This window comes from Paenibacillus antibioticophila (assembly GCF_000455265.1).
GTDB lineage: Bacteria > Bacillota > Bacilli > Paenibacillales > Paenibacillaceae > Fontibacillus > Fontibacillus antibioticophila.
This window is the reverse complement of the sequence record NZ_HG005142.1, coordinates 1-55,776: the sequence shown is the minus strand read 5'-3', so window position 1 is coordinate 55,776 and position 55,776 is coordinate 1. Positions and strand designations below refer to the sequence as shown.

The window sequence follows — 55,776 nt, the reverse complement described above, 5'->3', positions numbered from 1 at the left end:
GGCGGAAGCCGGACCCTTCGGCGGAAGGGCATGGCCAAGGGCTCGGTGGAGAATGTCATCACCGTTCTGAAACGAATGGGGCTGGACCCGGCAGGGTACGATATTCATATCAATTTCCCAGGCGGGACTCCGATTGACGGCCCATCTGCAGGGTTGGCAATCACGACAGCTATTGCCTCCGCCCTAAGGCGGATTCCTGTTGACCATCGGATTGCGATGACCGGCGAGATTGGCATTCATGGTATGGTCAAGCCGGTTGGGGGCGTGGTGGCCAAGGTGGAGGCCGCATTTCAAGCCGGTGCTACAACGGTTCTGATTCCAAAGGACAATTGGCAAACGTTATTTGAAGGCCTGGAAGGGCTCCGGGTTATTCCTGTGGAGTCGGTAGGCGAGGTGTTTCGTCATGTATTCGGACCGGAAATAGAGAAGGATATCGGCTTTAGCTCCGGAGGGGAGCTCTTTGCTCCCATGCCAACACCGGCTTCGTTCCTGCAGGCGAATTCTCCGTCCCCTAATGGAGGCATGTAGGCATTTCGGCATTGCAAGGGCGGTTGCGGTTTGCGCGGCCGCCTTCATTGGTGTTTTAAGATCACTTTTGCTAAAATAGGTATGAAATTACGAAGAAAAATGAGTTCAAGATGCGAGGCCGTTTTTTCATTAGAATCTGCTGCGTGAACAAAGGCCGGATTTTGAACATTACTGAAGGGAACGTTGGAGGTGCATAGCGATGGGACCCCATAAAATGAAAGGCCGTCGTTTTCCTTTGCTGCCGCTCCGCGGCCTGCTCGTGTATCCGAGCATGGTGCTGCATTTGGATGTCGGGCGTGACAAGTCCGTAAAGGCGCTGGAAAAAGCGATGGTCGATGACAACTTAATTCTCCTGTGTTCTCAATCGGAAGTGAACATTGAAGAGCCGACCCAAGAAGATATTTTTCGTATCGGGACGGTCGCCAAGGTTCGTCAGATGCTTAAGCTCCCTAACGGGACCATCCGTGTATTGGTGGAAGGGATGGAGCGGGCGGAAATTGTAGAATACCTGGATAATGAGGAGTACTATGAGGTGTTGGCTAAGGAACAGCCGGAAGAGGAGTCCGACGATCCTGAGGTTGATGCTCTTATGCGTACAGTACTTACTCAGTTCGAACATTATATCAATCTGTCCAAGAAAGTGACTCCGGAGACATTGGCAGCTGTATCGGACATTGAGGAGCCTGGACGGCTTGCTGATGTAATTACGAGCCATTTGTCTCTGAAGATTAAGGATAAACAAGAAATTCTTGAAACGATCGAGGTTCGGATGCGGCTGGAGAAGCTGCTGGATATTCTGAACAATGAGCGTGAAGTGCTTGAACTGGAGCGGAAGATCAGTCAGCGGGTCAAAAAGCAAATGGAGAAGACCCAGAAGGAATATTATCTCCGTGAGCAGATGAAGGCGATCCAGAAGGAGCTGGGCGAAAAGGAGGGCCGTGCCGGAGAGGTCGAGGAGCTTCGGGCGCAATTAGAAGAGAAGAACCTTCCCGAAAAAGTGCGTGAGAAGACGCTCAAGGAGATCGATCGTCTGGAGAAGATGCCCGCCAGCTCTGCGGAGGGCGGAGTTATCCGCAATTACGTGGATTGGCTGCTGAGTCTTCCATGGAGCAATAAAACCGAGGATGATCTGGATCTGACGAAGGCGGAGCAAGTGCTGGATGAGGATCATTATGGACTGGAGAAGCCGAAAGAACGTGTCCTGGAATATTTAGCAGTTCAGAAGCTGGTGAAGAAGCTGAAGGGGCCGATCCTTTGTCTCGTCGGTCCGCCCGGAGTGGGTAAGACCTCTTTGGCTCGATCCATTGCCCGTTCGCTAGGCAGGGAGTTTGTACGAATTTCCCTCGGTGGGGTGAGAGATGAGGCGGAGATTCGCGGACATCGTCGTACCTATGTCGGAGCGATGCCGGGCCGGATCATCCAGGGGATGAAAACCGCCGGAACGCTGAACCCTGTTTTTCTGCTTGACGAGATTGACAAGATGGCCTCGGATTTCCGGGGAGATCCTTCTTCGGCCTTGCTTGAGGTGCTGGATCCAGAACAGAACAATACATTCAGCGATCATTTTGTAGAGGTTCCGTTTGACCTGTCCAATGTGATGTTTGTGACGACAGCGAATGCGGTACATAACATCCCCCGTCCTTTGCTGGATCGTATGGAAATGCTCTATATTCCGGGTTACACCGAGCTGGAGAAGCTGCAGATCGGCACAAGATACTTGCTGCCTAAGCAGAAGCGCGAGCACGGTCTGGAGCCGGATCAGCTGCAAATTGGCGAGGAAGCGCTGCTTCGCACCATTCGGGAGTACACCCGCGAATCAGGGGTTCGGAATCTGGAGCAGCAGATTGCTGCGTTATGCCGAAAGGCAGCCAAGAAAATTGTATCCGAAGATCAGGAAACACTGGCTATAGGACCGGAAGAGATCAAGGATTATCTGGGAGTTCCGAAGTTCCGTTATGGGGTTGCTGAATTAGAGGACCAGATCGGAACAGTGACCGGGCTCGCCTGGACCGAGGTTGGCGGTGAAACATTGGTCATTGAGGTTACAGTGGTTCCGGGCAGCGGAAAGCTGATTCTGACAGGGAAATTGGGCGACGTGATGAAGGAGTCTGCTCAAGCCGCATTTAGCTATACGAGATCCAAGGCAACAGAGCTTGGAATTGATTCTGATTTTCACGAGAAAAACGATATTCATATTCATATCCCGGAGGGAGCTATTCCAAAGGATGGTCCTTCTGCCGGAATTACGATTGCTACTGCCTTGATCAGCGCTCTGACAGGACGCCACGTATCAAAGGATGTTGCAATGACTGGTGAGATCACGCTGCGCGGAAGAGTGCTGCCGATCGGAGGACTGAAGGAGAAGTCGCTTGCCGCTCATCGGGCAGGATACAAGAAAATATTGCTGCCCAAGGATAATGAGCGCGATTTGCGCGATATTCCGGATAGTGTGAAGGAAGATGTGGCGTTCGTGCCTGTGGCCCATATGGATCAGGTTTTGGAGCACGCGCTTGTGGAACAGCAGTCCGGGCCGCACTAGAGAGAGGAATGGAAGTATGAAAGTAAATCAAGCTGAATTTGTAATAAGCGCAGTCGGACCAAGTCAATATCCTGACGATGCCTTGCCGGAGATTGCTCTGGCAGGGCGTTCCAATGTAGGGAAGTCTTCCTTGATCAACCGAATGATTAACCGGAAGAATCTGGCCCGTACGAGCTCTACGCCAGGCAAGACGCAGCATCTGAATTATTACCGGATTAATGAGGACTTGTATTTTGTGGATTTCCCCGGCTACGGCTATGCCAAAGTGTCGAAGACCCAGCGTCAGGCTTGGGGAGGCATGATTGAAAAGTATTTGCTTGAGCGTGAGACGCTCAGACTTATCCTGTTGATCATTGACCTTCGTCACCCGCCGTCAAAGGATGACGAACTGATGTATGATTGGCTCAAGCATCATGACTTACCTGTATGCGTTGTTGCTACCAAGGCGGATAAAATTCCTAAGTCCCGCTGGCAGAAGCATATGAAGATCATTCGGGATGCGCTTGTGCTGCGGGCCGGAGATCAACTGATGCTCTTCTCTTCGGAGGCGGGAATCGGGAGAGACGAGCTATGGGAACAGATTAATTCCTTTATCGAGGACGGTGCAGAGCAGCAAGAAGAGGACAACTTGTAGCCTAATCAGGTATACAGCCCCAAATCGATGGATCAAGAAGGGATTTGAAGCAGGAATGGCAGGAAAGTGAGCATACTGCGATAATTTTGCATGTAAAAACGGCTCAAACCGATTTTTCCTGAAATATGCCGCAATTTTACGATTTACCTGTTGAGCAAGGAGTCAGAGTTATATTGTATAATTACTGTATATAATTGCTAAATTGAAGAATTGAGGAGATTTTTATGGCTCAGCGGTTAGCCACAGAGTATGTAAACGCCAGTATGTGTTTGTCGGAAGCCCAGATGTCGCAGTTTATTCATAAGGTGTACGATCCTCATGTCCGCCAGCGGGTGAAAGTGCTGGATAACGGCAGTCAAGAGGTGGTGCTGGAGGATGACGGCGGGGAGGAAGTTCATCTGCCTTTTGACCTGAGAGACGGTAACTATGTCTGTGAATTATCTTTCCGCTTGGAGACGCCCCATTTGACCAATGTTATGAGATTGCTCTTTGCTGCCTTTAAGGGCTCAGGCATGGTCACCAGAATCTTTAACGGATTCATGATGATGTATTATTATGAAAATGGCAGAGTGCGTAAAATCGTCGAGTATTCGAGAGAATCGTACAAATTAGTGTTCGAGCTCAAGGATACCCTTGCTGAACTTCAGAGCATATATCGCAACGAAGCCATTGAACAGGAAATTGAGTCGATCCACACCCGGATCAATCAGCTTCTGGATCAGCGGTTTGTAGCAAGCCAGCCGAAAGTGCTCGACCGGATTGACGACGAGCTTCGGAATTGCTCGCGCCGGCTCTTTGCACTTGAAGCTTAACAAGTACAGTTATACAGAATAAAGATTCTTCAGGGGAATCCTTGAAGGATCTTTTTTTTGTAAGGTTAAATCGGATGGGGCAGCCGGATTGACGGATGTAGTCCAAATAACCTACAATAATTTGGAAGTATGGGAACATACAAGGATATCGGATAACATGACGGGATGATAGGATTGGAGGCGGATAATGAGTCGATGGTGGTTTAAAAAACAGGTACTTTCTTATCTGCCGTTGTTATTATTAATTATCTTTGTGCTGTTAGGAGCAACCTTCCTGTCGACTGTCCAGCAATCCAAACAAGATGTTGTTCGTGCCAATGGGGTATTTGCAGAGCATGTTCAGCAGAGCGTTGATTTCAACCTCAAGGCGGTTGAGACGCAGGTTTTGAATGCGGCGCTGCAGAATGAAAAGCTCGCAGCCTATTTTTATGAGAAGGAACTTGGCGAACGATATTTCTATAAGTACGAAATCTCTAGAGAACTGGATAAGATCAAGCTGTCATTACCATTAATTGATTCGATCTATCTGTATCGCGCCGCGGATGAGACCGTGTTGTCTGATACGATGAATTTGCCGCTGGACAAGCATGGTGATCAGGCATTTATTCGAAATTGGCTGGAACGCAGCGAGCGGGATCACAAATGGTCGGATGCACGATCACTTCGTAACAAATATTCAGACCAGTCCAGAGATGTCGTCTCGTTAGTAAGCGATTACCCTCCTCCCAAGGGTGAGAGCGGACTTATTGTTGTGAATGTGAAGGTATCCGAGCTGCAGCAACTGGTTGCAGAAATGAACCAGGCGGCGGATATTAGCAGTGCAAGATTAATTGGCAGCAATGGCCGGGAAATCTTCAAATCTTCGCTCCCGGACAAGATGGAGGAATTGCATCACATTGTATCGGACTATACAGGCTGGACGATCGCCACGGGCATCCAGGATGGCTCGGTTTATACCTTCACCTCGGGGCTGTTCACCTTGATGCTTGGGATATCCGTTATTTTATTGATATTGGGCATCGCCTGGATCGTCTATACAGCACGCAGTCAATACAAGCCAATTCATACGATCATGCAGCGCATTGTTTACTTTCACTCAGCCCAACATGAGATTTTCCAGCCGCAGTCGCAGCCGACCAAGGATGAGCTGAAAATTATCGAAGAGGCTTTCCAGCATCTCACTAGACAGGTACTCGAATATGAGCGCGAACAGGAAGAAAGCTTGATATTCAAGCGTCGGCACAAGCTGCGTGAGTTGGTTGCCGGCACCGAAATCTGGAATCGGGATGAATGGAAGAAGGAAGCTGCCAAGCTGAAAGTATGTGATTTTTCCAAACAGCTGTCAGTTGGGATTGTTGAGATCGACCATTATGGGGATTTTGCCGATCGTTATTCTACACGTGATCAGTTTTTATTTCAGTTTGTTATGAATAGTGTAGTACGAGAACTCTCGGGTCAACATGCGGTGAATATATGGGCGGAGTGGCTGGAGGGTCCAAGGATGACGATTTTGCTGGTCGACACGGACGGAACCGAGCCGCTTGCTCAAGGGGATTCGTTGAATAGGAATGGAATGGAAGCGCTTCAGGGGAGGGTCTATGCGATTGCTGCTCAGCTGTCCGACTGGGTCAGAAGCAATCTTGATTTCACGGTCTCGATTGGACTCAGCAGGGTGATCTCGGATCCGGAGCAGCTGTATCTGATTCATGCGGAGGCTCAGGAGGCTCTGAATGATAAGTTCATTCAAGGCAGTGGACGTGTGATTGCTTATGAAGAACTGCAAGTTGAAAGTCAGCGAGAGGTTTATAGACTGATTCCAAAGATTCGTTCCCTCACTCACGCCTATCGGATTGGTGAAGAGCGCTGGAAGGACGAGCTGCATTTGCTGTTCCAGGAACTGATTGCTGGCGGCTTCGCGAAGAGCGATGTATACTATCTGATTAATCATATTACCCAGATGCTGCGCAGAGAATTGATGGAGTTCTCTGAAGAGGGACAGTCGCTATGGAATAATGATCTGTATCCGGTTCTGGAGCGTATATTACAAGGGATGGAGACGATTGAAGAGACCAGGCAGCAACTCACGGCTTTGTTTACCGAGATGGACGGCCGGCTTGCGGAATACCGCGAGTCGCGCAAGCATCATAGCCGAATGCAAGAGGTGCGACATTATATTGAGCAGCACTATGCGAATCCGGATCTTTCACTGAGTATGCTGGAGGAGCAATTTGGGATTAGCGGCAAATACATGAGCGCCTTGTTTCGTGAAGAAATCGGCGATAAATTTGTTGACTTCCTGGCCAAGGTTCGCCTGAGTCATGCGGAGCATCTGCTGCTGGAGACGAATGAGGCGATTCAGCAGATTGCACTGCAAGTAGGGTATACGAATCCGATGACCTTTATTCGCAGCTTCAAGAAGCATTATGGCATGACACCTGGTGATTATCGCAAGCAGGAAAATCAATTGCTTTGAGCCTGTTCAGTTATCCGATATGGATGACTGATACAGGCTTTTTTTCTGCGAGTCAGCAGTTTTTTGTAAAAACGTCTATCCTCTGGATTTAACGCAATTATGAATAAGGTAAATATTCTACCAAATGGCGATAAGCAGAAACTTGATGATTGCTCATCAAGAAGTCGCTGTCCTATAGTCGATGTATGGGTGGTACCACATCATAAGCAAAATTGTTCTTAATTCTTCTGATTAAGGATTGAAGGAGGTTGCCTGTGGCAGACTCAACTGGCGGTGCACTGGAGTTGCGTAATCATGTCCAGCGCCGACGTGAGACCAAGCGGAGATTCAGAGAAAACCTGCCGTTGCTCTCATTATTTGTGCCTGTACTCCTGTTCTACGTGATCTTCAAGTATGTACCGATGTTCGGCGCAATCATGGCGTTCAAAAACTACAACTTTACAGACGGCATTCTTCATAGTCCATGGATCGGGTTGGACAACTTCAAGATTCTTTTCAGCAACCCGCAGACAATTAACATTATTCGTAATACACTGGTGCTTAGCGTATTGAATATTGTTGTCGGCTTCCCGATTCCGATCCTGCTCGCTATTCTGCTCAATGAAGTACGCAGACAATGGTTCAAAAAATGGGTGCAGACGCTCGTTTATCTTCCGCATTTCTTCTCATGGGTAATCGTTGGCGGGATCGTAGTGACGATGTTTGCCGAGCAAAATGGGATTATTAATGCCGTTCTGGAGCGGATGACGGGCAATACCTTTCCCTTCCTCTACGATGAGGGGTCCTGGATTACAATTTTCCTCGGAGCTGGTATCTGGAAGGAAGCCGGATTTAGCACGATTATCTTCTTGGCTGCTATCACAAGCATCGACCCTTCTCTCTACGAGGCGGCAAGTATGGATGGTGCCAGTAAATGGCGGCAGATCATCAATATAACCTTGCCTGGAATTAGTGCTACAATCGTTCTGCTGCTGATTTTACAGATGGGCAGTGTGATGAGTGTAGGCTTCGATCCTGTGTATGTCCTGCAGAATTCCGGGGTGTACAACGTATCGGAGGTTATCAGTACTTATATCTACAAGGTAGGTATTCAAGGCGGACAGTTCAGCTTAACCTCGGCTATGGGCTTGTTCGAATCCATCGTGGGCTTTGTGCTGGTGTTCAGCGCCAATCTGGTCGCTCGGAGATTCGGCAATGGCCTGTGGTAGAGACCATATGCAATCAGAAAGCTGCTGATACAGAGGGAGGAAGAGAGGGGCCATGAGAACAACACGAGGTGAAAGATGGTTCTATGCATTTAATTACGTGATACTGACATTGGCTGGACTCAGTTGCTTGCTGCCGCTTATTCATCTGATGGCTGTATCCTTGAGTGATAATCATGCAATCCTGTCCGGGACTGTTACGCTGTGGCCGGTGGGCTGGAGCTTCGAGACTTATCGCTCGCTGTTTGTGGGCACGCGAATTGTGGAAGCGTTTACGAACAGTGTCATTCTTACAGTTGTCGGGGTAGGTCTGAGTATGCTCTTTACGATCATGGCGGCCTATCCGTTATCCAAACGGTATTTCTATGCACGGAGAACACTTACGTTGATCATTGTCTTCACCATGCTATTCGGCGGCGGAACGATCCCGACCTTTCTCGTCCTGAAGGCATTGGGGCTGATCAACAGTTATTGGGCATTGTGGCTGACGGGGCTGGTTAGCACGTACAATATGCTGGTCATGCGAACCTTCTTCGAAAGCATTCCTGAAGAGGTGATCGAGTCGGCCAAGATAGATGGTTGCGGAGAGTACCGACAGCTGCTGCGAATCGTACTGCCATTATCTATGCCGGTCATTGCAACCTTGACGCTATTCTATGCGGTCGGTTATTGGAATTCCTTTTACAGTGTGATGATTTTTATTCACGATACGACCAAATATAACCTTGCAGTGATGGTTCAACAGATGGTGCAGAGTCAGACGATGCTGCAGGAGATGAATAATCTCCAATCGGAGAGTGTGCAGCAGATGACCCCGGAATCAATCAAGGCCGCTGCATTGTTCGTGATGCTCATTCCGATGCTGCTCGTATATCCTTTTCTGCAGAAGTATTTCGTTAAGGGTGTCATGATTGGTGCGGTCAAGGGTTAACTGCAGGAATTGTCTTGCTGTTTGTTACGGCAAAGCATATTAATAAATGGGGGTTGTAAGATGAAGATGAGGAATAAAAGTGTATTGCTGATTGCAACGACTATGCTGATCGTGTTAGTGCTCGCTGCATGCGGAACAGGGAATAATAAGTCAGCCGCAGGAGACAAGTCTGTGAATGGGGACAAATCAGCTGCTGATCGCAGTACAATTACCGTTACCTTGTATGATCGTGGTAATGTGCCGCCGGCAGCTGGTACGGTGGACGACAACATCTGGTCCAAATGGATTAATGAGCATAGTCCTGTAGGGGTTGATTTCATTCCATTCCCGCGCTCAGAGCAGGTACAGAAGCTGAATCTGCTGTTCGCATCGGGAGATGCACCCGATCTGATTCTGGAGTATGACGGCAACTTCCTCAATCAGCTGTATGGGCAGAAGCAGCTGCTGAAGCTCGATGACCTGATTGCTAATCACAGCACCACCTACAAGAAGATGACGGAGGAATTCCCGCAGTTGCTCACTCTCGGACAGATGGATGATGGCGGTACCTATCTGGTAGGCCGGATCCTGGGTATGAAGACGAATGACTACATGCTGATTCGCAAGGATTGGCTGGATAAGCTGCAACTCGAAATGCCGACCACGACGGAGCAACTCTATGAGGTGGCTAAGGCATTCCGTGAGCAAGATCCGGATGGGAACGGAGAGAAAGACACATTCGGTATGAACATGGGCGGCAATAATGCAGAATCTGTCATCAATGCGATGTTCAATAATGGAAGCCGTTTTGTACAGGACGGTCAACTGGTTAATCCAACAGTAGGCGAGCAGGCTAAGGCAGCAGCGGATTTCCAGAAACGCTTGTTTGAGGAAGGCATCGTGGATAAGGACTTCCTGACAGATAAGACGGGCGAAGTTGCCAAGCAAACTTGGGTAAGCGGGAAGCTGGGCATTTATCTGTCGAGCAGCGGGATTGACAATGCCTTGCTGCTGGAAGCATACAAATCCTTGTTGAAGAATGATCCCGGAGCGGTGATTGAGCCAGTTCCGCTGCCAGAAAGCCAATATGGCGCGTTTAATCCCAAATATAAATCACCGATTCAGATGACTGGCGCTATCAATGCCAATGCCAAGGATCCGGAAGCTGTTATGCAATATATTGATTTCCTGGTAGATCAAGACACGGCCATGACACTCAAGAACGGGATAGAGGGTGTTCACTATAACAAGGATGCAGACGGTGTTGCGATCCCGATTGATGCGGAGAAGAATAAAGCTGAACTCGTAGGCATGCTTGATTTCAATATGCTGAGCTTTATCGGCACATTGCCGGAGAAGGAGCAGGCTGAGGTCAAGCTCAACATGGATATCCCGGAAGAGAAGGGGTTTAGTGAGCTGATTGATTCTGCACATGCAGCATTTCTTAATCCGGATCGGCCATACGCACATCCGGTTATCAACTGGCCAGGCTTGCCGTCGGATCTGCAAGTGATAGCCAAAAATACGGAAACCATCGGTGATATCTGGAGAAAGTCGATTGTCAGCGGCGATAAATATACGACCGATCAGGCGCTCGCTGATGTACAGGCGCTGTGGAACAGTGCTGGCGGGACCAAGATTGATGAATACTTCAGCAATTGGCTTAAGGAGAAGGCAGACAATGTGCTTTACATCAGTGATTTTCAGCAGTAAACTGCCATGCAGGCTGCTTAGTGATGAGGAGAGAAGGGGAGAAACCGACGATGCAAGCTAATCTTGGATTTCCAATCGAATCGAGCAAGCGCATTTATCGCCATCCAGCTAATCCGGTGCTTGCACCCAAGGATGTGCCCTATGGTCCGGCAATGGTCTTCAATGCGGGGGTTGCCAAATTTCAGGGCAAGTATGTGATGGTATTCCGCAATGACTACGGCAATGAGCAGGGGGAGCAGGTATACCCGAGCCATACCACGAATCTGGGGCTGGCTTTCAGTGAGGATGGGGTAGACTGGAAGGTCGAGCCGACTCCATGCTGGAGCTGGCATGATGAGGAGGTTCAGCGAGTGTATGATCCGCGGCTCACCGTGATTGAGGGTCGCTGCTATCTTTGCTTTGCAGTAGATACCAAGCATGGTATACGTGGCGGAATTGCCGTTACGGATGATTTTCAATCGTTTGAGGTACTTAGTCTGTCCGTGCCGGATAATCGAAATATGGTCCTGTTCCCTGAGAAGATCGGTGGTCAGTATGTACGTTTGGAGCGCCCGTTCACGGTATATAGCCGGGGCGGTAGGGATCGGTTCGATATGTGGCTGAGCCGCTCGAACGATCTGCGCTACTGGGGGGATTCAGAGCTGTTGCTAGCCGTGGAACAGGTCCCCTATGCGAATGACAAGATCGGCCCGGGGGCGCCTCCAATCAAGACGGAGCAAGGCTGGCTTACCACATTCCATGCGGTTGACCTGGACCCGGCACGCGGCAAGAACGGCTGGGAGCCTGCGTGGAAGAAGCGCTATACAGCAGGGATCATGCTGCTGGAGCTTGACAATCCAAGTCGCGTGCGCGGGATATACAAGTCGCCGCTCCTCGTGCCGGAGGCAGACTATGAGGTCGCAGGCGGTTTCCGCAATAATGTCATCTTCCCGGGTGGCATGCTGCTCGAAGATTCCGGCGAGGTGAAGATTTACTACGGTGCTGCCGACACGGTGGAATGTCTTGCTACAGCACATGTGGATGATTTGATTCGTCTCTGTTTGGAGCCTCAGAGCGCGGAGTAAAGTTGCTTGAACTAGAACTGCGCAGAGCTATTGGCATTATAAACAAATAGAACTGTTGGCACTGTGGACGCGTTAGTTATGCTATCGCTCCTCAGTGCCTTTATTTTTAAATAATCAGCAGGTTTCATTGAGGTATCCTAATTGCAGAGCCGGGAATATGATATGAGCGGGACAAAAAAGTATTGCATTTGTCCTGGATAGATGTTATTTTTAATCTCGTTGAAAAGAATATAGGAACCAGGATTCACTCAGGACATGTTGATGTTGCGAGAGAGTTTTCCCTCGGGAAGTGAATGACGTAGGTCCTAGCGGATGAAATTAGGTCAAACATTTTATTCCTAGGAAGGGGGAACCGAAGGTGGAATGTTCAACTTTCGGAAGACACGTTGCTGTTGATGCTTGGGGAGTGGACTTTGAGGTATTGAATAATGAGCATTTGCTTCAGGCTTTCTTAGTCGAAGCGGCGGATGTCTGCGGGGCAACTGTACTCTCTATTCAATCGAGAAAGTTTGAGCCGCAAGGCGCTACTGTGTTGGTAATGCTGTCGGAGAGTCACCTCTCGATTCATACGTATCCTGATAAAGGCTTTGCTGCAATTGATTGCTACACCTGTGGTGAGGATGTCGATCCTCAGCAGGCCGTGGAGTATCTGGTAACTGTCTTGCAAGCCGAGAAAAGCTACGCAAAAACATTGATTCGCGGAACGGGTGAGATGGAGGTTGCAACGCCTGCTTTGAATCCCGTAGAATTGGTGTAAAGCAATTCGACTCGACTTATGTAAACCAGGAAGAATTTTGCGATAATATAAATTTAACCATGGACAATATCCATGGTTATTTGTTTTGAATGTGGACGTTCATAAAACATTCATAAATTACTCACCTAATTCCAAGGGGAATTCAAATTTGGTGTGATATAATTAACATTGTTTTTGTTGATTAGTTAAATTTAACGCCTAAACTTTCAAGAGGCAGGTGAACTTTGCAATGCACATTGTAGTTGTGGGATTGAATTATCGGACTGCGCCTGTTGAGGTCAGGGAGCGTTTTGCCTTTGCAGATACAGATATGCCACAAGCGCTGGAAGAACTGAAGCGCACCAAGAGTGTATTGGAAGGTGTCATAATTGCTACCTGCAACCGGACCGAAATCTATGTGGTTGTAGACCGGTTGAATATGTGTGGTCATTTTATCCGAGGCTTTATGGAAAAGTGGTTTGGTATTCCGCGCGAGGAGTTTACCAAGCACTTATATATATATGAAGATGAACAAGCTTTACGTCATCTATTCCGAGTCACCTGTGGATTGGACTCCATGGTCCTTGGCGAGACCCAGATTCTTGGACAGGTCCGGAATGCCTTTCTGTTGGCGCAACAGCAGAAAGCGACCGGCAAATGGTTCAATATGCTGTTCAAGCAGGCTATAACGCTTAGCAAACGGGCCCATTCGGAAACAGCCATTGGCGAAAGTGCGGTCTCGGTCAGCTATGCTGCAGTTGAGCTGGGCAAGCGTGTTTTCGGAAGCTTTGAAGGCAAGCGGGTATTGATTCTTGGAGCCGGAAAGATGAGTGAGCTGACAGCGAAGCATCTAAGCGGCGCAGGAGCCGCAGAGCTTCTGGTAGCGAATCGTACCTTCGCCAAAGCCCAGGAGCTTGCCTCCAAGTTTGATGGAACGCCTTGCTCGATGCAGGAAGCGATGCAGCGCTTGTCTGAGGTGGACATCCTTATCAGCTCTACCGGAGCGGAGGGCTATGTTGTGACATCCGCCCAGGTTGCTGCGGGGATGAAGCATCGTCCTGAGCGTCCTTTGTTTATGATCGATATAGCGGTTCCCCGGGATATTGAGCCTGCAATTGCTGAACTGCATAATGTGTTTTTATACGATATTGACGATTTGGAAGGAATCGTGGAAAGTAATATGGAAATGCGGAGAGGAGAGGCCATCAAGATTGAGAGCATGATTGAGCATGAGATCTCCGTCTTTGGCAACTGGCTCCACACGCAGGGCATCAAGCCGGTGATTCAAGCTCTGCAATCCAAGTCATCCGCCATCCATGAAGCAACACTGGAAAGTCTGTTCAACAAACTTCCGGAGCTTGATGAACGGCAACGCAAGGTCATCCGCCGGCTGACCAAGAGCATTGTGAATCAGATGCTGCATGATCCGGTTAACCGGATCAAGGAGATGGCTGCGGAAGAGAATGGTCCTGAGGCGCTTGAATGGTTTACGCAAATTTTTGCGCTGGAAGAACAAATGGAAGCTTTAGGTGAGGAGAACAGCGCTGGTCAGGAATGGACCGCGAAGGAAGCGGATTCTCCGGCACCGAAGGAATTCCCGGCTGTAGTTGAGCCTTCGTTGGTTCAAGTTACTGTATAACGTGTAGTAGTCCTTGGTATGACGAATCTTTGCTCCTCAGGCTGAGCCTGCGGAGCGGAGCGTTTATACACGAGGGCTTTTTTTACATGCACGAAATTGTGTGCTCTAAAAGGATCGAAAGATCACTTTCTGAACAACCTCTGAAAGAGTCTGTCAGTGGAAAAATAAGTGTGTGTACAGTATGCTATACACATTGAGGTTGTAAGAGCGTGACAGGGGGGACACTATGCAGACTTATGTTCCATTGATGATGAAAGTGTCAGGAAGGAGCTGTATCATCATCGGGGGCGGACTCGTTGCAGAACGAAAGGCGCTTTCTTTGCTGGATGCGGATGCCAAAGTAAGGATTGTCAGCCCCGCAACAAGTGAACGGCTGCATCGTCTTTTTCTTGAAGGAGCTCTTGAATGGATTCAGCGAGGCTACCGGGAGGGTGACCTTGAGGGGGCCTTTCTGGCATACGCAGCAACAGATACACCAGAGATTAATGACGCAGTCGTTGAAGAAGCTAACCGCCTAGGAATTCCGGTGAATCATGCCGGGGATGGGGGACGAGGTTCCTTCATTACTCCGAGTGTACTGAGGCGCGGGAAGCTGGTCCTGTCTGTGTCCGCTTCGGGAAGCGGGCCGGCTGCAGCAAGCCGCTTATGCCGCGAGATTGACGAAGTCTACGGCGATGACTATGAGCTATATCTGGATGCGATGGCAATGGCGCGAACGCTGGTAAAGGCCCAGGTTCGAGACCCTCATAGAAGGTCCGTCTTGCTTGGAGTAGTTAGAGATATGGATATGCTGGCTCAGATCCGTCAGGGAACATTTACTCCGTGGAGTGAAGAAGAATGGATGAACTGGATCGAAGCTTATCGGGAGGATGATGAAGCATGAAGCGCACTATTATTGTTGGAACCAGGCAGAGTCAATTGGCTTTAACTCAAACCGGACATGTGATCAGGGCCCTGGAGCAAATTTGTGCTGAGCAAGATCTGCCATACAACTTTGAGATCAAAAAGATCGTTACGAAAGGCGACAAAATTCTGGACGTAACCTTGTCAAAGGTCGGAGGAAAGGGCCTGTTTGTAAAGGAGATTGAACAGGCGATGCTGGACGGAGAGATTGATCTGGCAGTACATAGTATGAAGGATATGCCTGCCGAGCTTCCGGAAGGCTTGATCATCGGTGCGATTCCCAAACGGGAAGACCCGCGGGATGCGCTTATCTCCCGCAACGGTCTGGAGCTGTCGCAGCTTCCTCAAGGAGCCAGGATCGGTACGAGCAGTCTGCGGCGTTCCAGCCAGCTTGCTGCGAATCGGCCTGATTTCGTGCTTGAGCCGCTTAGAGGAAATATCGATTCCAGATTGCGCAAGCTGGAAGATGAGGGGTTCGATGCCATTATTCTTGCTGCCGCGGGTTTGCTAAGAATGGGCTGGGAGGATCGAATCACCTCCTATCTGCCGCCTGAGATTTGTCTGCCTGCTGTGGGACAGGGCGCCTTGGGCATCGAATGCCGGGAAAGCGATGAGGATGTGAAGCAGTTGCTCTCCTTATACAATGATCCGGATACGGCGGTGACAGTAACGGCCGAGCGCCGTTTCCTAAACGTGCTTGGAGGAAGCTGCCAGGTGCCGATTGGAGCCTTTGCACAGCTGAATCCGGGGTCGGACAAGGAAGCACCTGCGGAAATGGTGCTGACCGGTCTGGTAGGCTCACCCGATGGAAAAGTGATTTTGAAACAATCGATGGCAGGCAATGATCCTCTCCTTCTTGGAGAGGCATTGGCAGGCAAACTGATTGCCAAAGGCGCAAATACGATATTGGCTTCTACTGGAGAGTGATTATTGGTGAAAGGGAGAGTATATCTTGTAGGAGCAGGTCCAGGGGATGCCCGGCTTATTACGCTCAAGGGTCTGGATTGCATTGCTAAGGGGGATGTCATCGTCTACGACCGGCTTGCGAACCCCAGTTTGTTGAAGAAGGCAAGGCCCGGTGCGGAGATGATTTACGTGGGAAAAAGAACCGATCGCCACACGATGAAGCAGGAGGATATCAATCAACTGCTGGTCGATCTAGCTCTTAGCGGCAAGACTGTGGTAAGACTGAAGGGCGGCGATCCGACGATCTTCGGCCGTGTGGGCGAGGAGGCCGGGCTGCTTCGTCAGCACGGGATCTCCTATGAGATCATCCCAGGCATCACGGCAGCTATATCGGTTCCCGCTTATGCGGGTATACCGGTAACCCATCGGGATATGGCCTCATCCGTGTCCATCATAACCGGACATGAAAGCCCCGATAAGCTGGATGAAGCTATTGATTGGGAGCGCGTGACCAATGCGACAGGCACCCTGGTGTTTATGATGGGGGTAGCCAAGATTGGTTATATCAGCGGCCAGCTCATGACCTACGGAAAGAGTCCGGAGACGCCGGTCGCCTTGATTCGTTGGGGAACACGAGCTGAACAGGAGACGCTTGTCGGTACACTTTCCGATATCGAGCAAAAAGTGCTGGAGGCCGATTTCAAGCCGCCGGCCGTTATTGTGGTGGGCGAGGTGGTTCAGCAGCGCGAGCTTCTGAAATGGGCTGAGGCGATGCCGCTCTTCGGCAGCCGCATTCTCGTGACTCGTTCCAGATCGCAAGCGAGCGGTCTGGTTCATCAAATTGAGGAGCTCGGCGGCGAGGCCTATGAGTATCCGGTGATTGACTTTGCTTGGCCTCAAGGGGAGGCTTTACAGCGTACGCAAGAAGTGCTGGGACAACTGGATACGTTTGACTGGACGATTTTCACAAGTGTAAATGGGGTTGAATTCTTCTTCCGTCACCTGCTGGAGACGGGGCGCGATATACGCTCCATGCATAAAGCAAGGATTATTGCAGTCGGTCCCGCCACGAAAGAAGCTTTGCGCCAGCATGGGTTGACCTCAGAGGAGCTTCCGGGAACTTTCCAGGCTGAAGGATTGCTGGAGACATTCGGACCTGTCCTTAAACCGGGTCAGAAGGTGCTGCTTCCTCGCGGAGATTTGGCCCGCTCCTGGCTTCCGGGTGAACTGAAGAAGCTCGGACTCGAAGTGGTCGAAGCGGTGATGTACGAGACAGTTCCCGCCGGGGAGGACGATGACGAATTACTGCGGCTGCTGGGAAAGGGCGGCATACATGCTGTCACCTTCACGAGCTCCTCTACGGTTACTTTTTTCATGAAGGCTCTAAGAAATATGGGGATAGAGAATCCCGTTCAAGCATTGGATAAGGTTACGATCGCTTGCATCGGTCCGGTAACGGCTGAGACGGCAAAGACAGCCGGCTTGCATGTCGATCTGATGGCGGAAGAGGCTACGATTAACAGTCTCGTGCAGAAGCTTGTTGAATGGAAGGCGCTTCAAGGCTCGCAGCAATGATGACATAATTCGATTTATTAGTTATATAGGAGGGTAATCCATGAGTTTTCCAATCGTAAGACATCGCCGGCTTCGGCAATCGGCAGGTATTCGTGGAATGGTGCGTGAGACCGTATTAGATGTAAATGATTTCGTTCAGCCGATTTTTGTGGCGCATGGCAGCGGGATCAAAAGAGAAATCAACTCGATGCCAGGGGTATATCACTTTTCTCTGGATACGCTGGAAGAAGAAGTGAAGGACATCGTTGATCTGGGCATTCCGGCCGTCCTGTTGTTCGGAATTCCGGAGAGCAAGGACAGCGTAGGCTCTTCCGCTTATGACGAGAACGGAATTGTTCAACAAGCTACCCGAAAAATCAAGGAGCTCTATCCCGATCTTCTGGTTGTAGCGGATACATGTCTATGCGAGTTTACAGATCACGGCCATTGCGGAATGGTTCATACCTTTGAGCGGGATGGCCATGTATGCGGGGATGTTTTGAATGATGAGTCCCTGGAGCTGCTGGTTCGTACAGCGGTATCTCAAGCTCAAGCTGGAGCGGATATTATTGCTCCTTCCAATATGATGGACGGTTTTGTACACGCGATCCGTACCGGATTGGACGAAGCAGGCTTCAGCCATATTCCAATTATGTCCTATTCGGTAAAATATGCCTCTGCTTTCTATGGTCCTTTCCGGGAAGCAGCCGATTCGGCGCCGCAATTCGGTGACCGCAAGACGTATCAGATGGATCCTGCCAACGTGCGTGAGGCGCTGCGTGAAGCGGAATCGGATGTATTGGAAGGCGCAGATATGCTGATGGTGAAGCCTGCTATGGCTTTCCTGGATATTGTCCGCCTGCTTAGAGACCAATTCGACCTGCCAATCGTAGCTTACAATGTGAGCGGCGAGTATTCCATGGTCAAGGCGGCTGCCCAGCAAGGCTGGATCTCTGAACGGGCCATCGTGACGGAGATATTGTTAGGGATGAAGCGCGCGGGAGCCGATATTATCATTACTTATTTTGCGAAGGATGCGGCGCGCTGGTTACGGGAAGGAAAATAAGGGGAACAGGAGCTGAGCTTATGAGCGGAAATTTAGGACGGCATCGTGATGAGCATTCACGTCAGGCATTTGAGCAGGCAAAAAAGGTTTTGCCCGGTGGAGTCAACAGCCCGGTGCGGGCATTTAAGTCGGTGGGACTGACCCCGATCTATCTGGATCATGGTGCAGGCTCCAGAGTATTTGATATTGACGGTAACCAATATATTGATTATGTAGGCTCATGGGGTCCTTTAATTATGGGACATGCCCATCCTGAGGTCGTCTCGGCCTTGCAGGAAACAGCGTCCAAAGGCACTAGCTTCGGTGCGCCAACCCTGCTGGAGACGAAAATGGCCGAATTGGTGGCCGAGCGGGTACCGTCTATTGATATTGTACGGATGGTGAACTCCGGGACAGAAGCAACGATGAGTGCGATCCGGCTGGCTCGAGGTTACACGGGACGAAGCAAAATTATGAAATTTGAAGGCTCCTATCACGGTCATGCGGACAGTCTATTGATCAAGGCGGGTTCAGGCGTCGCGACGCTGGGCCTTCCGGATAGTCCCGGCGTTCCTGAGGGCGTTGCGGCTAATACGATTGCCGTTCCTTATAATGATCTTGCTTCGGTACAGCTTGCCTTTGAGCGATTTGGTGATGAAATTGCCGGAGTTATCGTGGAGCCTGTCGCAGGCAACATGGGCGTGGTACCTCCGCTCCCAGGCTTCTTGGAAGGGCTTCGTGAGATTACAACCCGTTATGGAAGCCTTCTGATCTTTGACGAGGTGATGACCGGGTTCAGGGTACATATTCATTGTGCTCAAGGGCGTTATGGAGTTACTCCTGATTTGACCTGTCTGGGAAAAGTAATCGGGGGCGGACTACCTGTAGGAGCGTATGGCGGCAAACGGGAAATTATGGAGCAAATTGCACCGACAGGGCCGATCTATCAAGCGGGAACGCTTAGCGGCAACCCGCTTGCGATGACTGCCGGATATACGACCTTATCCTTGCTCACGCCGGAGATCTATGATCGGCTAGAGCGTTTGTCGGCAAGATTGGAAGAGGGCTTCACGGAGAATGCGAGGGAAGCAGGCATTCCATGCCGAATTAATCGGGTAGGCTCGATGGTATGTCCATTCTTCACCTCGGACGAGGTTGTGAATTATGATACGGCCAAGAGCAGCGATCTGGAGCTGTTCCGCCGGTATTTTGCAGCGATGATCACAGAAGGAATTAATATTGCTCCTTCTCAATTTGAAGGGATGTTCGTATCCGGAGTCCATACCGAAGCGGATATTGAAGCCACGATTGAAGCGCATCGCCGTGCGCTTAGAACGCTGTGAGCCGTCTGCGCAAACCGGGGATCAGGCGGGGGGAATGGCTGGAGCTGATGCCTGGCAAGCTTCCTGCCCACGAAGAGGGGGGCCGCATGAGTGCAGCCCTTCTGTGGTTGGAAGAGGAGTATGGACTGAACCGGAAGTGGCTCGCTTCCTTAGAAGCTGCCGGTGGAATCAAGCTTGCGGGCGACCGGCTTCGTATACATGGCTTTCCTCCTAAGGTTTCTCAATATCCTCCTGCCCTTGAACCGGTGGAGGTTCTATATGAGGATGATTACTGCCTTGTGGTCCACAAGCCGCAGGGGATCAAGGTGCATTCGGACGGAGTAAGCCGGGAGCCGGCATTATCTAATCTCGTGTCCGGTCTTTATTCCGGCCGCGGAGAGTTGGTTGCTCCCGAGCATGTTCACCGCTTGGATGAACACACCTCAGGGCCGGTCCTGTATGCCAAGAATGAGCTGGCACGGCGGCAGCTTGAGACGGCTATGGAGGAAAAAAGAATCGGACGCATCTATGTTGCTCTGGTTGATGGAGTAGTCCCAGCTTCACTGCGGCTCATTGATGAGCCGATCGGACGAGATCGCCATCATGCTTCCAGGAGGAGAGTGTCTCCTACAGGAAAAAAGGCAGTCACCCGGGTTGAATTAGTGGAGACCCATCCCGCTTCAAGTCTCGTAAGACTTACGCTGGAGACGGGGAGAACCCATCAAATCCGGGTTCATATGAGCTATATGGGACATCCGCTGCTAGGCGATGCGTTATATGGCGGCAGCCTGCGATATCTGAAGCATCAGGCCTTGCATGGGGAGAGCTTGTCCTTTCCTCATCCGATGACGGGTGAACCGGTCGTTGTATCCGATCCTTGGCCGGCAGCCTGGGAGGGAATCCTCGCCAAGCTGAGATCGGCAGAATAAAAAGGAGTCATGCACTCTCTTTTTAAGCATATAGATAAAATCGAGCGATGATTTGGACCCGTGCACTTACCGGATACAAAATCATGTTTGGATATGCTGAAGGGAGGGAATTATTTTGGCCGATCAATCCTACGGTCTGAGGTTTGATATTTATGAACGCGTACACCTGGGAGAGAACGTTGCCGGCATTGAAGAGCTGGAGGAAATGGAGCTGGTTCCTAGAATCCAGGTTATTCCCGGAGAGGACTATGCTTCGCTGCGCGGGCATTTGCTCTTGTCGGGCGTATACAGCGGCGGAGAAGGCACCCATCAACTGGAGCATTGGATTCCGGTTGAAATTACGATACCGCTGAGCCGGGTTGGCAAGCTGGAGGACATTGCCGTCGAGATCGACAATTTCGATGTCGATCTGCTTAGCTCAAAAAGCTTAAACATAACCGGTGTTCTCTCATTGCACGGCGTAGAGTCTGCGTCACGGAATGACAGCAGTGATGAGTGGAAGGAACGCGAATTCACAGCTGCCTATGAGCCTGCTGCAGATGTTAAAGAGCAGGCGGTTCAGGAATCGTTGACCGAATGGGGCAGCGGATTTCAATCGGGAGAACTGGAGCGCAGCTATACGGAGCATTTCCGGAATTGGGAACAGGAGGCGCAGCAGACACAGCCAGGTCAGGACGAGCAGGCTTCCCCGTTATCATGGAATGACGAGGAATCGCCTCTGTTTAGCCGGGCTGATTTTGCGGACAAGAAGGCAGCCTCTGTTTCAAGCTGGAACGAGCAGGAGACGGATGAGGATGATGATCGGGAGATTGCGCAAGAGGTCGAGCTGGAATTTCATCCGTTGACGCCAGCTAGTGACCCCACCGGTGAAAGTCCCCAGGAGCATTTGGACAGGGAGAGAGAACTGCAGACGCAAGCTGCTTTGCCTGATAGCGAGCCGGAGAGCGAGCCTGTGATGGCTTATGTAGAACCTATTCAAGAGGAAGCTCCTGCCCCAATTCATGAGGCGCTTCCTAACGAGGAACTGGATTTGGAGCCCGAAATAGAAGAGAACACAGCCCCGGCACAAGAAGAGAAGAAGGAAATGAAAATTGCTCTTGGCAGCAAAAAACCGGAAAAATCTGCGAACGAAGGGCACTTCGGGCTGAGCAAGCTGCTGAAGGGGAAACGCCAGACGGCAGAGGAAATACCGAGTGAGCAGGCACAGGCTGAGCTGAACTCTTTGGCTGATGAAGGACTATCAGAGGAAGAAATAAGATGGAAAAACCTGTTCATCAGAAATGTTGAAGAACAGACGCCTTTCCGCAAAGTGAAGCTGGTCATCGTGCAGCGGGAGGAGACGCTGGACGAGATCGCAGACCGATATCAGCTTAGCTCCCGTGAATTGCAACTATACAACAGACTCTCGGAAAATCACCTTGCCGAAGGACAGGTGCTGTATATTCCGTAGGGTAATGGGTCGTGCCATAGCGCACGACCCTTTTGATGTTATGGACCCAATGATTCTGCGTGCTGGGGGCAACGTATGAAGTGTGCTTACGATCGCTGTTGCTCGCGGATTTCTCTTATTGTAATAAGTTCTGACAAGGAAGAAATCCACTTGCAAAGGCGACCACTCCGAGCGTATGCTCCCGATGCAGCTTTCTTTCAGAAAGCTTTTACTGCACCAACCTTCACACTTATACCCTTTTGCGCAGTCTCTTGAGTAGGGCATTATATGCTACGAATGCACTTTAGTAGCTAACTGCGCATCATTGCACCTTCAGCAGGGGTAGATGCATGGACAACCACCCACACAAGGACTATCCCCAGCAGATTCTGCAAAAAGCCGACGAAGTACGTATAAGCACATCTTGCATCAGTATCATGCAGATCTCACACTGCGCGAAACTCCCAGCATGCGGTGCTTCACAGCATGACGACGGTTGATCGCCCTCATGCAAATACGGATCACACGCATACAGTGAAAAAAGTTACTCTAAATTTAGGCGAAATGGTGGAAATACGGATATAGTGAAATTCTTTCGCTTAAAGTTGGCTATACCGCGGGTTTAACTAGATACTGGCGATCTAAGGTAAGTTTTTTCACTAAAAGTGGGTTCGAGCGTCAAATGAAGAATTTAAGGTATGAAATTTCACTGGAGCGTATCCTTTGATCCGTGACAGGAATGGGGCTGATTAGTATGGCGAGTGAAGTTCTGTGCAAGGCCCAAGCATCGTGAGGCCGGGGCGGAATTCCAGACGCGCAGTATCTTGCTTGCATGGCACAGACGGCAAGCAGAAAGCTTAATGCAGTGCAGTTATTGCTATGCAGCTTAGGCATAGCTTTGTGCAACTGCATATCAGTTAAACAGCAAGGCGAAGTAATCAGGGCATAAGTGTGAAGTGTTACAAGCTTTCTGTAAGAAAGCTACTTCGGAAGCATTAAGCGGAGCGTTCGCCTTTGTGAGCGGAATTCTCCCTTGCCAGAACTTAGTCCAATCATGGAAATCCGCGAACAACAGCGATCGTAAGCATACTTCACACGTTGCCCCTTTAACTCGTCCTCCAATGTTTTAACTATATTCCGCTGTTACGTGCTTTACTGCACAGCCCAAACGTCCGCTCGAAGCGGACAAAAGTCCATTTTTTCCAATCCAGGTTGACTACCGTATGTATTCAGGATATTATGATAAAGATAAATATTGGATAACATATAAGGCAATGACTTGGATTGGGAGGAGTAGGCAGTAAGCCCTTCAGAGAGCGGATGGATGTGCTGGGAATATCCGCAGGATGCTGCTGGCCGAAGTCGCCCGGGAGTCGCCCGTTTCACCCGCAGCATGAATGGCTGCGAATAGAATGGGCCGGATCGCACCCGTTACGTGTATGAGTGTTACGGATACGCTTCCTGTATTTCTATGATTGCCTGAGGGCATGAACAGGAATCTCTAGGGATGCGTTGCTGTAAAACAAAGGTGGTACCGCGAAAGCAAAGCCTTTCGTCCTTTGAGACGAAGGGCTTTTTTTGTTTTATTAATTTTGTTGACGGAGGCTTGGAAAACATGTCAGATCAAAATCATCAATCATCTCAATCGATGTCGGCCAACATGCCGACGACCTATGATCCGAAAGCCGCAGAACAGAAATGGTACCGGTACTGGATGGAGGGCGGTTTTTTCAAGGCGGGTCAACGGCCGGATGCAGAACCATATACAATCGTGATCCCTCCGCCGAATGTTACCGGTATACTTCATATGGGGCATGCGCTTGATTTTACCTTGCAGGATATTCTGATCCGCACCAAGCGGATGCAGGGCTATGACGCGCTTTGGCTCCCGGGTTCAGACCATGCGGGAATTGCCACGCAGACGAAGGTGGAGCAGAAGCTGCGCGAGCAGGGCGTGACTCGTTATGATCTGGGCCGTGAAGCATTCCTGGAGAAGGTGTGGGAATGGAAGGAGCTTTACGCAAATACGATCCATGAACAATGGGAGAAAATGGGTTTTTCATTGGACTACTCCCGCGAACGCTTTACTTTGGATGAAGGATTATCCGAAGCTGTACGGGAGGTGTTTGTTAAGCTGTATGAAAAGGGTCTGATCTACCGCGGAAAATACATCATTAACTGGGATCCGGCGGCGCGGACAGCCTTGTCGGATATTGAAGTTGAATATAAAGAAGTGAACGGTCACCTGTACCATTTACAGTATCCGCTAAAGGACGGCAGCGGCTCCATTACGGTAGCCACAACCCGGCCGGAGACCATGCTTGGGGATACCGCGGTTGCTGTTCATCCGAAGGATGAACGTTATCAAGACCTGATCGGTAAAATGCTGGTACTGCCTTTGACCGGACGCGAAATCCCGATTATCGCTGATGATTATGTCGAGAAGGAGTTCGGAAGCGGTGCGGTAAAGATTACGCCAGCTCATGATCCGAATGACTTTGAGGTTGGGTTGCGTCATAACCTGCCCCAAATCACTGTGATGGATGAAAGCGGAACGATGAACGAGGAAGCCGGCAAGTATCAAGGTCTGGACCGCAGCGAGTGCCGCAAGCAAATCGTCAAGGATTTGCAAGAGCAGGGCGTGCTGATTAAAATCGAGGATCATGTGCATCAAGTAGGCCATAGCGAGCGTACGGGAGCAGTAGTAGAACCCTATCTTTCGACACAGTGGTTTGTAAAAATGCAGCCGCTGGCGGAAACAGCTATCGATGCTCAAAAATCAGGCAAGGGTGTAAAATTCGTCCCAGACCGGTTTGAGAAAACCTATTTGCATTGGATTGAAAATGTTCGCGACTGGTGTATTTCCCGTCAATTGTGGTGGGGCCACCGGATTCCTGCCTGGTATTGCGATGCGACAGGTGAAATGGTCGTTGCGCGCAGTGAGGAAGAAGCTCGCGCTAAGCTGGGACGCGATGATCTGAGACAGGATGAGGATGTGCTCGACACCTGGTTCAGCTCTGCGCTCTGGCCGTTCTCAACGCTGGGCTGGCCAAATGAAAACGCCGAGGATTTCAAGCGTTATTTTCCAACAAATGTGCTCGTAACGGGGTATGATATTATTCCGTTCTGGGTATCGCGGATGATCTTTACTGGGCTTGAATTCACACAGCAGATTCCATTTAAGGATGCTCTAATTCACGGGTTAACCAGGGATAGTGAAGGACGCAAGATGTCCAAATCCCTCGGCAACGGCGTGGATCCGCTTGAAGTGATCGACAAATATGGCGCTGACGCGATGCGTTATATGGTTTCAACCAGCAGCACACCAGGACAGGACCTGCGCTTCCATTGGGAACGCGTGGAGCAAGCCCGCAACTTTGCGAACAAGATCTGGAATGCTTCCCGTTTTGCCTTGATGAACCTTGAAGGCGTGACTATAGAGGATATTGATATTACCGGTGATTTGACGACAGCGGATCGCTGGATTCTTCACCGTATGAATGAGACAGCACGGGAGATTACCCGTCTGATTGATGCATATGAGTTCGGAGAAACCGGACGTCAGTTATATAACTTCATCTGGGACGATCTGTGTGATTGGTATATTGAATTTGCTAAGCTCTCACTGTATGGTGAAGATGCGGCGGCAAAAAAGAAAACCCAGTCCGTACTTGCCTATGTACTGGATCGGACCCTTCGCATGATTCACCCGTTCATGCCGTTTATTTCCGAGGAAATATGGCAGCATTTGCCGCATTCTGGCGATACAATCACTTTGGCCGAATGGCCGAAGTATGATCCGGTCTTTGAAGCTCCACAGGCTGTAAAGGAAATGGGACTGCTTATGGACATCATTCGTGCTGTTCGGAATATTCGGGCTGAAGTGAACGTGCCGATGAGCAAAAAGATCGATCTGCTGGTTAAGCCTGTTTCGGCAGAAGAACTACGTATCGTGGAGAATAACGCACACTACATCCGCCGCTTCTGTAATACGTCCGAATTTGGAGCTTCTCTGGATACGGCGGTTCCGGATAAAGCCATGACCGCTGTGGTGTCCGGTGCTGAATTGTATCTGCCGCTGGCGGGACTGATCGATATCAGCCAGGAAATTGCCCGTTTGGAAAAGGAAGCGGAACATCTAAACAAGGAAGTTGAACGGGTAGAGAAGAAGCTTGCCAATGAAGGATTTGTCTCCAAAGCGCCTGCTAAGGTAATCGAAGAGGAACGTGCCAAAATGGCGGATTATTCTTCAAAGCGTGATATCGTTCTTGCCCGGATCCATGAGCTGAAGGGGTAACAGGTGACAGATATGGAGGCAAGCAATCAGGAAATCGAAGCAGCGCTGCATAGCTATAGTGAGGCTGTTGACTGGATTAACGGACTGATCCCCTTCGGGATCCGTCCGGGCCTGGAACGAATTGAGCTGTTGATGGAACGGCTGGGCAATCCTCATCGCAGACTCAAATTCATTCATGTGGCCGGGACGAATGGCAAGGGTTCTACCTGTGCCTTTTTAACGAAAGTTTTGCTGGAGTGCGGATACCATACAGGGACATTCACTTCCCCCTATATTACCAAGTTCACAAACCGGTTTCAGTATGATGGAATGGATATTCCGGAAGAGACGCTTCTGGCTCTATCCAACCGTCTGCTGCCTCTCGTAAAGGAAATTGCGGAGAGTGAGCTGGGGTCCCCAACGATGTTTGAGGTCAGTACAGCCATAGCTATCCTTTATTTTGCCGAGGTGTGCTATCCGGATGTGGTGGTATGGGAGACAGGACTTGGGGGAAGGATGGATGTTACTAATATCGTAACCCCGATTGTCTCCATCATCACCAATATCGGGTTTGACCATACCGATGTGCTGGGAGATACGATCGAACTGATAGCCCGTGAAAAGGCGGGAATCATTAAGCCTGGGGTTCCCGTAGTCAGTTGCGTGGATCAGCCGGAGGCGATTTCTGTCATTAAAGAGCAGGCAGAGAACTGCCGAAGCTCACTTTATTTGCTGGGCGAGCATTTTCAGTTCGAACGGATATCTGTTCACCAGACGGAGCAGCAGATAAAGTTCCAAGGACCGTTTCGGGAGCTGGAATTGAGTCTCACGATGGCAGGAGAACATCAATGCCGGAATGCGGCCGGGGCCATGATGGCGCTTGAGGTGCTTCGCCAATATCTGGCGTTTGTGCTGGAGGATGATTCATTGGAGCGTGGATTCAGGCTTACCAGCTGGGCTGGAAGGCTGGAGATGGTGTCTTCCGAGCCTCGAATCGTGCTTGATGGGGCTCATAATCCGGAAGGAGCAGCCAGCCTGGCCAAGGCGCTTGTTGATTCTTATTCGTACAGAAAGCTGAATTTGATGATGGGGATGCTGTCCAACAAGCATCATCGTAGTTACTTGCAGCATATATTACCCATAGTGGATACACTTATACTGACCGAGCCCGATTTCAGACGCAAGCTGGATACCGATTCCCTGTTAAGTCTTGTAGAAGAATTGAAGGCTCTGTATGCCAAGCCGGGTTTGGAAATCATCGTGGAACGTGACTGGAAAGAGGCGCTCGTCCTGCTCGAGTCGCGAACGGAACCGGAGGATCTTGGGGTAGTCACCGGCACGCTATATATGATTTCTGATGTGCGGGCAACCCTTCTGCATCAAACCGATTCTGAAAAAGGCTGGTGACTTGTAAATTGGTAAATTTGACTGAACAACATGTGCATTTTATTGGTATCGGCGGCTATGGGATGAGCGCCATTGCCCGTGTGATGCTGGAGATGGGGTATACGGTTACCGGCTCCGATGTGGCATCCCAGGAATTAACTGAGAAGCTTGCGGCAAAGGGGGCAAAAATCTATATTGGCCATACGGCGGAGCAAGTGCACGGGGCTGATCTGGTGGTGTATTCAACGGCGCTGCCCAAGGACAATGTAGAACGGGTCGAGGCGGAAGAGCAAGGGATTCCGATTCTTCATCGCTCGCAAATGCTCGCCCGGCTGCTTAATGAACGTCTTGGTGTGGCTGTCGCCGGAGCCCACGGAAAGACAACGACTTCTTCGATGATCGCGCTGGTGATGGAACAGTGCAATACCGACCCAACCTATATTATCGGCGGGGAAATTATGGATATCGGTACGAACGCGAAGGCTGGAAAAGGTAACTATGTGGTAGCTGAAGCGGACGAAAGTGACGGCTCCTTCCTGCAATATCATCCTTACCTGGGGGTCGTTACGAATATCGAGGCCGATCACCTTGAAAATTATAATGGAGATTTCGGTAAACTGAAGGAAGCTTATGTCCAGTTTCTGAATCAGATCAAGCCCGAAGGCAAAGCCGTGGTGTGCGGTGATGACGGAATCATTAATGAGCTTCGCCCGCAGCTTGCCTGCCAGGTCATTACGTACGGCATTGATGAACCGTGCGATTACTCAGCCGAGGAGATCAGGCTGGGCGACAGACAGGTCTCTTTCAGCATGAAGCATGGCGCTGAGACCCTGGGCACAGTAGAATTGTCAGTGCCGGGCAGACATAACGTTCAAAATGCGATGGCAACCATCATTGTATGCCTGGAAGCAGGGATTCCATTTGCGGACATTGCCCGTGGAATCAAGGGTTTTCATGGTGCTAAGCGCAGATTCCAGGTGCTGGGTGAAAAGAATGATATCCTTGTTATTGATGATTATGCGCATCATCCGACGGAGATTCAGGCAACGATTGCCGCAGCCAAGGCTACAGGCAAGCGAATTATTGCCGTATTCCAGCCGCAGCGCTATACACGAACCTTCTTCTTGCTTGACGCTTTCAGCAAAGCGTTTGGTGAAGCGGATGAAGTGATCATTACGGATATTTACTCTCCGGCTGGCGAGAAGCAGATTGAAGGAATCCATTCTTCCAAGCTCGTTGATTTGATCAAGGAGAACAGCAACCCGGCTGCGAGATATTTGCCATCCAAGCAGGACGTGCTTGCTGATTTGCAGAATCGTCTTCAACCGGGGGATCTGGTGCTGACGATGGGAGCAGGAGACATCTGGAAAGTAGGCAAGGAACTAGGACATCGGCTTAGTTAATCGGATACAAGCGTTTAATCTCAAGAATACGGAAAAACACCTCGTTTCCAAAGTCATTTGGAAATGAGGTGTTTTAATTTATTGTTATTCAGCAACTCAAGACTATCCTGTAAATTGGAATCTGACGACTTCTTATATGCTCATAATGCGGTATATAAGAAGAGCCTTATGCATCATCCGGCAAGATGTTCCTTCTTAGGCTTACATATGAAGCTGCGATGTAGATAGCAAAAACTGCAAAGAATATGGCTAGCGTTGCGCCGACAATCATAAAAATCTGAGCGATATCCTGAAACACCCCAGGATCAAAAGCCAAGCAAAGAAAAAAGATGAAGATACTGCTGATTACCGCAGCGGGAATTATGGGCAGTATGTAATATACTGCAAATTGCCTGCGAAGTGCGCTGCTCAAATATTTTCTTTCAGCACCCAGCATATGAAGGACAGCATATTGGTTCTGATAGCCTTTCATTTCGCTGAGGATCTGGATTGCCAGAACGGTCGCTGAGACGATCAACAGCACCAGCGCCACATAAAACAGCGGAAAGATGATGACCGCGTATAACGATGCGTTCTGCTCCTTTACAACTTCTTTGGAGTAAATCATATCATAACCGGCATCGCGGTCGGTTTCATGCCGGTGCATGCGTATCATGTCCAGAGCCTCATATTCCGTCATGGTGACAGGCTCATCGGTCATAGCTGCATAGGCACTGTGAGAAACAGGCAGAGCTTCTGCAATTTCATCAGGCACAACAAGAATAAATCCGCTGCCGTTTCCATTCCAGTGCTGCTGGGTAAAGGTCTCGTAATATACCGCGCGCTTGAGCAGCGTTCTGTCCCCGATCCGCACAGCTTCGTTATATTGTGCTAATGGCTTTGCAAGATAATCCAGACACTGGATGATATATTCTCCCTCCGGCAACGTAACTTTGTGATATCCAAGCATATCCCTGAGTCTGGTGTAGTCTGAAAACGCCATTACGGTATCGTAATCATAAGCACGGAAGTTATCCCGGTAGGGATCGACATACCGTGTTACAGAGTCGCTATCCTGCTTATAAATATTATATTGCCATTGGCTTGTTACATTAAGGTTCTCATCGATATATATTTTGTATTCGGAAAAATCAGCTTTTTCTTCTGAGCCTATATAGATACTATGAGAGGTTTCAAGTTCCGCATTTCGCATAAAAAGATGGTTGAAGGACAAGCCTGTTCCCACTGCAATCAGCGTTGCGGTTAGCAAGATAGATATAACCGATAGCGTAATTCCCATGCTGCCAACCTTGGAGGCAAGAGAGCGAAAGACGTAAAGGGTATTACCGGAGTACTTCTTTCGTTCATGCTTTTTAAAATAGGCGGATATTCCGGAAGAAAAGCTGATGTAGAAGGTAAACAGGAAAAAGATGATGGCGAAGGCACCGATCAGGCTGAATGTTGCATCATAGGTGATCAGCAGGCCGATTCCGACAATTCCGCTAATCACTGAAGCGACGAAGAGCCTCCTACGTTTTTTGCCGTCGGTGGCAAGCTCTTTCTCGTTATATTGATCCATATAAATCAGTTCGCTAATTTTAGATTTCCTGATTTTTCTTCGATTCAAAAAAAGCGCCACTATGAAGATCAACGCGAAATAAGCAAAGGTGAGCAGCGTTGCGGGCAAGGAAAACTCATAGCTGAAGTGGTACTGTATCTCATATAAACGCAGCAGCATCGCCCGAAGCCCCTGATACAGGAGATTCCCGGTGAGCAAACCAATTAGCAGAGCCACCGCCCCGATGATTAGGTTTTCCAGAAAAAACAGGTTGACGATTCTTTTTCGCTCGATGCCAAGCAACAGGTAAGTGCCGAATTCCCGGCTGCGGCGTTTCATCATAAAACGCATGGTGTAAAAGACAAGCCAGCCGATGATGCACACAACCACAAAGCTCGCGATGCCAATCATCAGTGTCAAGGTATCTAAAAGTTTGGAGAGGCTTCTGATTTCTTGTGAGAAAACAAGGGAGTTAAAGGAAAAGATAAGTGTTGCGGCGATGACAATGGTAATAAAATAAATGAGATAGTCCTTCATCTGCCGGGTAGCATTGCGCAGAGAGAGTTTAGAGAGCATCGCCTGTGTTACCTCCCAGAACGGAGAGAACATCCAGAATTTCGTGATAAAATTCCCTACGCGGTTTATCGTCCCGATACAACTCATTAAAAAGCCGCCCGTCCTTTAAAAAAAGAATGCGACGTGCATAGCTGGCGCTGAACGCGTCATGGGTCACCATCAGAATGGTGGCACCGTTTTCCCGGTTAATGTTCCCCATCAGCTCCAGCAGGTTTTTTGATGATTTTGAGTCCAGCGCTCCCGTGGGTTCGTCGGCCAGAATCAGGCTTTGACCGAACACCATGGCGCGGGCGCAAGCACAGCGCTGCTTCTGGCCTCCCGAAACCTGATATGGGAATTTGGAGAGGATATCATCTATTCCAAGCTGCTTTGCAACGCTTGCAACCTTTTCTTTCACCTGCTCGGGCGGATATTCGTTTATCGTCAGAGTGATGGCGATATTTTCTTCAATTGTCAAAGTATCCAGCAGATTGAAGTCCTGAAAGACAAAGCCAAGCTTTTCCCGGCGGAATCTCGCCAGTTTTTCTTCCGGGATTTGGGAGATGTTCTTATTGTCCAGGTACACATTTCCCGCGCTTACTGAATCAATAGTGGAGATGCAGTTAAGCAGTGTGGTCTTTCCTGAACCAGACGCTCCCATGATAGCGATGAATTCGCCGTCCTCTACGTCAAAGCTGATCCGGTCCAACGCTTTTGTTACGTTATTTCTACTGCCGTAATATTTTTCGATCTGTGAAACCTTCAGCATAATTCACTCACTCCTTCCTCCATTATAATAATGAAGAAGAAGTTTTTGGTGTAGCGATATTTCTTTCCGTTATCTTTCATTTTCGTAAGATAACGGTCTGGGAAAGCAGAGGGAAATTGCCGTATATTCGTTTTCTCTTGAATCAGCCTCCCAATATACGCTCAAGGATTCGGCAAGCTTCCGGCAAAGATACAGCCCCATACCTGTAGATCCGCCCAGTGCGCGGCCGTTGCTACCTGTGAAGCCCTTGTCAAAGATACGCCGCAGCTCCGATGCGGGAATGCCGATACCGTTGTCTTTGACCATTAGTCTTGTTTTCCCGTCGGATTCTTCCGCGCAGATATGGATTACCGGCGAATCGGTTCTGTATTTGACAGCGTTTGATAAAAGCTGTTCCAGCATAAATTCCACCCATTTGCCGTCGGTATAAACGGATTTGTCCAGGTTTTCAGTTTCAATCCTCACATTATTCTGCGTCAGTAAGAAGCGATACTTCGACAGTGCCTTCTTAACGATGTCCGTAAGAGAAGTCTCCCGTATAATAAAATCCTTCTCTATGCAATCAAGTCTGGCATAGTAAAGCGTGCGTTCCACATGACCTTCAATAATTGCGAGCTGGGAGCGGATTTTCCGACTGGTTTCAGATTTGTTGTTTTCGCAGATAAGTTCAACTGCCGTAATAGGAACCTTGATCTCATGCACCCAGTTTTCAATGTATTCCCGATAATCCCGCTGTTTTGCCTCTGCGTCGGACACAGCTTCGATCATGGACTTTTCGGCAAGCCTGAAAAGCCCGAAGATTTTGCGCCCGACATAGCTATTTGGCTTGGGCGAGCATTCCATAATAAGATATTTTTGCTCTAGACCTTCCATAATGGCCTCCAGCTCACGGAACTGATTTCTTTTCCTAAAATAATCAGCCGCAGTCAGCATGCAAAGGCCGACTGCCCATACGATCAGGATAATGGAAACGACCCCCGAATCGGTTCCCGTCACAAGCAGGAAGGTGGAGAGCATCAGCATGCAAAACAAATGCAGCAGCAGGGACATAAGCCGGTCGTGCAGAAATCCCCCGATTTTCATATTTTATACCCCAATCCGCGTTTTGTTTTAATATAGTCCGGAAGTCCGATATTGTTCAGCTTGCCGCGCAGGCGTGTAACATTAACGCTAAGGGTATTGTCGTCAATATAGACCTGGTTGTTCCACAGATATTCGATCAAGTCGGGACGGGAAATGATCTTGCCGGGTGTTTTCATTAGGCAAAACAGAATTTTTGCCTCGTTTTTCGCTATATCCGCACGCTGTCCGTCGTGTTCAATTTCCCCCTTGGATAATGAAAGGGTCAACCCATTCGCTGTCAAGGTGTCTTTTTCGGTCTGGCCGCTCCTGCGAAGGAGCGCTTGGATACGGGCCAGCAGAATCGGAAGGTCATAGGGTTTGGAGATAAAATCGTCGCCGCCGAGGCTCAACGCCCTTAGCTCATCCATGGAGGTGTTTCTGCTGGTGACAAAGATAACCGGGATTTGAGATGTTTTCCGAAGTTCCATGCAAATACGGTAGCCATCCTGTCCTGGCAGCCCAATATCCAGCAAAATAAGGTCAGGCATGGTTCTTTCAATCTGTGTCTCTGTATACACAAAATCATCAATGACTGCCGTCTCGTATCCCGCATTTTGCAGCAGAATGACAAGCTCATCGCTTATGCTCTTTTCGTCCTCCACTATCAGTATTTTAGCCAAGTTCTCACCGTCCTCTGTTGTATCCTTTCTGCTCCCGTCGAAATTAGAAGGAATAGCCAAGCATATCACCCGCAAGAACACCGCTGAACGGTGGGGCGGCGAACTCGCTGCCCTGTTCAAGCGCCTCTATAAGGACAATGCACTGGGACATATTCCAACGAACACTTCCAATTGCTCTCCTCAAAGTATACCACTAACAGGGGAAGATCCGGGGAAATCTTCCAAAGCTGGAGGCACTTTGTCCCTATACTACCTCGACATAACGGAAGGGCGCTTCTTGGCTTTGCTGGAAAACTTCCGGACTGAAGCCGCAAAACAGCCCTGCAGATGGTTATGGGGGTGTCTGGAAATGACAAGCCCGGTTGATTCATGGCATATATCAACGCGAGCGCTCATATTGTAGTCCTAGAAGAATGGACAAGGAGCGTGCGGAACGTGAACAATGCCAAGATGACATTCCGCTTTAATGAGCAAGAGAGGGAAATGCCGCGTCAATCGATGCAGGAGCCCGTCAGGAGGAGTAATCCTCCCGAAATTTTGAATTCGTCCACGGAAAATGTGGATTACGTCCGGGCAGATGCCAATGACGAGTGGCTGACCTATGGTCACCGTCCAGATCGAGAACCAGACCGAGAAATCTATAGAAATGCAGACTCTGTGCCTGTATATCAGACGATTGATCAAACAGAGGAATGGGGGGACCCCTTTGCCGACTACACCTCAACGGGCGGGATAGTATTGCCATCCTATAGCAACAATCACAAGAATGCTCCTCGCCGGACCTCCTGGTGGAAGGTAGCAGGCTCTGTGACAGGAGCTATCGTGACAGGAGGCTTATTCGGGGTAGTAGTGTTATCCATGTTTAATCAAGAACTGACCTTACCTATCCCCGGTGCTAATGTCCCGGTGCAATCAGCCGCGATCCAGGATGCTGGCATTCCGGTGATGGGGAGTATTGAAGAGGAGTTCTTGCTACCCGCGGAAGAGGAAATGCTGGTCAATATCGCCTTGCCCCAGCAAACCTATCATTTTCTGCAGTATGGCGTATTCAGCTCGGCTGGGGGAGTGGAATTGGCCCAGCAGGAGCTGAAGGAATCCGGAATTGCTGCCGCAAGAGATACGGTGGATGAGAAAAGAGTCTACGCCGGGGTTTCCTCGGATCGTGAACAAGCAAAGCTGTTAAGCAGTCAATTGAAAGCGACCGGGGTTCACTTGATCCTGCATGAGGTAACATTGCCTTCATCGGCAGAGGTTCACTTCGACGGGGATGTGACAGCGTTGGAGCACTATCTGGCCCAAAGCGCGGAGCTGGTTGAGCTGCTAAGCTCGTTATCAGCTTCCCGATTAAGTGAACTGTCTCCATCCGCATTGTCGGATGAGGAGGTTGCGGAATTGGGAGAAAAGCATCAGTTATGGACGGAGAGTGCAGCCGCAGTTCGAGGGAAGCTGCCTGATAGTCTTGCAGAGGGGAATATCGTGCTGGAGACCTCGATGAACAGTGCGGTGGAGGCGGTCCATGAGTATCACAAGAAGAATGCGAAGACACTGCTTTGGGAAGTCCAAGATGAAATTATGAGGTTTGTTCTGGAGGAGTACAAAATGATGGGCCAAGGGACTCCGTAGACTTATCTGGGTCTTAAGAACGGCATAGGGCTGGTAATATTCCCCTTGCCGTTTTTGTGTTTGTATTGGGGCATAAATAACCTTATAATAATGAAGTGTCAAAAAATGGCGAGGTTGACAGCTGGAATCTGTCGAATCCGAAGGAGGACCTTAATGAATACTGCAGCGCGGCATATTATTCTCGCGTCCACGTCACCGCGTCGGCGTGAACTTGTCGCATCGTTGAATATTCCTTTTGAGGTGATCCCAAGTCTGGCGGATGAGCACTATGAAGCAGCGTGGAAGCCGGAGAAAATCGTTATCGAATTGGCTAAACGCAAAGCAGAAGCTGTATACCACACACTCGAAAAAGAACAGCGTACCGGAGTTATTGTCGGAAGCGATACAATTGTTGTCCGTGACGGATACATACTGGGCAAACCGGCGAATCAGCAAGAAGCGGCGGATATGCTGAGGTCGCTTCAAGGACGCAGCCACGAAGTATACTCGGGTGTCGCTTGCGTTGACAGTGTGACAGGGAAGAGCCTTGTTGATTACAGAAAAACAATTGTTTGGATGAGAGAATGTTCAGAGAAGGAAGTATTGGCTTATGCGGCCACCGGCGAAGGTCTTGATAAGGCCGGAGCCTATGCCATTCAGGGATTGGGCGCGACGCTTGTTGCCAGCATTGAGGGTTGTTATTTTAATGTTGTCGGCTTGCCCTTGTCTTTACTCGGCGAGATGCTTAAAACCTTTGGGATAAACGTTCTCTGAGGTAATAGGAAGAGGTAAAGCATATCCTTCCGAAATCATGTTTGTTAATAATGATGGAGGGATATGAATATGACCAATTCAACGGCTCTAGCTATGCTTAGAGACATTCCTGGAGAGGATCGGCCAAGAGAACGAATGCTGGCCTCCGGAGCAGGCGCATTAAGCCTCAGTGAACTGCTTGCGATTATTCTGAGAACGGGTACACGCCGGGAATCGGCACTGCATCTGGCTCAACGTTTATTGCAAGAAGCAGGAGGCATCAGAGGGATCGTCGATTTAAGTCTGGATGAACTGATGGAGATCAAAGGAATCGGCCCCGCGAAGGCGGTTCAATTGAAGGCCGGGATCGAGCTGGGGCAACGCCTTGCGCGGACAAGACTGCCTGAAGCACATGTGATTCGAAGTCCGCGAGATGCCGCGGAATTGTTGATGGAGCAGCTTCGGTATTTGCAGAAGGAGCACTTTGTGTGTCTTTTTTTGAATACAAAAAATCATGTAATTGCTCAAGAGACCTTGTCGATCGGAAGCCTTAACGCTTCGATTGTTCACCCGCGCGAGGTATTTCGTGCGGCGATCAAATGCAGCAGCGCCTCAGTTGTCTGTGCTCACAATCATCCGAGTGGTGATCCGACGCCAAGCCCGGAGGATATTCGCATGACGGAACGACTGCGTTCTGCCGGCGAAGTGATCGGCATTGATGTGCTGGATCATATCGTCATTGGTGATGGTGTATTCGTAAGTTTGAAGGAGCAGGGCATGATGTAATATAATAGATTAGATGCAGAAGGAAAGGGAGATACAGCATGTTAGGTGGTTTCACGAAGGATTTGGGAATTGACTTGGGGACAGCTAATACACTTGTATATATTCGCGGTAAAGGCATTATCGTCAGAGAGCCTTCCGTAGTCGCAATTCATACAGATACTAAGAATATTGTTGCTGTTGGCGAATCGGCCAAGAAGATGATCGGCAGAACTCCGGGAAACATCCGGGCGATCCGTCCGATGAAGGATGGCGTTATTGCTGACTTTGATACGACGGCTACGATGATCAAATACTTTATTCGCCAGGCACAGAAGCAGCGCTCGCTGTTCCAGCGTCATCCAAATGTGATGGTATGCGTGCCTTCCGGCATTACAGCGGTAGAGCAGCGCGCCGTAGAGGATGCCACCAAGCAGGCTGGCGCCCGCGAGGCCTATACGATTGAAGAACCGTTTGCAGCTGCAATCGGGGCGGATCTTCCTGTCTGGGAACCGACCGGAAGCATGGTTGTCGATATCGGCGGCGGTACGACGGAAGTGGCTGTGATCTCCCTCGGGGGGATTGTTACCAGCAAATCGGTCAGAGTAGCTGGCGACGATATGGATGAGTCCATCATTCAGTATATCAAGCGTCAATATAATTTAATGATTGGCGAGCGAACTTCCGAGCAGTTGAAGATGGATATCGGATCCGCATTGGCATTGGAAAAGGTGGAGACATTGGAAATCCGCGGGCGCGATCTTGTATCCGGCCTGCCGAAGACGATTACGATTACTTCGGATGAAATCTCCGAAGCGCTAAGCGATACGGTGGGAGCCATTGTAGAAGCGGTGAAGGTTACCCTTGAGAAGTGTCCGCCAGAACTCGCTGCGGATATTATGGATCGCGGGATCGTATTGACTGGCGGCGGAGCACTGCTTCGCAATCTCGACAAGCTGCTTGCAAGTGAGACGGGAATGCCTGTTATTGTGGCGGAGAATCCGCTGGATTGTGTCGCAATCGGCACAGGCAAAGCCCTGGATAATATTCATATGTTCAAGTCGAAGAGCAGTTCGGCCCTGCGCTCCAAGCGGTAGACGCTGCGGTGCGCAAGTACCTTTAGATAAAAGCGGCGCCGCCTTCGGGCGGCCTGGCCGTTTTTTCTCATTTTTATTACGCAAGGTTGGAGGGTGCTAAAACTGTTTAAGCTGCTTAGCAACAAACGTTTGTTTATTATGCTCATTGGACTCATTTTGTTTATTGCGGTTATGGGATTCACCCTCGGACCAAGAACCAGCCTGTCCTGGCCGGAGAAATTCGTTAAGGACACGGTTGGTTTTGTGCAATACATTTTTTATAAGCCCGCTGGCGCAATAGCGGGCTTCTTTGAAGATATCTCGAATCTGCGTAATCTTCAGAAGGAAAATGAAGAGCTGAAGATTGCGCTGGCCCATTACACCCGGGACAAGGCACGATTTAACTGGATCGAGCAGGAGAATGCCCGGCTGCAGAAAGACCTGGACTTCACGAACGCCCAGAAGGAGCAGTATAACTACACCTGGAAAATCGCCCATGTGATTAGCGTGAACGATGATCCGGTAAACCGGACGATTGTGCTTAATATTGGCGGCCGGGAGGGCGTCAAGGAAGGCATGGCCGTCAGCTCGGCGGAAGGACTCGTTGGAGTGGTAAGTCATGTCAGCAACTTCACGTCCACCGTTAAGCTGGTGACGACCATGGATGCGCTGGATCCCAATTCTAACGGTATTGCGGTAACTGCACAAGGGAAAGAGAATGAAGTATTTGGAGTCATCGAGACCTATGATCTGTCTAGCGGAACCTTCCAGATGAGCCGCATCGAAGATCCGAAGCCGCTGGCTAAGGATGATTTAATTGTATCCTCGGGGATTGGGGGCGTCTTCCCTCGCGGTATGATTATCGGTAAGGTCCTGGATATTCAGGTTGGCGAATACGGACTGACTTATACAGCTACGGTTAAGCCAGCTGCAAGCTTCACGGATTGGAAGGAGCTGTTCGTCGTGTTCGAACCGGAGGCGGAGCAGGAGTGATAAAACGTAAATATGTTTTGATACTGCTGCTGTTCGTTCTGTTTATTATGGAGGGGACGATCGTCCCTTGGCTTGTACCTTCTTCTTGGGAGACAAGGATTACTCCGCATTTCGTGTATATAGCCATTATATTTTTCTCTGTTTACGAGAATCGTCATACCGGACTTGTACTCGGTCTTGTGTTCGGCTTGCTTCATGATGTTGTTTATTATGGCTCCATGATCGGCGCCTATTCTTTTGCAATGGGGCTGTCTTGTTACTTACTCGGACTCTTGTCCCGCTCCAGACAAGCCCCTCTGCCGCTTCTCATGATTTTCGTGCTGCTCGGCAGTTTGCTGCTGGAGACGATCCTGTACGGGAATTACAAGCTGTTCGGGCTTCTGCACGAGCCGCTCTCTTGGGCGATGCTGCATCATGGCATCCCTAATACACTCGTTCAATTTTTGTTCGCGCTCGCCATTTATGTCCCTTTGCGCAAGCAGCTGGAGATCATTACGAAACGGCGCAAGCCGGATGAGAAGTCCTGATTTAGCGATATTCGTTACAATCCAGCAGGAACTTTCCGCCCTCTGCACGAATTGAATAAGAAGGAGGGACAGGCTTATGACAGTGAAATCGAATCACGTGACGATCAAGGGCATCAAGGATGGCCTGGTTTTCCTGCTTGACGACAAATGTGAATTCAACTTGCTGCTTGAAGAGCTGCGGTATAAATTAGAGCATAGCCATCAGAACATTTTGACCGGACCCATCATTCATGTCGATGTCAAACTGGGGACCCGGAATGTGACAGAAGAGCAGAAGCAAGCTATTCTGGATATATTGGGACAGAAGGGCAACCTGCTTGTTCGCTCGGTCGAAGCACCTGAGCCGGAGACGGCAGATGGGACGAACGGGCTGACCACAATGAGTGGTATTGTTCGTTCGGGACAGATGCTGCATCATGAAGGCAATCTTTTATTTCTGGGAGACGTTAATCCTGGCGGAACGATATGCTGTACCGGTGACATTTTTGTGCTTGGCTCTCTTAGAGGCATGGCGCATGCGGGCTTCGGAGGTCAGGAGGAGGCGGTCATTGCAGCCTCTTATTTTGCTCCTACCCAGCTGCGGATTTCGGAGACGATCAGCAGGCCGCCGGATGAGTGGGAGAACCGTGAGACAAGCATGGAATTCGCTTTTTTACAAGACGGGAAGATGCAAATTGATAAGATCACGAATATTTTTCGGGTCAGACCGGATTTTAACGTATTTAAAGGGGTGTAATCAATGGGAGAAGCTATCGTTGTCACCTCCGGTAAAGGCGGTGTCGGGAAAACAACTACCTCCGCGAATATCGGAACTGCACTTGCTCTGCTGGGGAAAAAGGTTTGTCTGGTCGATACGGACATTGGCCTGCGCAATCTTGATGTTGTGATGGGGCTTGAGAACCGGATCATATATGATCTTATCGACGTGGCCGAGGGGCGCTGCCGCTTGCAGCAAGCGCTTGTAAAGGATAAACGGTTCGATGAATTGTATATGCTTCCTGCTGCGCAGACGAAGGATAAGAATGCTATTTCGCCTGAGCAGGTCAAGGATATTATTCTGGAGCTGAAAAAAGAGCATGAGTACATCATTATCGACTGCCCGGCCGGTATCGAGCAAGGCTTCAAGAATGCTATCGCCGGAGCCGATCAGGCAATTGTCGTAACTACACCGGAGCATGCAGCTGTTCGTGATGCCGACCGAATTATTGGCCTTTTGGAGAGCTCGCATGTGCATTCCCCCAAGCTGATCGTCAACCGGATCCGGACGAATATGGTCAAGTCTGGCGATATGCTGGACATTGAGGATATCCTGCAAGTGTTGAATATCGATTTGATCGGTATCGTGCCGGATGATGAGCATGTGATTAAAGCTGCGAACTCGGGTGAACCTACCGTGATGAATCCGGAATCACGGGCTGCCATAGCCTACCGGAATATTGCCCGGCGCATTCTTGGAGACACAGTTCCTTTAATGCTGCTTGACCAGAAGCCAGGCATGTTCAAACGCTTTAAAAAGTTTTTCGGAATGGGTTGATCGTGATTGTTCTTTAAATTAAAAAAGTTGGACTGGGTAATTGTAGGCATCCTTGGCATATTTATGGTACTTAGTACCCTGCTCGTCCGCAGCGCGATCGCTCCTTACGAGAACAAGTTTGTCGACTATGATATCAAGACGCTTGCCTTTTATATCGTCGGCTTTATCGTCGTGTTCGCCATGTCTTTGGTGGATTACCGATCACTGCTTAAATATAGCTGGTACATTTATGGCGGGGGCTGCCTTATGCTGGTCCTCGTCTACTTGTTTGCTCCCGAGATCAACGGTGCTCGCAGCTGGTTTACGCTTCCGGGGAAACTTCAGTTCCAGCCGGCAGAGCTGGTCAAGATTATCCTGATCTTGATGACCGCTTATTTGCTCGGAGAACGCGGGGGGAAGCCTCTTCGTTTTCGCAGGGATGTGCTGCCGATCGGCTTTATAACGCTGATTCCATTTATTCTAGTGCTGATTCAGCCCGATCTTGGCAATGCGATCATTTATCTGATTATTCTGGTTGCGATGCTCTGGATCGGAAATACGAAGTACACCCATGTATTGATCGGGCTGAGTGCTATTGTGGCAGCGCTCATTCTGTTTGTGACTTTGTTCAACAACTATAATGCAGATATCAAGAGCTATTTGGAAGAACACAATAAGCAACACTGGTATCAGCGGATTAATACCTTTATTAACCCAGAGCAGGCAACGAACGATGACAAGCATCAATCCACCTATGCCAAGATTGCGATCGGTTCTGGCGGTCTGCTGGGCGACGGTTATATGCAAGGGGAACTGAAGAACAAGAAGTTTGTGCCCTACCCTTATTCGGACTCCATATTTGTTGTGGTGGGAGAAGAATTCGGTTTCCTGGGATCCGCGTTTCTGCTGCTCGTCTACTTTTTGTTCATTTACCGGATGATCCTGATTGCGTTGCATTGTATCGATAAGAGGGGCGCTTATATCATCGTCGGAATTGCCGCGATGTTTCTGTTTCAGATTTTTGAGAATGTCGGGATGATGATAGGTCTGATGCCTATTACGGGGATCACCCTTCCTTTTATTAGCTACGGCGGAACATCCTTGCTCATCAATATGCTCTGTATCGGACTGGTGTTTAGTATTAAGCTGCATCAGGAGAAGTACAAGGTAGAGTAGAATGACAGGAGTGGACGGATAGCTAGCAGTTTGGCGTATCGAGATCTTCAGCAGCAATGAAGACCTTTCGATGCGGCCGGCTGCTTTTTTTGTACTCTCAAATCCGCTTATCCTCAGCTCGGTCAGAGGCTCATATTATGGTCAAGCCGTTCATACATTTATAGCATGAGACAAGACCGGGAGGGTGCTTGGCATGGATGTGAAAATGAACGTCAAAAAACGCCGTGAGGAACGGATCAGACAGCTGACATTAGGTGAGCTGGCGAAAAGTCATGCCTATAGAGGAGCGGATGTACAACCAGCATGGCGTGCGGAGCAGACTGCTGGAAGCCGGAGCGTGCAAAAATTGCCGCTGCATGAACAACCGGATCAGGAGGAGCCTGATCCGGAGCTCCTCTGGAAGCGTGGACAGGGCAGATGGAATGAGTTGAATGATTCCGGTCACGGAAATAATGAACTTCCGGGTAAGGGGCGTTCAACGTATTGGACGAGACTGTTTCTGCGCATCCTGATTAGTGCGGTACTGTTCTTATCCATTTGGGGGATGAACCGTTTTGAGCCCGAGTGGGCTTTTCCTATCCGCGTCTTCGTGGCGGAGTCCTTATCTACTGAAATGGATCTCAGTGCTGTTGAGGCTTGGTATGAGCAGATGTTTGGAGGCGCTCCCTCGTTCATTCCCATCTTTCAGCATACCGGAGAGAAGGGGGTCAAGGTGGGGAGCTCTGCCAGCTTTATAGCCCCGATCGAAGGGACATTGGCGGGCCCCTTTGCGCTTAGTCTAAAGGGCGTAGAAATTGTGGCGGTTAGCGATTCGTTGCTTGGAGAACAGGTTAAAGTCGTAGAGACGGGGCGAATTCTTTCTGTGAATGAGGATGCACTTACGGGCATCACGGTTACCGTCCAGCATGCCAAAGGATATGAATCCGTTTACGGACGGTTGAAGCAGGCATTGGTCAGCAAAGGAGACTGGGTGGAAATCGGAGATTCGGTCGGAGTCCTGGAGGGTTCCGGGAGCAGCGTGCCCCCAACGCTTTATTTTGGCCTGAAAAAGGATGGCCGCTACATTGACCCTGCGGATGTGATTCCGTTTGATTAGATGGGGAGGCATCAGCTTTTCATTTCACCCGCTGTTTGTTCTTGTCATGCTGACCTCCGTATTTACAGGACATTTTCTTGAGTTATTTGCGCTCTTTGCCATTGTGTTCGTGCATGAGCTTGGGCATGTAGCTGCCGCAAGATTATTCGGGTTGTCGGTGATCTCCGTTCAATTGCTTCCCTTTGGCGGGGTGGCAGTGATCGAGGACCATGGGGACTTGAGCTCTTCTCGAGAAATCGTCATTGCACTGGCAGGGCCGCTGCAAAATTTGCTCCTGATTATGATCTCGACCACCTTTCATGTGATGGGATTATGGGATGGGGCTTTCTTTTTCTATTTTATCCAGTGTAATCTGTTGATAGCGTTGTTCAATCTCCTTCCTATTCTGCCGTTAGACGGAGGAAAGCTTGTTCAGGCCGTCTGTGCCATGTGCTTGCCATATCACACGACCTTGGTCTGGACGCTGCGCATCAGCTTGGTTTTCAGTTCGCTTATGGTACTTTATGCCATGATGCCATTGCTGCTTGGAAAGGGAGGGCCTCAGCTTAATTTGCTCATGATCGGAGGCTTTTTGCTGTATTCGAACTATACGGATTATCGGAATATTCCTTATCGGTTTCTTCGCTTCTTAATGGGCCGGGAGGCTGCTTTTACTCGTCATTTGCTCCAGGGGAGCCTTGCTTACCCGATCATCGCGGAGCATTCGAAACCTTTGGATCAGATTCTACGTCTCCTTAGAAGAGAGAAGTATCATTTTGTTTATATTATGAATTCCCATGGAAAGATCTTTAGTGTCATTCCTGAACAGCGAGTTATCTCTTCTTACTTGCGGGGGGATCCCGGGGGCTGATCTGCCTCGTCCATGATATAATGAAAATGGTGTTGAGTCTGAAACACGAATTGAGGGTGAGATCAATGAAGCAATTGATTATTCACTGCGGTGCTGATTCCACCCGAATGGCGCTGATGGAGGATAACAAGCTGGTGGAATATGCAGCCGAACCATCGCAAAAACGCGGAATAGTAGGCAGTTTTTTTAAAGGCAAAGTCATGAATGTGATTCCTGGCATGCAGGCGGCCTTTATCGATATCGGCCAGAAGAAAAATGCATTCTTGTATATTGATGATGCTTTGCATCCTAATCTGGAGAAGCAGCCCAGACCAAAGCCCTCGATTACCGAGGTGCTGAAACCTGGAAAGGAATTGATCGTTCAGGTGGTTAAGGAGGCTTACGGCAATAAGGGGGCCAGAGTGACGACGCATTATTCCTTGCCCGGACGGTGGCTGGTCTATATGCCCTTTGCGGGTTATGCGGCGGTCTCAAAGAAGATTAGTCCGGAGGAGCTGCGAAGCAGGCTGAAGGATATCGGAGACGAGCTACGGGAAGAGGAGGAAGGTCTGATTATAAGGACCGTAGCCGAGGAATCGGACACGGAATCCATCCAGGAGGATCTGCTGCAGCTCCGCAGTGTCTGGCAGAATATTGTTGAGAAAGGCAGCCGCGTATCGGCCCCTGCGGTGCTTCATCAGGAACTCAGCATGGTTCAGCGTTTGCTGCGCGATGCTTACAACCCCGAGACGGACGAGCTTATCATGGATTGTTCGGAGCAAGCCGAGGAGGCTTCGGCATTTCTGGGCTTGATGCTGCAGAAGAGTCCCCCTCCTATTCAGGTATACCGGGGATCCGAGCCTATCTTTGATTATTTTGGCATCAGCAAGCAATTGGACAAGGATTTCCAACGAAAGATTTGGCTTCCCGGAGGAGGATATCTGGTCTGGGATATCACGGAGGCTATGACGGTCATTGATGTGAACACCGGCAAGTTTACCGGAGGAGAGGATCTGGAGGATACGGTATTTCAGACCAATCTGGAGGCGGCGGCAGAAATCGGGAGACTGGTTCGCCTGCGAGATTCCGGGGGAATTCTGATTATTGATTTTATCGATATGAGCCGGGAGGATCATCGTTCATCCGTATGTGACAGGCTCGAGCGGGCCTTAGCCGGTGATCGCATGCAGCATCACATACTGGGCTGGACTCGGCTTGGACTGCTGGAGTTAACGCGCAAGCGGATGAGGGAACAGACCGTACTATGATCTGCAAATCAGTCGTTGCTTTTTAAGAAACCCCATGCTAATATAGTAAGGTATGTGTTATGAGTTAGCCTTGTACACATGCTGCAACCGCTCCGATCGGGTACGCAAGTTCGGTGATGTAAGCATCATCGGCACCTGGATTAGGCGAGTCTGAGACATGAGGAGGTGCAAGCAAAGTGTACGCAATTATCGAAACAGGCGGTAAACAATACCGTGTTCAAGAAGGCGATGTTCTTTACATCGAAAAATTGAACGCTGAAGATGGCGCAAGCGTGACATTCGACCGTGTGTTGGCAGTGTCTAAAGGCGAAGGTTTGGTAACAGGAGCTCCTTTGGTTTCCGGTGCAAGTGTAACGGCGAAAGTCGAGAAGCACGGCAAAGGCCAAAAGGTTGTTGTTTACAAATACAAGCCTAAGAAGAACTACCACAAAAAGCAAGGTCATCGTCAACCTTACACAAAAGTAACCATCGAGAAAATTCAAGCGTAAGAGGGCGATCAGATGATCAGCGTCTCCATTTTGCGTGCGGATCGTAACACTATTACTGGCTTCAAGGTATCGGGTCATGCCGGATACGCCAAGTCGGGTTATGATATCGTATGTGCCGGTGTATCTGCGGTAACCGTAGGCACGGTCAATGCGATTGAAGCCCTGACGGGGATTCTGATGGATGCGGATATGAAGGATGGATTCCTGAGTGCCGATCTTCCAGGGGAGATAGAAGCAAATCAGGCGGAACAAGTACAATTGCTGCTTGCTTCGATGGTCGTTATGCTGCAAAGTATCGAAGGTTCATACGGACAGTATATTGAAATACACGATGCAACCAAGATTTGAAGAAGGAGGTAGATGGACAATGTTGAAATTGGATCTTCAGTTGTTCGCTTCGAAGAAGGGCGTAGGCTCCACGAAAAACGGACGCGACAGCATCGCGAAGCGCCTTGGCGTTAAACGTGCTGACGGCCAAACCGTTACCGGCGGAAGCATTCTCGTTCGCCAACGCGGCACGAAAATTCATCCGGGTACCAACGTGGGAATCGGTAAGGACGACACTCTGTTCGCGAAAGTGGACGGCGTTGTTAAGTTCGAACGTTGGGGTCGCGATCGTAAAAAAGTGAGCGTCTACCCGGTAGAAACCGCTCCAGTAGCGGCTGCAGTAGAAGCTTAATAGCTTGACTGACATGTGAAGCTTTCGAAATCCCTTGGCAGAGTGCCAAGGGATTTTTTTTGGAACATCATCAGGAAGGCTTTGTGAATTATTTTTAGCTTATTTGGGACAAGGTTTATGATATACTTTGTAGTTGTGAGGGTGGAAAGATCACCCAATTTGTTAGAGGAACGGGGAAACTCATGAAACATCGGTTAATGATGCCCGGTGCAGCTGTGTTGTTGTCCGTGGCCCTTCTTGTCTTAATGTATTTTTTGCGTTCGCCTGTATTCTACGCCCTGCTGGGGTTGTGCCTGCTGCTGGTATTTGCCGGGTACATCATTGTGGAACAGAGGAAAGCGGCTGAAGAGCGGAAGCAGCTTCTTGAATCCGTGCAGCGGATGGCTGCGGCAACATTGGGGCACCATCGCCATGATTGGATGAATGAACTGCAGATTCTATACGGATATATTCAATTGGGCAAATATGATAAACTGAAGGACTGTGTGGAAAGAATAAAAGAACGTATGGCGGCGGACAGCAAAATATCAAGACTGGGGATACCTTCGCTGGTCTTTTATTTATACTCCTTCCGGGAGATGAACGGTTCGATCCAACTGGACGTGCAGATTCAGGAGGATCTTACCTTGGGAGAGGCACTTGCTCCGCAGGATGCCGAGCAATTTACAGAAGCGATTATGGAGACGATTCGTCTCTACCAGTACACAGGCCGATCATCCTGGGGTGAGCTTCCCAAGCTAAGGCTTGAATTGTCGCGGCTCGGCGGAGAGATTGTTGCTGTCTTTGAACGGGAAGACTGTACGGCCGCTGATTCGGATACCCTATTACAGCGGTATTTGGAGGAATGGAAATACGGCAACGCTGTAACTGTGGAACTGGCGGATCCGGCACCGAATTCACTTCGGCTGCGTGTCGCCTGTGCAAACTAAAATGAGGTGAATTCATGTTCGTAGATAAAGCGAAAATTTATGTAAAAGGCGGAGATGGAGGCGATGGTATCGTCTCGTTCCGCCGGGAGAAGTACGTTCCGGAAGGCGGACCCGCTGGCGGAGACGGCGGAAAGGGCGGAGACGTCATTTTCCGCGTCGATGAAGGCTTGCGCACACTGATGGACTTCCGTTATCAACGCCATTTCAAGGCGGAGCGCGGTGAGAAGGGCCGCAACAAGAGCCAGCATGGGGCAAATGCGGATCATATGATTGTTCGTATTCCGCCTGGGACGGTCATTATTGATGATGATACGCAAGAGGTGCTTGCCGATTTGACACGGGACGGGCAGCAGGTGGTCGTTGCTCGCGGCGGCCGTGGAGGACGAGGCAACATTCGCTTCGCGACCCCTAATAACCCGGCACCCGAGCTTGCGGAGCACGGAGAGGAAGGTCAAGAGCGCTGGATCGTCCTTGAATTAAAGGTGATGGCTGATGTGGGCCTCGTGGGCTTCCCGAGCGTTGGCAAATCAACCCTGTTATCTGTCGTATCCGCTGCAAAACCGAAGATTGGCGCATATCATTTTACGACGATTACCCCAAATCTGGGAGTAGTAGATGTGAGCGAAGGACGCAGCTTTGTCATGGCTGACTTGCCCGGACTGATCGAGGGCGCTCATGAAGGCGTCGGCCTGGGACATGAGTTCTTGCGGCATGTGGAGCGCACACGCGTTATTGTCCATGTAGTCGATATGGCTGGATCAGAGGGCCGGGATCCATTCGAGGACTGGATGAAGATCAATGAGGAACTCAAGCTGTATAATGCTGACCTCGAACAGCGTCCGCAAATTGTGGCAGCCAACAAAATGGATATGCCTGATTCAGAGGAGAATCTGGAGCGCTTTAAAGAGCAAGTGAAGGAAGTTCGGCCGGATATTGAAATCTATCCGATTTCTTCCTTGACCAGACAAGGTGTGCAGGAACTTTTGTATCGGGCGGCGGATCTGCTGGATGAAATTCCGGAGCTCCCTGCGATTGAGGAAGTCACCGAGCTGGAGGAACGCAAAATCTATAAGCTGGACAAAACAGAGGACGAGAGCTTTACCATCCGCCGCGAAAATGAAACCTTCGTCGTTGAAAGTGTGAAGATCGAACGTATGATGAAACGGATGCAGCTTAACACCCATGACGCCATTCTCAAGCTTGCCCGCACACTGCGGCATATGGGAGTGGATGATGAGCTGAGAAACCGGGGCGCCAAGGATGGGACGATCGTGCGAATCGGGGACTTCGAATTCGAGTTTGTCGAGGGAAGCAGCTACTATTATTAAGTTATAGGAACTTTATAGAAACGGGTACCTTCCTTTTGCCGGAGATGGTAGCCGTTTCTCTACATAAGCAAGCCGGATTCCGCGGAAATTCCGCGGAAATGGATTGCCACCTTGCCAGCTTTCCGTTATAATGTCCACTATACGAAAACAGAAGTCTCTAAGGAGAGGACGTTTGTGAAGGAGAAGTATTATTTAGTGCGGGAGGATATTTTGCCTGAGGCGGTATTAAAGACGCTGCAGGTGAAGCAGCTTCTCGCCAGCGGTGTTGTGAAGACGGTCCATGAGGCCGTTGCGCAAGTAGGAATGAGCCGCAGTGCTTTTTATAAATACAAAGACGGCATTCATCTGCTGAATCAGATTGAGCGGGAGAGTATTGTAACGATCTCGTTTGATCTGGAGCACCGTTCCGGGGTATTGTCCAAGGTAATGGGGCTTATTGCCGGTTCGGGAGGAAACGTACTGACCATCAACCAGAGCATTCCGCTGCAAGGGATCGCCAATGTCGTCATTTCCGTGGAGACTTCCCGTCTGACGGAGGACCTGGATGAAATGCTGGATTTGATACAGAAGGTTCCTGGCGTTCGCAAGGCGCAGATCGTCGGCCAGGGATAAAGACAAGATCATTACGGAGGGAGGGATCCAAGGGATGAAACCAGTCAAGGTAGGCTTATTGGGTCTGGGCACCGTTGGAACAGGAGTAGTGCGTATTTTGGAAGGACATCAGGAGGACCTTAGCAGTCAGGTAGGCTCTCCGATCATTATTGAGAAAATTGCTGTCAAGCATGCTGATAAGCAACGAAGCATTGAGATCGATCCCGCGAAGCTGACAGAGGATCCTTGGGAGGTTATCCGCGATCCGGAAATAGATGTGATCGTCGAGGTTATGGGCGGAGTGAATGGCACCCGCGAATTCATGCTGGAGGCGCTCAATTGCGGCAAGCATATTGTTACCGCCAACAAGGACCTCATGGCCTTATACGGCTCGGAGATTCTGGCCAAGGCGACGGAGAAGCAATGCGACGTATTCTATGAAGCAAGTGTTGCCGGAGGCATCCCGATTATTCGCACATTGATCGAAGGGTTCTCTTCGGACCGGATTATTAAAATTATGGGCATTGTGAACGGGACGACGAACTATATTTTGACCAAGATGAGCCAAGAAGGCACCAGCTATGAGGATGCGCTGGCAGAAGCGAAGCAGCTCGGTTATGCCGAAGCCGATCCGACCTCTGATGTGGAGGGGCTGGATGCCGCCAGAAAGATGGCGATCCTGGGTACGCTCGGTTTCCGTGCAAACGTGGAATTAAGCGACGTTCAGGTGCGGGGGATTTCTTCTGTAAGCAAAGAAGACATCGCTTATGCGAAGCGGTTGGGCTATGAGATGAAGCTTCTCGGTATTGCTGAACGTGACGAAGAGGAATTCAGCATTAGCGTTCAGCCAACGATGGTGAAGAAGAACCACCCGATTGCTGCCGTGAATGGCGTGTTTAACGCTGTTTATGTATTCGGCGAGGCTGTGGGAGAGACGATGTTCTATGGGGCAGGTGCGGGCGAGATGCCTACGGCGACTTCGGTAGTTGCGGATATTGTTGCTGTGGTCAAGAATCTCAAGCTCGGCGTGAATGGCTTAAAGTCCATTGTTCCTTACAAGCCGAAGAAGCTGAAGAGCAATGAGCAAATCTGTTACAAAAACTTCTTGCTGCTGCAGGTTGCGGATAAAGCAGGGGTATTGGCCCAGATTACGCAGGCCTTTGCTGAATATAATGTGAGTCTGGAATCGGTCGTACAGTCTCCGAATGCGGATACGCCTGATGCCGAGATTATGATTGTAACTCATCGTGCCAGCAAGGCGAACATGGAGCAGGTGCTGAAATATTTTGAAGGCCTTGAGGTAATTCGCCGGGTGAAGAGCGTATATCGGGTCGAAGGATGAAAGGAAGAAACAGCATGATTCGTGAAGAAGGAGTTTGCGTTAAAATTCCGGCCAGCACGGCCAACCTCGGACCAGGATTTGATACGCTCGGGATGGCATTGGATTTATATGCCTGGCTTGAGCTCAAGCCAGCTTCAGAGACGCTCTTCCGCCTGTATGGAGATCATCTGGACGGTCTTCCTTCCGATAAAAGCAATCTGATCTACCAGGTAGCCCAGTCTGTATTCGAACGCGCGGGTGTGAAGGTGCCGGAGCTGGAAATATCCATGTACTCGGAAATTCCCTTAACCCGTGGACTTGGAAGCAGCGCTTCGGCCATTGTCGGTGCGCTGTATGCCGCCAATTTACTGATTGGCGAGCCGCTGGCCAAAGATGAGCTGTTTGATATGGCAACAGCATTAGAGAATCACCCCGATAATGTGGGAGCCTCTTTATATGGCGGCATTATCGCTGCCGTGTGGGATGGAACGCATGCTACAGCATTGAAAATTCAACCTCCGGCTGAACTCCTTACCCTTGTGGCAATTCCTGATTTTCAACTGTCTACCTCTCTGGCCAGAAAGGCGCTGCCCGAAGCATTCCGTATGCAGGATGTTGTGTTCAATGTCAGCCATGCCTCCCTGCTAACCGCTGCTCTGGCCTCAGGCAGACTCGATCTAATCTCTTCCGCAATGAAGGATCGGATTCATCAGCCCTATCGGGCCCAATTGGTTCCAGGAATGGCGCGAATTTTGGAAGAAGCGCCCTCGCATGGTGCGCTTGGGGTGGCTCTAAGCGGAGCGGGACCAACGCTGCTGGCGCTTGTGGAGAAGGATAGCTCCCGGCAAGCAGAACTTGAAGGCTTCCTGACAAAGGTATTGGCTGAAGAGGGCATCTCTGCGAAGACTTTATGGCTGCGTCCCTGCACTGAAGGAGTTGTGGAGCTTGCCATGTTAAATAATGTTTCGTTTATGAAGCGTATAAAAGGAGAATAAGTCATGAAGCGAATTGCCTTGCTGCCTTCAGGCTCTGTATCTCATGAGGCCGTGCTGCATCTGTTCCGCGATGAGCCTGTCGAACTGCTTCATTATAAGCAGATTTCCGATGTATTTCTGTCGACAGCCAAAGGGGACAGTGATTACAGCGTAATTCCTATAGAGAATACCATTGAAGGATCGGTTACCCTGCATATGGATTGGCTTGTGCATGAGGTGGAAATACCTATGCAAGTGGAATGGGTGTATCCCTCGATTCAAAACTGGGTTGGCCGCAGAACTGAATTTCTCGGTGCAAGCGATCAACTGGATTATAGCCGGGTTAAAAAAGTATTATCCCATCCTGTAGCCATGGCGCAGTGCCTTCAGTTCATTCGGACCTACATGCCGCATGCAGAGCTAGAGCATGTCGGCAGTACCTCGGAGGCGGTAAAGCTGGTGCAGGAGCATCCTGGTGAAGGGTGGACGGCTATTGGCACTGCACTCGGCGCCGAGAGGTACGGGTTGGATATTATGGCTAGTCAGGTCACGGACCATGATAATAACTTTACCCGCTTTGTATTGATCGGGCCCAAGCCTGTAGCGCTCCCCCAAGCTCCGGTAGAGGACAAGACAAGCATTCTGGTTACGCTCCCTGAGAATTTTCCAGGGGCGCTGCATCAGGTGCTGGCGGCATTTGCCTGGCGGAGACTGAACTTGTCACGGATCGAATCGCGTCCGACGAAGAAGCGGTTAGGCAGCTATTATTTCTACATGGATGTCTTGGCGCCTATCAGCTCCGTGCTGCTTCCGCTGGCGATCGAAGAAATCGAGGCTTTAGGATGTCAGGTTCGTATACTTGGCAGCTATCCGAGCTATTCTTATGAAGGATTAAAATCGGAGGTGTAATAACGATGGCAGAGCAATGGATTTATTTGGACGGTCAGTTCGTTACCAAGGAAAATGCAAAGGTATCGGTATTCGACCACGGATTTTTGTATGGGGACGGTATTTTTGAAGGAATTCGGATCTATAACGGCAATATTTTCAAGTGTAAAGAGCATTTGGACCGGTTATATGATTCGGCAAAATCAATTATGCTGAACATTCCCCTCACCTATGAGGAAATGCAGAATGCACTGGTCGAGACGCTTCGGAAGAATGAGCTGCGCGACGGCTACATCCGCCTTGTTGTATCTCGTGGCGCCGGTAATTTGGGTCTTGACCCAAACCGTTGCCCGAAAGCCTCGGTAGTCATTATCGTTGAACAACTTGCTATTTATTCGGAGGAAGCATACAGAACCGGCCTGAAGACAGTGTCAGTGTCCACGCGCCGCAATATTCCGGACGCCTTGAATCCGAAGATCAAATCTTTGAATTACTTGAATAATATTCTCGTTAAAATTCAGTCTAATCTGGCTGGAGCAGGCGAGGCCATTATGATGAATGCCCAAGGTTACGTGACAGAGGGCTCCGGAGACAACATCTTTATTATTAAAAATGGTGTGATCACAACACCGCCGTGCTACCTGGGAGCCCTTGACGGCATTACCCGTCAGGCAATCATCGAGATCTGCCGCAAGCAAGGCTATCCGCTGAAGGAAGAACCATTCACGATGCATGATGTCTATGTTGCGGACGAAGTCTTCCTGACGGGAACTGCCGCTGAAGTCATCGCAGTCCGCGAGGTGGATGGCCGCGTGATCGGAGAGGGTCATGCGGGACCGATCACCTTGAAGCTGCTTGAACAATTCCGCAGCATCGTTGATCAAGACGGATTAAAGGTCTGGTAAGCTGGGGTAAATCCTGTTTTTCCTTTTTAGGAAAAATGGGATTTTTTTATGGAGAGAATGTCAAAAAGCTGGGCCTTCGCATAGGATGTATTAATTGGGCCCCGGGCGGGAGACTCGCGTACCGGAGAAGAATCCTAGGAGGTCTTTGTCACTGTGAAAATCCACATTGTAAAACAAGGGGACTCTTTATACGAAATTGCCAAAAAGTATAATGTTCCTCTCGAAAAGCTGATTGAAGCCAACCCGCAAATTACCAATCCCGAGGTATTGAATCTTGGCGACAAGGTCAAAATCCCGGCAATTGCAGTACCTGTAAACGGGGAGACAGGAAAGGTGTACGATCATACCGTAAAATCAGGCGATTCATTATGGAAATTATCCAAAGCTTGGGGATTGCCGTTGCAGGCACTGATAGAAGCCAACCCTCAGCTTGTTAATCCCAATGAGCTCAAGGTGGGTGAGGTGATTCATATCCCGACCAAAGGGACACAGACATCGCCAGCACCATCTAGCCCAGCTAATCCAGCCAACCCGAACACGAATATTTCGCCTATTGCTACAGCTCCTTCAGGTAAAAAGAATACAGCGCCCATCACTACTACGCCGGTTGAGAAGAAGCACACGGCTCCTGTGGCTGAAAAGAAACTTACGGCTCCTGTGGTTGAGAAGAAAGAGGAGACCAAACCAATTGTCCACGAGCCGGTCAAGAAGACTCCGATTCAGTTGGAGGTTGAAGTCGAGCATTTTACCTATGAAACCGTTAAGCAGGAAAATAAGATGCATGTTCAGCCTGCAAAAGCTGAGAAGTCGCCATGCCCGCCTATTCCAGAATATCCGGTGCTTCCTTCACCTTATGCATACCAATTCGATGTGCCCTCAAATATCGCGCCGATCTCAGCTTCCCCAGCTTCTCCGTGCGGTTGTTCGGGAAATGTCTCAAACCAGCCTAACATGCCGCATCAAAATTTATTCTATCAGTATCAGGTACCTGCCCAACCGGTGAATGCTTATTACGAGACACCGCAATACTCTCAAGTTCAGCCAGCTTATGCAGAGACCCCTTGGACTGGAGAGTACCCAGGGATCTCAAATGCTCCTGCTTATCAGCAGATGGATAATAGCCCGAATTTGCATGGAGTCTCCAACTATCCGAGCAATCTTCCTAATCAACCCTTCCCTACGGAGATCAGTCCGATGTCTGTGGCGGAAAATTCAGGGCTTCCTGGAGCATGGGGAATGCCGGCAGGGAACGCACCGTTCCCAGGCAATGCACCATTCCCAAATAACGCACCGTTCCCTAATAATGCACCATTCTCAGGCAATGCACCGTTTCCTGGTAATACGGGCGCTTACCCTGCCAATGCTTATGGCGGCAATGCTCCATTTCCAGCTGCGCCTGCATGGGGAGGAATGCCGATGGCGTACGGATATCCTCAATCGGCATATGGGATGGTAATGCCTGGTACTATGGCAGGCACTCTTCCTGCCACTCCTGAAATAGCCGGAATGACTGGAGGGCCTGCACTGCCTCTGGGGAATATTCCAGCAGCTCCACTGGGGGGATTTGGTGTAAATGATAATACTGGCTATGTCAGTGCAACGGATAATATGTCACCTCAAAGTTTAGGCGCTCCAAAAGGAAAATCGAATACAAAAGCTAGAAAGTCAGCCAAGATTTCATCGAGTAAGAGATCCAGCAGCAAATCACGCAAACGTACTCCGTTGAAGAAGTCTGAGAGTTATCTGACCCAAAATCCTTGGATCAATAAATAAAACGACAGAAGCGGCCCCCTGATTCAAAGGGGTCCGCTTCTTGATTAAACCTCTTGCGTGCTAAGGTTGAGCAGAAAGAAAAAATATGCTATATTTAATACCCCGATAATATAGCGCTTTCTTTCGGGGAAGTAGACAAGCCGGATACGATTATAGCTTTTTCAAAAAAAGACTTGTAATTAGTTACTCAGCATGATATATTATTTAAGTCGCCGCTGAAACGCAGCGATGAACGAACCGAAGTTGATCTTTGAAAACTGAACAACGAGTGAGTATTAAATAGAGAAAATAATTTT

At 49.7% G+C, this 55,776-nt stretch carries 48 protein-coding genes and 2 other annotated features; of the genes, 44 read left to right on the top strand and 4 right to left on the bottom strand.

Annotated elements, in window-relative coordinates:
- The 21 genes from TX85_RS27725 to murC form a co-directional block, all read left to right on the top strand.
- Window positions 1-528: S16 family serine protease (locus TX85_RS27725; RefSeq protein WP_044481769.1), on the top strand; the 528-nt coding region annotated here is incomplete at its 5' end.
- Window positions 529-727: 199 nt separating this feature from the next.
- Window positions 728-3,067 (top strand): endopeptidase La, encoded by a 2,340-nt coding sequence (gene lon, locus TX85_RS20615; protein WP_044481768.1) that lies wholly within the window; start codon window positions 728-730, stop codon window positions 3,065-3,067.
- Between the two features lie 16 nt (window positions 3,068-3,083).
- Entirely contained in the window at window positions 3,084-3,701 is a 618-nt protein-coding gene (yihA, locus tag TX85_RS20610; RefSeq protein ID WP_044481767.1) for a ribosome biogenesis GTP-binding protein YihA/YsxC, read from the top strand.
- A 224-nt stretch (window positions 3,702-3,925) separates the two neighbouring features.
- Entirely contained in the window at window positions 3,926-4,513 is a 588-nt protein-coding gene (locus TX85_RS20605) for a hypothetical protein (RefSeq protein WP_044481765.1), read from the top strand.
- Between the two features lie 187 nt (window positions 4,514-4,700).
- Window positions 4,701-6,986, top strand: coding sequence for a helix-turn-helix domain-containing protein (locus TX85_RS20600; RefSeq protein WP_044481764.1), 2,286 nt, complete (start codon window positions 4,701-4,703; stop codon window positions 6,984-6,986).
- Window positions 6,987-7,240: 254 nt separating this feature from the next.
- Window positions 7,241-8,194: an ABC transporter permease gene (locus TX85_RS20595; RefSeq protein ID WP_081671827.1), complete on the top strand. Its 954-nt coding sequence runs from the start codon at window positions 7,241-7,243 to the stop codon at window positions 8,192-8,194.
- Window positions 8,195-8,246: 52 nt separating this feature from the next.
- Entirely contained in the window at window positions 8,247-9,122 is an 876-nt protein-coding gene (locus TX85_RS20590; RefSeq protein WP_044481763.1) for a carbohydrate ABC transporter permease, read from the top strand.
- A gap of 60 nt (window positions 9,123-9,182) precedes the next feature.
- A complete protein-coding gene (locus tag TX85_RS20585) occupies window positions 9,183-10,814 on the top strand; it encodes an extracellular solute-binding protein (protein WP_044481761.1) in 1,632 nt (543 codons plus the stop codon).
- A gap of 50 nt (window positions 10,815-10,864) precedes the next feature.
- Window positions 10,865-11,878, top strand: coding sequence for a glycoside hydrolase family 130 protein (locus TX85_RS20580; RefSeq protein WP_101781204.1), 1,014 nt, complete (start codon window positions 10,865-10,867; stop codon window positions 11,876-11,878).
- A gap of 358 nt (window positions 11,879-12,236) precedes the next feature.
- Window positions 12,237-12,635 carry an adenosylmethionine decarboxylase gene (speD, locus tag TX85_RS20575; RefSeq protein ID WP_044481759.1) on the top strand — a complete coding sequence of 133 codons (399 nt, stop codon included), beginning with the start codon at window positions 12,237-12,239 and terminating at the stop codon, window positions 12,633-12,635.
- Window positions 12,636-12,864: 229 nt separating this feature from the next.
- Entirely contained in the window at window positions 12,865-14,253 is a 1,389-nt protein-coding gene (gene hemA, locus TX85_RS20570; protein WP_044481758.1) for a glutamyl-tRNA reductase, read from the top strand.
- 247 nt (window positions 14,254-14,500) lie between these two features.
- The gene (locus TX85_RS20565) at window positions 14,501-15,136 is read left to right on the top strand and encodes a precorrin-2 dehydrogenase/sirohydrochlorin ferrochelatase family protein (RefSeq protein WP_233500815.1); all 636 of its coding nucleotides are present in this window, start codon (window positions 14,501-14,503) and stop codon (window positions 15,134-15,136) included.
- On the top strand, window positions 15,133-16,083 hold the full coding sequence (gene hemC, locus TX85_RS20560) for a hydroxymethylbilane synthase (RefSeq protein ID WP_044481756.1): 951 nt from the start codon (window positions 15,133-15,135) through the stop codon (window positions 16,081-16,083). Before TX85_RS20565 ends, hemC begins: the two co-directional genes overlap by 4 nt.
- A 6-nt stretch (window positions 16,084-16,089) precedes the next feature.
- Window positions 16,090-17,637 (top strand): uroporphyrinogen-III C-methyltransferase, encoded by a 1,548-nt coding sequence (gene cobA, locus TX85_RS20555; protein ID WP_044482135.1) that lies wholly within the window; start codon window positions 16,090-16,092, stop codon window positions 17,635-17,637.
- A gap of 40 nt (window positions 17,638-17,677) precedes the next feature.
- Window positions 17,678-18,682, top strand: coding sequence for a porphobilinogen synthase (hemB, locus tag TX85_RS20550; protein ID WP_044481755.1), 1,005 nt, complete (start codon window positions 17,678-17,680; stop codon window positions 18,680-18,682).
- Window positions 18,683-18,702: 20 nt separating this feature from the next.
- Entirely contained in the window at window positions 18,703-20,004 is a 1,302-nt protein-coding gene (hemL, locus tag TX85_RS20545; RefSeq protein WP_044481754.1) for a glutamate-1-semialdehyde 2,1-aminomutase, read from the top strand.
- Complete coding sequence (locus tag TX85_RS20540; protein ID WP_316244901.1) at window positions 20,001-20,912, top strand: RluA family pseudouridine synthase; 912 nt, start codon at window positions 20,001-20,003, stop codon at window positions 20,910-20,912. Before hemL ends, TX85_RS20540 begins: the two co-directional genes overlap by 4 nt.
- Window positions 20,913-21,027: 115 nt before the next feature.
- Window positions 21,028-22,362, top strand: coding sequence for a LysM peptidoglycan-binding domain-containing protein (locus TX85_RS20535; RefSeq protein WP_044481753.1), 1,335 nt, complete (start codon window positions 21,028-21,030; stop codon window positions 22,360-22,362).
- A gap of 1,250 nt (window positions 22,363-23,612) precedes the next feature.
- Window positions 23,613-23,904 (top strand) — a binding site (T-box leader).
- Between the two features lie 52 nt (window positions 23,905-23,956).
- The gene (locus TX85_RS20530) at window positions 23,957-26,638 is read left to right on the top strand and encodes a valine--tRNA ligase (protein ID WP_044481752.1); all 2,682 of its coding nucleotides are present in this window, start codon (window positions 23,957-23,959) and stop codon (window positions 26,636-26,638) included.
- A 12-nt stretch (window positions 26,639-26,650) separates the two neighbouring features.
- A complete protein-coding gene (locus tag TX85_RS20525) occupies window positions 26,651-28,024 on the top strand; it encodes a bifunctional folylpolyglutamate synthase/dihydrofolate synthase (RefSeq protein WP_044482132.1) in 1,374 nt (457 codons plus the stop codon).
- Window positions 28,025-28,032: 8 nt separating this feature from the next.
- Window positions 28,033-29,406, top strand: a complete 1,374-nt coding sequence (murC, locus tag TX85_RS20520; RefSeq protein WP_071784234.1) for a UDP-N-acetylmuramate--L-alanine ligase — start codon at window positions 28,033-28,035, stop codon at window positions 29,404-29,406.
- A gap of 166 nt (window positions 29,407-29,572) precedes the next feature.
- Here murC and TX85_RS20515 read toward each other — a convergent pair whose 3' ends face one another.
- The 4 genes from TX85_RS20515 to TX85_RS20500 form a co-directional block, all read right to left on the bottom strand.
- Window positions 29,573-31,519, bottom strand: a complete 1,947-nt coding sequence (locus tag TX85_RS20515) for an ABC transporter permease (RefSeq protein ID WP_044481751.1) — start codon at window positions 31,517-31,519, stop codon at window positions 29,573-29,575.
- Entirely contained in the window at window positions 31,509-32,267 is a 759-nt protein-coding gene (locus TX85_RS20510) for an ABC transporter ATP-binding protein (protein WP_044481750.1), read from the bottom strand. Before TX85_RS20510 ends, TX85_RS20515 begins: the two co-directional genes overlap by 11 nt.
- 69 nt (window positions 32,268-32,336) lie before the next feature.
- The gene (locus TX85_RS20505) at window positions 32,337-33,350 is read right to left on the bottom strand and encodes a sensor histidine kinase (protein WP_044481749.1); all 1,014 of its coding nucleotides are present in this window, start codon (window positions 33,348-33,350) and stop codon (window positions 32,337-32,339) included.
- Entirely contained in the window at window positions 33,347-34,009 is a 663-nt protein-coding gene (locus TX85_RS20500; protein ID WP_044482130.1) for a response regulator transcription factor, read from the bottom strand. Before TX85_RS20500 ends, TX85_RS20505 begins: the two co-directional genes overlap by 4 nt.
- 435 nt (window positions 34,010-34,444) lie before the next feature.
- On the opposite strand from TX85_RS20500, the gene TX85_RS20495 reads away from it, so the two are divergent.
- From TX85_RS20495 to TX85_RS25515, 23 genes are all read left to right on the top strand, one after another.
- Window positions 34,445-35,632 carry an SPOR domain-containing protein gene (locus TX85_RS20495; protein WP_044481747.1) on the top strand — a complete coding sequence of 396 codons (1,188 nt, stop codon included), beginning with the start codon at window positions 34,445-34,447 and terminating at the stop codon, window positions 35,630-35,632.
- 153 nt (window positions 35,633-35,785) lie between these two features.
- Window positions 35,786-36,385 carry a Maf family protein gene (locus tag TX85_RS20490; protein WP_044481746.1) on the top strand — a complete coding sequence of 200 codons (600 nt, stop codon included), beginning with the start codon at window positions 35,786-35,788 and terminating at the stop codon, window positions 36,383-36,385.
- Window positions 36,386-36,454: 69 nt separating this feature from the next.
- Complete coding sequence (radC, locus tag TX85_RS20485) at window positions 36,455-37,150, top strand: RadC family protein (RefSeq protein ID WP_044481745.1); 696 nt, start codon at window positions 36,455-36,457, stop codon at window positions 37,148-37,150.
- A gap of 38 nt (window positions 37,151-37,188) precedes the next feature.
- Entirely contained in the window at window positions 37,189-38,223 is a 1,035-nt protein-coding gene (locus TX85_RS20480; protein ID WP_044481743.1) for a rod shape-determining protein, read from the top strand.
- A gap of 93 nt (window positions 38,224-38,316) precedes the next feature.
- Window positions 38,317-39,195 (top strand): rod shape-determining protein MreC, encoded by an 879-nt coding sequence (gene mreC / locus TX85_RS20475; RefSeq protein ID WP_044481742.1) that lies wholly within the window; start codon window positions 38,317-38,319, stop codon window positions 39,193-39,195.
- Window positions 39,192-39,722, top strand: coding sequence for a rod shape-determining protein MreD (gene mreD, locus TX85_RS20470; protein WP_071784233.1), 531 nt, complete (start codon window positions 39,192-39,194; stop codon window positions 39,720-39,722). Before mreC ends, mreD begins: the two co-directional genes overlap by 4 nt.
- A gap of 76 nt (window positions 39,723-39,798) precedes the next feature.
- Entirely contained in the window at window positions 39,799-40,458 is a 660-nt protein-coding gene (minC, locus tag TX85_RS20465; protein ID WP_044481741.1) for a septum site-determining protein MinC, read from the top strand.
- Between the two features lie 3 nt (window positions 40,459-40,461).
- Window positions 40,462-41,256 carry a septum site-determining protein MinD gene (gene minD, locus TX85_RS20460; RefSeq protein WP_044481739.1) on the top strand — a complete coding sequence of 265 codons (795 nt, stop codon included), beginning with the start codon at window positions 40,462-40,464 and terminating at the stop codon, window positions 41,254-41,256.
- Between the two features lie 6 nt (window positions 41,257-41,262).
- On the top strand, window positions 41,263-42,411 hold the full coding sequence (locus TX85_RS20455; RefSeq protein ID WP_071784232.1) for an FtsW/RodA/SpoVE family cell cycle protein: 1,149 nt from the start codon (window positions 41,263-41,265) through the stop codon (window positions 42,409-42,411).
- Window positions 42,412-42,604: 193 nt separating this feature from the next.
- Entirely contained in the window at window positions 42,605-43,507 is a 903-nt protein-coding gene (locus TX85_RS20450) for a M23 family metallopeptidase (protein WP_044481738.1), read from the top strand.
- A complete protein-coding gene (locus TX85_RS20445; RefSeq protein WP_044481737.1) occupies window positions 43,500-44,357 on the top strand; it encodes a M50 family metallopeptidase in 858 nt (285 codons plus the stop codon). The genes TX85_RS20450 and TX85_RS20445 overlap by 8 nt, the downstream gene beginning before the upstream one ends.
- A 65-nt stretch (window positions 44,358-44,422) precedes the next feature.
- Entirely contained in the window at window positions 44,423-45,604 is a 1,182-nt protein-coding gene (locus TX85_RS20440; RefSeq protein WP_044481736.1) for an Rne/Rng family ribonuclease, read from the top strand.
- 75 nt (window positions 45,605-45,679) lie between these two features.
- Window positions 45,680-45,766: a sequence feature (ribosomal protein L21 leader region), on the top strand.
- Between the two features lie 14 nt (window positions 45,767-45,780).
- Complete coding sequence (gene rplU / locus TX85_RS20435) at window positions 45,781-46,092, top strand: 50S ribosomal protein L21 (protein ID WP_044481735.1); 312 nt, start codon at window positions 45,781-45,783, stop codon at window positions 46,090-46,092.
- Between the two features lie 12 nt (window positions 46,093-46,104).
- A complete protein-coding gene (locus TX85_RS20430) occupies window positions 46,105-46,440 on the top strand; it encodes a ribosomal-processing cysteine protease Prp (RefSeq protein WP_044481734.1) in 336 nt (111 codons plus the stop codon).
- A 19-nt stretch (window positions 46,441-46,459) separates the two neighbouring features.
- On the top strand, window positions 46,460-46,771 hold the full coding sequence (rpmA, locus tag TX85_RS20425) for a 50S ribosomal protein L27 (RefSeq protein ID WP_044481732.1): 312 nt from the start codon (window positions 46,460-46,462) through the stop codon (window positions 46,769-46,771).
- 182 nt (window positions 46,772-46,953) lie between these two features.
- Complete coding sequence (locus TX85_RS20420) at window positions 46,954-47,700, top strand: Spo0B domain-containing protein (RefSeq protein ID WP_044481731.1); 747 nt, start codon at window positions 46,954-46,956, stop codon at window positions 47,698-47,700.
- Window positions 47,701-47,714: 14 nt separating this feature from the next.
- A complete protein-coding gene (obgE, locus tag TX85_RS20415; protein ID WP_044481730.1) occupies window positions 47,715-49,028 on the top strand; it encodes a GTPase ObgE in 1,314 nt (437 codons plus the stop codon).
- A gap of 174 nt (window positions 49,029-49,202) precedes the next feature.
- Entirely contained in the window at window positions 49,203-49,640 is a 438-nt protein-coding gene (locus tag TX85_RS20410) for an ACT domain-containing protein (RefSeq protein WP_044481728.1), read from the top strand.
- A 34-nt stretch (window positions 49,641-49,674) separates the two neighbouring features.
- Window positions 49,675-50,961 (top strand): homoserine dehydrogenase, encoded by a 1,287-nt coding sequence (locus TX85_RS20405; RefSeq protein WP_044481727.1) that lies wholly within the window; start codon window positions 49,675-49,677, stop codon window positions 50,959-50,961.
- A 14-nt stretch (window positions 50,962-50,975) separates the two neighbouring features.
- The gene (gene thrB, locus TX85_RS20400) at window positions 50,976-51,935 is read left to right on the top strand and encodes a homoserine kinase (protein WP_044481725.1); all 960 of its coding nucleotides are present in this window, start codon (window positions 50,976-50,978) and stop codon (window positions 51,933-51,935) included.
- A gap of 3 nt (window positions 51,936-51,938) precedes the next feature.
- Window positions 51,939-52,823, top strand: a complete 885-nt coding sequence (gene pheA, locus TX85_RS20395) for a prephenate dehydratase (RefSeq protein WP_044481723.1) — start codon at window positions 51,939-51,941, stop codon at window positions 52,821-52,823.
- A gap of 5 nt (window positions 52,824-52,828) precedes the next feature.
- On the top strand, window positions 52,829-53,707 hold the full coding sequence (gene ilvE, locus TX85_RS20390; protein WP_044481722.1) for a branched-chain-amino-acid transaminase: 879 nt from the start codon (window positions 52,829-52,831) through the stop codon (window positions 53,705-53,707).
- A gap of 153 nt (window positions 53,708-53,860) precedes the next feature.
- Window positions 53,861-55,480 (top strand): LysM peptidoglycan-binding domain-containing protein, encoded by a 1,620-nt coding sequence (locus tag TX85_RS25515; RefSeq protein ID WP_049895135.1) that lies wholly within the window; start codon window positions 53,861-53,863, stop codon window positions 55,478-55,480.
- Window positions 55,481-55,776: the final 296 nt, after the last annotated feature.

What these genes read in the sequence shown, in the direction of transcription:
- lon (WP_044481768.1), top strand. Translation starts at nt 728, where the DNA reads ATGGGACCCCATAAAATGAAAGGCCGTCGTTTTCCTTTGCTGCCGCTC.
- yihA (WP_044481767.1), top strand. Translation starts at nt 3,084, where the DNA reads ATGAAAGTAAATCAAGCTGAATTTGTAATAAGCGCAGTCGGACCAAGT.
- TX85_RS20605 (WP_044481765.1), top strand. Translation starts at nt 3,926, where the DNA reads ATGGCTCAGCGGTTAGCCACAGAGTATGTAAACGCCAGTATGTGTTTG.
- TX85_RS20600 (WP_044481764.1), top strand. Translation starts at nt 4,701, where the DNA reads ATGAGTCGATGGTGGTTTAAAAAACAGGTACTTTCTTATCTGCCGTTG.
- TX85_RS20590 (WP_044481763.1), top strand. Translation starts at nt 8,247, where the DNA reads ATGAGAACAACACGAGGTGAAAGATGGTTCTATGCATTTAATTACGTG.
- TX85_RS20585 (WP_044481761.1), top strand. Translation starts at nt 9,183, where the DNA reads ATGAAGATGAGGAATAAAAGTGTATTGCTGATTGCAACGACTATGCTG.
- TX85_RS20580 (WP_101781204.1), top strand. Translation starts at nt 10,865, where the DNA reads ATGCAAGCTAATCTTGGATTTCCAATCGAATCGAGCAAGCGCATTTAT.
- hemA (WP_044481758.1), top strand. Translation starts at nt 12,865, where the DNA reads ATGCACATTGTAGTTGTGGGATTGAATTATCGGACTGCGCCTGTTGAG.
- TX85_RS20565 (WP_233500815.1), top strand. Translation starts at nt 14,501, where the DNA reads ATGATGAAAGTGTCAGGAAGGAGCTGTATCATCATCGGGGGCGGACTC.
- hemC (WP_044481756.1), top strand. Translation starts at nt 15,133, where the DNA reads ATGAAGCGCACTATTATTGTTGGAACCAGGCAGAGTCAATTGGCTTTA.
- hemB (WP_044481755.1), top strand. Translation starts at nt 17,678, where the DNA reads ATGAGTTTTCCAATCGTAAGACATCGCCGGCTTCGGCAATCGGCAGGT.
- hemL (WP_044481754.1), top strand. Translation starts at nt 18,703, where the DNA reads ATGAGCGGAAATTTAGGACGGCATCGTGATGAGCATTCACGTCAGGCA.
- TX85_RS20530 (WP_044481752.1), top strand. Translation starts at nt 23,957, where the DNA reads ATGTCAGATCAAAATCATCAATCATCTCAATCGATGTCGGCCAACATG.
- TX85_RS20525 (WP_044482132.1), top strand. Translation starts at nt 26,651, where the DNA reads ATGGAGGCAAGCAATCAGGAAATCGAAGCAGCGCTGCATAGCTATAGT.
- TX85_RS20515 (WP_044481751.1), bottom strand. Translation starts at nt 31,519, where the DNA reads ATGCTCTCTAAACTCTCTCTGCGCAATGCTACCCGGCAGATGAAGGAC.
- TX85_RS20510 (WP_044481750.1), bottom strand. Translation starts at nt 32,267, where the DNA reads ATGCTGAAGGTTTCACAGATCGAAAAATATTACGGCAGTAGAAATAAC.
- TX85_RS20505 (WP_044481749.1), bottom strand. Translation starts at nt 33,350, where the DNA reads ATGAAAATCGGGGGATTTCTGCACGACCGGCTTATGTCCCTGCTGCTG.
- TX85_RS20490 (WP_044481746.1), top strand. Translation starts at nt 35,786, where the DNA reads ATGAATACTGCAGCGCGGCATATTATTCTCGCGTCCACGTCACCGCGT.
- radC (WP_044481745.1), top strand. Translation starts at nt 36,455, where the DNA reads ATGACCAATTCAACGGCTCTAGCTATGCTTAGAGACATTCCTGGAGAG.
- TX85_RS20480 (WP_044481743.1), top strand. Translation starts at nt 37,189, where the DNA reads ATGTTAGGTGGTTTCACGAAGGATTTGGGAATTGACTTGGGGACAGCT.
- minC (WP_044481741.1), top strand. Translation starts at nt 39,799, where the DNA reads ATGACAGTGAAATCGAATCACGTGACGATCAAGGGCATCAAGGATGGC.
- minD (WP_044481739.1), top strand. Translation starts at nt 40,462, where the DNA reads ATGGGAGAAGCTATCGTTGTCACCTCCGGTAAAGGCGGTGTCGGGAAA.
- TX85_RS20450 (WP_044481738.1), top strand. Translation starts at nt 42,605, where the DNA reads ATGGATGTGAAAATGAACGTCAAAAAACGCCGTGAGGAACGGATCAGA.
- TX85_RS20440 (WP_044481736.1), top strand. Translation starts at nt 44,423, where the DNA reads ATGAAGCAATTGATTATTCACTGCGGTGCTGATTCCACCCGAATGGCG.
- TX85_RS20430 (WP_044481734.1), top strand. Translation starts at nt 46,105, where the DNA reads ATGATCAGCGTCTCCATTTTGCGTGCGGATCGTAACACTATTACTGGC.
- rpmA (WP_044481732.1), top strand. Translation starts at nt 46,460, where the DNA reads ATGTTGAAATTGGATCTTCAGTTGTTCGCTTCGAAGAAGGGCGTAGGC.
- TX85_RS20420 (WP_044481731.1), top strand. Translation starts at nt 46,954, where the DNA reads ATGAAACATCGGTTAATGATGCCCGGTGCAGCTGTGTTGTTGTCCGTG.
- obgE (WP_044481730.1), top strand. Translation starts at nt 47,715, where the DNA reads ATGTTCGTAGATAAAGCGAAAATTTATGTAAAAGGCGGAGATGGAGGC.
- TX85_RS20405 (WP_044481727.1), top strand. Translation starts at nt 49,675, where the DNA reads ATGAAACCAGTCAAGGTAGGCTTATTGGGTCTGGGCACCGTTGGAACA.
- thrB (WP_044481725.1), top strand. Translation starts at nt 50,976, where the DNA reads ATGATTCGTGAAGAAGGAGTTTGCGTTAAAATTCCGGCCAGCACGGCC.
- pheA (WP_044481723.1), top strand. Translation starts at nt 51,939, where the DNA reads ATGAAGCGAATTGCCTTGCTGCCTTCAGGCTCTGTATCTCATGAGGCC.
- ilvE (WP_044481722.1), top strand. Translation starts at nt 52,829, where the DNA reads ATGGCAGAGCAATGGATTTATTTGGACGGTCAGTTCGTTACCAAGGAA.